The following is a 55,953-nucleotide window of genomic DNA, read 5'->3' as shown; positions in this document are numbered from 1 at the left end:
TGTGGCGGCACCCCGGCGACCACGGCTACCGCGACGACACCGCCGAGGCCCGCATCCTGGAGGGCATCGGCCAGCCGTGGAACGTTGTTCCTGCCCTGGGCGAGTCGGCCACCGCCGGCTGGGGCACTCCCCGGCTGGCCGCGTCCGTGGAGCTCAGCGGCCTGGACACACTGGCGTTCACCGAGGACGTCCTGCCCGTGCTGCGCCAGGCCCCTGACGTGGCTGTGGACACCGCCGGTGACATCGCCGACTACCGCGAGGCCGAGGAAGCGCCGGTGGTTTCCATCTCCACCAAGGCCACCGAGCAGCGCGACTGGTTCGACCTTGGCATCCAGATCTCGCTCGAGGGGCAGCCGGTCTCCTTCGCCGCCGTGTTCTCTGCGCTGGCGGCCGGCCAGACCAAGATGCTCCTGCCCAGCGGCGCCTACTTCTCGCTGGACCTGCCGGAACTGCACCAACTGCGGGCCCTGATCGAGGAGGCCCGCTCGCTGCAGGACAACAAGGACGCCCCGCTGCAGATCAGCCGCTTCCAGGCCGGGCTCTGGGACGAGCTCGCGCACCTGGGCATCGTGGACCAGCAGGCCGCGGCCTGGCGCTCCGCGGTTGGCGGCTTGCTCGAAGGCGGGATCGACGGGCTGCCGTTGCCTTCCTCGCTCAACGCCGAACTGCGGCCCTATCAGCTTGAGGGTTTCAACTGGCTGAGTTTCCTGTACAAACACAGCCTGGGCGGGGTCCTCGCCGATGACATGGGCCTGGGCAAAACCGTGCAGGCCCTGGCACTGATGTGCGCGGCGAAGGAGCATGGGCCTGTCTTTTTTGACGGGGCCGTCCCTGGGGCCGGCTCCGCGTCTGGAAGCGGGGCGCCTGACAGTGCGCCCGCTGACGGCGCTTCGGCGGGCACCTCAGTGGGCTCCGGAACCCCCGCGCCCGACGGCGGCACTCCCTTTTTGGTGGTTGCCCCCACCAGCGTCGTGGGCAACTGGGCCGCGGAGGCCGCACGCTTTGCGCCCGGCCTGACGGTTCGAACGGTCAGTGAGACCTTTGCCAAGAATGGCCAGGACGCGGACCTTGAACTGGGCGGCGCAGACATCGTGATCACCTCCTACGCCCTCTTCAGGATCGACTACGATTCCTACGCCTCCAAGACCTGGGCGGGCCTGGTGCTCGACGAAGCCCAGTTCGTGAAGAACCACCAGTCCAAGGCTTACCAGTGCGCCCGGAAACTCCCCGCAGTGTTCAAGCTGGCCATCACCGGCACCCCGCTGGAGAACAACCTCATGGAGTTCTGGGCCCTGACGTCCATCGTGGCGCCGGGCCTGTTCTCGAGCCCCAAGCGCTTCGCCGAGTACTACCAGAAGCCGGTGGAAAAGAACGGCGATAAGGCGCAGCTGGAGAAGCTCCGCCGTCGGGTCCGTCCGCTGATGATGCGGCGCACCAAGGACCAGGTCATCCAGGACCTGCCGCCCAAGCAGGAGCAGATCCTGGAGGTTGTGCTGAACCCGCGGCACCAGAAGGTGTACCAGACGCACCTGCAGCGTGAGCGGCAAAAGATCCTCGGCCTGATCGAGGACGTGAACAAGAACCGCTTCACCATTTTCCAGTCCCTGACCCTGCTGAGGCAGCTCAGCCTGGACGCGTCCTTGGTGGATCCATCGCTTTCGGGGGTCCGGTCCAGCAAGTTGGATGTCCTCTTTGAGCAGCTCGAGGATCTGGTGGCGGAGGGCCACCGGGCACTGATTTTCAGCCAGTTCACCGGCTTCCTGGGCAAGGTCCGGGAACGGCTGGTGGAGGAGAAGATCGAGTTCTGCTATCTCGACGGCGGCACCCGGAACCGTACCGACGTCGTCAATGAATTCAAGAACGGCAGTGCGCCGGTGTTCCTGATTTCGCTGAAGGCCGGCGGCTTTGGCCTGAACCTGACCGAGGCAGACTATGTGTTCCTGCTGGACCCGTGGTGGAACCCTGCGTCCGAGGCGCAGGCAGTGGACCGCACGCACAGGATCGGCCAGGCGCGGAATGTGATGGTGTACCGGCTGGTGGCCAAGGACACGATCGAGGAAAAGGTCATGGCTTTGAAGGCACGGAAGTCGCAGCTGTTCGCGGACGTGATGGAAGGCGACGCACTCTCCGGCGGCTCGATCACTGCTGAGGACCTGGCGGGCCTGTTCAAGGACTGAGCCTGCTCACCGACTGAGCGCGAACGTACACTTGAGGCCCTTGCCGACGCCTCTCCGCAATTGCACGCGAACGTACACTTGAGGCCCCACCCACTGAACTGGCATACGAGTACGCTGCGGGAAAGCACTTTCCTGCATATGCTGGACGGAAATCTGACCGCCCGTCCACATGGAGATTCCCCATGCACACCGAAGCTACCGCCTTAGAATCAACCCGTGACATGACAGCGCACGCAGTGACGCCGCTCAGCCCGGACGCCTTCAAGACCCCCTACCGTGATCCCGCCTGGGACGGCCCCACGGACCCCATCCTGGTGCCGGACCACCTGACCGGCGGCTGGGTACTCTTCTACACCCAGCGCCGGGCAGCAGAACCCGGCCTGACCGGCGTCGAGTGGGTACACGGCACCGCAATCGGGGTGGCCCGCTCTTCCGACGGTGGCCTGACATGGGCATACCAGGGGACAGTGGCCGGGCTCGTCCCACCGGGGACTGAGCTGCCCGCAACACTGTGGGCGCCCGACGTCGTCCGAATCGGCGACCAATGGATCATGTACCTGACGGTCCTTGGCGGGGTGCGGACCGACTGGACCGGCAATGCATCCATCGTCCAGCTCGCCAGCCAGGACCTGGTCAGCTGGAAGTACCTCGGGGCTGTTGACCTCGACTCCCCGCGCGCCATCGACGCAGCAGTGGCCCGGTGCGGCGATGGCCAGTATCGGCTTTGGTACAAGGACGAGGCCCGCGGATCCAATACCTACAGCGCGGTGAGCAGCACACCTGCCGATCCGTCGTCGTGGGTTCTTGAAGGACTGACCATTCCCGGGCGCCCGCACGAAGGACCAAAGGTGTTCGAACTGGAGGGCCGGTTCTGGATGATCGTGGACGAGTGGCGGGGGCAGGCCATCTACCGGTCGGAGGACGCCTCAGGAGGCTGGACCCGGCAGGAATACCTGGACGGCCTCATCCTGACTGCTCCCGAAACGGCCGACGGCGGTCCAGTAGTGGGCCGGCACGCAGACGTTGTGCCACTGGACGCGGTCGATGGCAAGGAGCGCGCGCTGATTGTGTACTTCACGCACCCCTACTGGAACGGCGAGGACATCGACGGCATGACCGCGGACCCCCAGACCCACCTCAGCCATATCCGGGCAGCAGTTCTGGAGGTCCACGACGGCAACCTCGTCTGTACCAACGTCTGACACCCCGACTGTTTCAGGGGATAAAGGACGCTCCGGAGATCAGGGGCGCTGGGGCGAACCCAGCTCCACGGGATCTTCATCGGTGAGGTAGGCGAACTCCGCGTGCGCTGCGAGGTCGATCCCGCGCATTTCGTCTTCGGGCTTGATCCGCAGGCCAATGATCCGATCCAGGATTTTGGCCAGTATCCACGTGATGCCGAACGAGTAGGCCAGGACTGTGACCGTGGCCAGCGCCTGGACGCCCAGCAGTTCAACGCCGCCGCCGTAGAACAGGCCGCTCACCCCGTTGGGTGCGGCGTCCGTGGCGAAGAGGCCAATCAGCAGGGTGCCGAGGATGCCGCCCACCAGGTGGACACCCACGACGTCGAGTGAATCGTCATAGCCGAGGCGGAACTTCAGTTCAATGGCCAGGGAACAGACGGCACCGGCGATGGCACCAACCGCAAGTGCGCCAAGGGGGGCCACAGCGCCACATGCCGGCGTAATGGCCACCAGGGCCGAGATCAGGCCGGACGCCGCGCCCATGCTGGTGGCAGCACCGTTGCGGAGCCGCTCAACCAGCGCCCACGCGAGGAGCCCGGCAGCCGCCGCCACTGCAGTGTTGAGAAGGACAACGGAGGCAGACTGGCCGGCGGCGAGCGCGGAGCCGGCGTTGAAGCCGAACCAGCCGACCCAGAGCAGTCCGGCACCAACGAGCACCAGCGGCCTGCTGTGCGGCTTGGTGTGCTCCATCTTGGGCCAGCCGGAGCTCTTACCCAGGACGAGCGCCAACGCCAGGGCCGCTGCACCGGCGTTCATGTGCACGGCCGTGCCGCCGGCGAAGTCGATCGCCTCGATGCCGCTCGCGATCCAGCCCCCGGCAACGCTGCCGTCTTCAGAGGAAAAGGCGAACACCCAGTGTGCAATGGGGAAGTAGACGATGGTTGCCCAGATTCCGGCAAACAGCATCCAGGCACCGAACTTCATGCGTCCGGCTGCCGCTCCGGCCACCAGGGCCGTGGTGACACAGGCGAAGAACAGCTGGAATGCCGCGAAGAGAACCACAGGAATGGATGCTGCCTCATCCTCGGCCAGGAGCTGCCCCATCCCGGGAAATTCCGTAATGTCCCCGATGAGCCCCAGGCCGCCTACCGAATTTCCGAAGGCCATCGAGTAACCGAACAGCGCCCAGAGCACTGCCACCAGGCTGGCACCGCCAAAGCACATCATCATCATGTTGAGAATGCGACGAGACCCCACCATGCCCCCGTAAAACAGCGCCAGGGCGGGGATCATCAGACAAACCAGCGCAGAGCTGGCCAGAATCCAAGCGACATTTCCCGAATCCATGGGAAACCCCTTTCGTGATGCGAAGAGAGAACGGAAATTGCCCGTCAGAGCCGCTCCGACGGGAGGGAAGCGGAACCACGACCACGTCCATCGCAGGCCACTTGTTGCCGTGTGGTCCCACTGTATGGCGGCAGTTTCGCGGTGGGTTTCCGCCCGGTTAAATCAACGTTTCAGTCCCGGGGCGCCCTGCCCATCCCATTGCCGGACAAGCCTTGGTCATAGCCAACCCGGTGCCGTGTGCCTAAGGTTTTTTACGGGGCCTGGGAGCGAAAGGAAGAAGAATGCGGACCGTGACCTATGGCGCAGCCTGCAGCCTTGACGGTTTCATCGCAGGCAAGGACGGTGCCATCGACTGGCTCCACTTCAGCACCGACGTGGAAGAGGTCACGGGCCAGTACTGGTCCACCGTGGATGCTGTCCTGATGGGCCGGAAAACCTGGGAGTTCGCGGCAGCCCAAGGGATGGGCGGTGCGTCTGGCGCGGAGCCCTCTACCGGATCCGGCCACGACGGCGGCGGAATTCCGTCAGTTGCCACCTACCTCTTCTCGCGGACCCTGACCGAGGCGCCGCCTGGAGTTGAGCTCGTCTCCACCGATGCGGGCGGATTCGTGAAAGCGCTCAAACGGCAGCCAGGCAAGGGCATCTGCCTGATGGGCGGGGGTCAGCTCGCAGGCTCGCTCTTCGAGGCCGGCGCAATCGATGAAGTCAGCCTGAACGTGCATCCTGTGTTGCTCGGCTCGGGTGTCCCTTTCTTCCGCCAGAGGCACCGCCTGGCCCTCGAACTGATGGAGTCCCGGACCATCGACGGCGGCTGCGTCCTGATGACGTACCGCGTCAGGAATTGAGCCCCGAGCGCCACAACGGACGACTGGCGTAGACCCTAGATCAGCCCCTGCGCGAGCATGGCGTCAGCCACCTTGACGAAGCCGCCGATGTTGGCGCCCAGCACGTAGTTGCCGGGCTCGCCGTATTCGTCAGCGGTTGAGGCGCAGCGGTGGTGGATCCCCACCATGATGTCCGTGAGCCGCTGTTCCGTGTGCTCGAAGGACCAGGAGTCCCGGCTGGCGTTCTGCTGCATCTCAAGCGCCGACGTCGCCACGCCGCCAGCGTTGGCGGCCTTGCCCGGGCCGAACAGCACCCCGGCTTCCTGGAAGACGGCCACGGCTTCTCGTGTGGAGGGCATGTTGGCGCCTTCGCCAACGGCCAGCAGGCCGTTGCGGACCAGCCTCGCGGCGGCATCGCCGTCGAGCTCGTTCTGCGTGGCGCACGGCAGCGCCACGGTCGCGTCGACATCCCATACCGAGCCGGCCTCCACATAGGAAACGCCGGAACGGCGCAGCGCGTAGTCCTTGAGGCGTCCGCGTTCCACTTCCTTGATTTGGCGGAGAAGCCCGACGTCGATTCCTGCCTCATCCACGATGTAGCCGGAGGAGTCCGAGCAGGCCACGACGGCGGCTCCCAGGGTCTGGGCCTTGGCGATGGCATTGATGGCCACGTTGCCGGAACCCGAAACCACCACCCGCTGCCCGTCGAAGGACGCCCCCCTGGTTTTCAGCATCTCCTCCGTGAAGATCACTGTGCCGAAGCCGGTGGCTTCGGGCCGGACCAGCGAACCGCCCCAGGACATGCCTTTGCCGGTGAGGACTCCGGATTCGTAACGGTTGGTGATGCGCTTGTACTGGCCGAAGAGGTAACCGATTTCGCGCCCGCCGACGCCGATGTCGCCGGCCGGCACATCCGTATACTCGCCGATGTGGCGGTATAGCTCGGTCATGAGCGACTGGCAGAAACGCATGACCTCGGCGTCGCTGCGGCCACGGGGGTCAAAATCCGAACCGCCCTTGCCGCCGCCGATGGGCATGCCGGTGAGGGCGTTCTTGAAGATCTGCTCGAATCCCAGGAACTTCACAATGCCCAGGTTCACGGAGGGGTGGAAACGCAGGCCGCCCTTGTAGGGGCCGAGTGCCGAGTTGAATTCCACCCGGAATCCTCGGTTGATCTGCACCCGTCCGGTATCGTCGGTCCACGGGACCCGGAAGATGATCTGCCGTTCGGGTTCGCAGAGCCGCTCCAGGATCGCGGCTTCAAGGAATTCAGGGTGCCGGTCGTGGACGGGGCCAAGGCTTTCGAACACCTCAACCACTGCCTGGTGGAACTCCGCTTCGCCCGGATTCCTCGCCAGTACGGTGTCCCTGATTGCTTCCAGCCGTGCATCCATGAATCTCTCCTTGCCTCGCAGCCCAACGTGGACGGCCGCCTGGGAACTCTGGCAGTCCGGCGTGGTTCGTTCCAACCTAACCGATTGCGACTGACGCCCGGTACGCGGTACGGAGGACGTCCGCTAATCTCCGTAATGTGACATCAAAACTCCACAACCCGAGAAAACTGTGCTTGGGATCTGGCCACGGGAAGGCTTCCTGATGGCGTACATCTGCCTGCTTCTCTCCGGAGCCGCGCTCCTGCTCAACGGCCTCGCGGCGCTGGACCTGCTGCCGCGGCGGGACACGGCCGTGTTCAGCCTGGTTGTCGGGGGCATCCAGCTGATACTCGGCGTTGCCTATCTGGCCGTCTCCCTTCCAACCACCGCTTCTGGCGTCATTCCGCCAGGAGTTGTGGACGAGGGCGAACTGGACGTGCTGCTGGGGGCCTGCGGCATGTTCCTGTTCGGGCTGACCTACGTCTATGTTGGCCTGGATTTCCTGCTGGGACTCGGCTCCCGGGGCCTTGGCTGGTTCTGCGGAATGGTGGGCGGGTGCGGCCTCCTGCTCGCCGTGGCCTGGTCCGGGGAGGATCCGCTCCTGGCGGTTCTCTGGCTCTGCTGGGCCTACCTGTGGCTTTTGTTCTTCCTCCAGCTGGCACTGGGCTTCGCGCGCCTCAGGCGTCTCACCGGCTGGTCCCTTGTCCTTACGAGCCAGGCATCGGCCACGGTCCCGGCGTTCATGGGCATCACCGGACAATGGCCCGGGGGTTGGACTGCCACGGCGGCCGCCGCGGCAGTCCTTGCCCTGCTGCTGCTGCTGGCCGGAAGCCTCGCTTGGCGCGGGCAGCGGACCGCCGCCCGCGTCGCCGTAGATCGGCGAGGCGAACTTGCCGGCCTCCGCGTACGGGACCCGGGCCGGGTCAACGGCTGACCCGCCAAACAGATCCGAAGCTTGTCCGCAATGCTGCGCCGTGAAGGCAGGTGTACGCGGTCAAGCCCCGGATGCACGCTCAGCTTTGCTGGAGCAGCGGATCCTGCATCCACGGCCTGGTGGGGGTTTGGCCCAGCTGGTCGTTGAACTCCTGGGCTTCCCGGTAGTACTCGAGCATGGATAGCCCGGACGCGGCCGCGGGGTCCAGCAGGATCACAGCCCGGCGGTGGAGTTGCAGCACCGAGGCCGGGCAGTTGGCGCTGACCGGGCCCTCCACCATCGCCTGGACGGCTGCGGCCTTGTTCTCGCCCATGGCCACCAGCACCGCCAGCCTCGCCTCGCGGATGGTGCCCAATCCCTGTGTCAGGCAGAGACGGGGGACGTCGCCGTCGGGGAAGAACCGGGCGTTGTCGGTGCGGGTGGCCCCGGCCAGGGTCTTCACCCGGGTCCGCGACGCCAGGGACGAAGTGGGCTCGTTGAAGCCGATGTGGCCGTTCGCCCCGATGCCCAGGATCTGGATGTCCACTCCTCCGGCGGCGGCAATCGCTGCGTCGTAGCGTTCAGCTTCGGCGACCAGGTCAGCCGCGTCCCCCTGTGGGGTGAAAAGCCGTTCCAGCGGCAGGTCCACATGGTCAACAAACTCGCGCCGGATGGTGGAATAGTACGACTGCCCATGTTCCTTCGGCAGGCCGGCATACTCGTCCAGGGTGAAGCCGGTGACCTGGCTGAAGCTGAGCTGTTCCTCGCGGTGCCGCCGGATCAGTTCCTGGTAAGTGGAACTCGGGGAGCCACCAGTGGCAAGGCCCAGGACAGCCGGACCCTGCCGGACCCTGGCCTCGATAATGTCGGCCGCCCGGGCCCCTACGTGATCAACGGACTCACACAGAACTATCTGCACGGTCATTCCTTTCCTGCGTTTGTGGTGTGCCTGCACGGTAGGCCTGCACGAGTTCAAGTTCTTCGGTGGCCACCAGGACGTCCGCCCGGTACCCCGCGGCGATGGCGCCGATCCGGGTGCCGTCCGGCCGGTCCAAGCCGCCCCGGTCGAGGCCTGTCAGCCGGGCCGGAGTGGACGAAGCTGCCGCCACGGCGTCGGCGAGGGGGATTCCCCACCCGACGCAGCGGCGCACATTTTCCAGCAGGAAGCTCGTGGCCCCCGCGATCGCGCCGGGTTCTTCCCCGTCCGCGCCGCCGGCGGTCCCTTCCACGGAGCCGCTACCTCCAGCCGGTGCCAGCCGTGCCACCCGGTCCCGGACCAGCACGTCCAGGCTGCCGAGCGTGTAGTGGCCGTCGGACATTCCCGCCGCAGCCATCGCATCCGTGATGAGGGCAATCGAGCGCGGTCCCACCAGGTTGAAGACCATGCGCACGATTTCCGGGTCCAAATGCACGCCGTCGGCAATCAGTTCCAGGACCACCTGCCCGGGTGACTGCTCGGCGGCCTGCAGCAGCACGGCGACCGGCCCGGCCGCCCGGTGGCCCAGGGGCGGCATCCGGTTGAACAGGTGGGTGGCCGACCATTGGGCCGATTCGGCTGCTCCGGCCCCTTCACCAGGAACGCCGGCCAGGACTTCCCGGGTCTGCCCCGCGGTGGCGTCGGTGTGGCCCAGCGAAGGCACCACCCCGAAGTCCCGGCAGAGGCGTACCAGCTCCGCGAAATGGGGGGTTTCGGGGGCCAGGGTCAGTGACCGCACCGTGCCGCGCCCCGCCTCAAGCCACCGCTGCAGGAGCGCCGGGTCACCGTCGATAATGGCGGCAGGGTCCTGTGCCCCACACATGCTTTTGGTAATAAAGGGCCCTTCCAGGTGCAGGCCGGCCAGGGTGCCGTCCGCCACCAGTTCCCGCAGCACCGCGATCTGCTCCAGCAGCACCTGCGACGGCGCCGAGACGAGCGAGGCGAGGACCGACGTCGTGCCCTGGGCGGCGTGATGGGCGGCGGCCCGGCGGGCCCCCTCCACGTCAGTGGAGAAGGTGTGCCCCACGGCACCGTGGCAGTGTACGTCCACGAGGCCGGGCAGGATGAGCGGCACCCGCCGGATGTCGGCGCCCAGACTGTCCGGCAGGTCCGACGTCGGGCCGCACCACTGGATGGTCCCGCCGGCCATCACCACGGTGCCGTCGTCGATCACGCCTTCGCCGGGGACGCCGGTGACGAGGCGGCCCCGCAGCCCCACCCCGCCGCCGTCGCCGCTGCCCCGGGCCGGCGATATCTCAGCTTGCATCGGCTTTGGCCATGGAGCCGTTCTCGTCGGCTTCGTCTTCGCGTCCCATGGTGCGAAGGTTCCAGCGGCGGATCACGAAGCGGAACACCACGTAATAAATGGCGGCGTAGACCAGCCCGATGGGGATCAGCCAGAGCGGATTCTGGGCGATGCCGAAGTTGAGGACGTAGTCGATGGCCCCGGCCGAGAAGCCAAATCCGTGGTGGATGCCCAGGAAGTTGACCAGCATCATGGACGTTCCGGTCAGGAAGGCGTGGACGATGTACAGCGGCCAGGCCACGAACATGAACGAGAACTCGAGCGGTTCAGTGATGCCGGTGAGGAAGGCGGTGAGGCCGGTGGAGAGCATCACGCCGCCAACGATTTTGCGCTGTGACGGCTTGGCTTCCTGCCAGATGGCCACGGCAGCAGCGGGCAGCGCGAACATCATGATGGGGAAGAATCCGGTCATAAAGACGCCGGCGGTGGGGTCTCCGGCGAAGAACCGGTTCAGGTCACCGTGGACGCCGTTGTAGTCGCCGATGATGAACCAGACGATGGAGTTCAGGATGTGATGCAGTCCCAGCGGGATCAGCAGCCGGTTGAGGGTGCCGTAGACGCCGCTGCCCACCACGGTGTTGTCCGCCACGGTGTTGCCAACGGCGGTCAGTCCGGTATTGAAATACGGGTAGATCAGGGCCATGACCACGCCGATGAAGATCGCGGCAAAGGCCGTCATGATGGGAACCAGCCGGCGGCCGGCGAAGAATCCTAGCCAGTCCGGCAGGGTGGTGCGGTGGAAGCGCTGCCAGAGCAGCGCCGTCGTCAGGCCCATCACGATGCCGGCCAGCACACCGTAGTTGATGACCGGATCCTCCCCGCCCTCCGGGGCGGCGCCCAGCACCAGCGGCGCCATCACCTTGAAGACGTTGGTCAGGACCAGGTAACCGACGACGGCGGCGAGGGCCGTGGATCCGTCCCCCTTCTTGGCGAAACCGAAGGCGATGCCGACGGCGAAGAGCAGCGGCAGGTTCTCGAACAGGGCGCCGCCGGCGGCGCCGATGACCTGGGCGACCGTGGTCAGGGATTCGAACCTGCCCAGCAGGTCGTCCTGGCCAAGGCGCAGCAGGAGTGCAGCGGCGGGGAGTGCAGCGATGGGCAGCATGAGGCTGCGGCCGAAGCGCTGCATGTTCTGCAGTGCCTTGCCGCTGCCCTTGGTTTTGCCCGGCGCCGCGGCGCCCGCTGCGGGATTTTCCGTGGTCATGGTGTTCCTCGTCTCGAAGAAGGTGGTGCTTGTGCGGGGATGCTTGATTCAGTAGAGTCTAGCTAACTGGTTATAACCAGTGACAACCATCACTGTGAAGGGCATCGGCCTCAGTTGTCAACCTCAAGCTCCAAAATGGCTTCTGGAACCGCCGCCTTTCACCGCTTACCAATATCGGGAGTGGACATGTCCAAAGCAGAAATCATCCTCGCCGCCCTTGGCGGCGCATCGAACGTCGAAGAGATCGAAGGGTGCATCACCCGCCTGCGCACCGAAGTGGTGGACGCCGGCCGGGTGGACGAGGCCGCCCTCAAGGCCGCCGGCGCCCACGGCGTCATGATGTCCGGCACGGTGGTCCAGGTGGTTGTGGGCCCGGAAGCCGAGAGCCTCGCCGAAGACATCCAGGACCTGATGTGAGCACGGAAGCACCCGCGCAGGCCGTCAGCGTCGCCTCGCCCCTGCCCGGCCGGCGCATCCCGCTCAGTGAAGTGCCGGACCCTGTATTCGCCAAGGGGCTCGTGGGCGGTGGAGCGGCCGTGATTCCCGACGACGACGCCGGCGTGGTCACTGCCGTCGCACCGCTGGACGGCAAGGTGGTCAAGGTCATGCCGCACGCGTACATCGTGCAGCATGCGTCCGGGCCTGCCGTCCTGGTGCACGTCGGAATCGACACCGTGGGCCTGAAGGGCGAGGGCTTCACGGTCATCGCCCAGAAGGGCGACCAGGTTCGTGCGGGCGATCCGATGATCACGGTGGACGTCACCCTGGTCCGGTCGAAGGACCTCAGCATGTGCAGCCCCGTGGTGATCCTTGACACCGCGGCGGACGCCATCGACGCTCCGGCCTCCGGCGGCCGGGTGGAAGCAGGCGGGCACCTGTTCGATCTTCCCCGAAAATAGGAATCATGGATACGGCAGGGGAACTGAAACACGTGTGGGTGCGGCGGCAGCTCCAGGACCTGGTGTCCAGCACGCTGCGGCCCGGCGATGCCCTGCTGGGTGAACGCCAGCTGGAGGAGCAGTTCGGGGTCTCCCGGATCACGGTCCGCCGGGCCATCTCGGACCTGGTGCAGGACGGCGCGCTGGTCCGGATCAAAGGGAAGGGCACGTTCGTCTCGCACGGGCTGGTTCGGTCCACCCTGCACCTGGCCTCGTTCAATGAGGACATGCGCCAGGCCGGCTTTGAGCCCAGCACCAGGGTCATCAACGTCTCCACGGCACTCCCGCCCGCGGCCGCCGCCGAGCACCTGGGGCTGGCTCCGGACCAGCCGGCCTACCAGGTTCGGCGGCTCCGCCTGGCCAACGGAGCGCCGGTCAGCGTGGATGAGTCCTGGTTGCCGCCGCTCCTGTTGCCGGACCTGCTCTCCTCCGACCTGACCGGCTCGCTGTACCGTGCTTTGGCGGCCTCCGGGCACCCGGTCCAGCAGGCGGAACAAACCGTGGAGGCCGCGGCGGCGTCGGAGGAAACGGCTGCCCTGCTGGACATTGTGCCGGGGTCACCCGTCCTGCTTTTCAAACGCCGGTCCTTTACCGGGGCCGACGAGCCGGGCACACCCATTGAGTACTCCATCTCGACGTACCGTTCGGACCGGTATCAGGTGTCCATGCGCCTGGCGTTGGGCTGATCGGACCGCTGGTGACGCCTTCGGCCGATCCGCGACGGCGGCAGTGCCGCTGATAAGTTGGCTCCATGCGTGAAACCGTCGACGTGGAAGAGGCTGCCAGGCAGCATGTTTTGAGTGTTTTGGGGGCCGCTGACGGCATCCAGCCAGCGGATCCGGACTGGCAGGATTTTGAGCGGCGGCTGGACGCTCACTTCCCTGCACTGTGCCGGCTGTTCCATTCGCTGTACGGGACACGGCAGGACTGGCAGGACCAGTTGGGCGCCCTGGTCCTGCAGTGTGCCCGCTCCTGGCAGGAACGGCCTGCGGGCCTGAAGGCACTGGACGCCGAGCGCGAGGGCGACAGCAACTGGTTCCAGTCCAACCGGATGCTCGGCGGGGTCTGCTACGTGGACCGCTACGCCGCCAGCCTCGACGGCGTCCGCGACCGGATCCCGTACTTTAAGGAACTCGGACTGACCTACCTGCACCTGATGCCGCTGTTCCTTGCACCGGAGCCCTTCTCCGACGGCGGGTATGCCGTCTCCAGCTACCGCGAGGTCAACCCCAGGCTGGGCACCATGGAGCAGTTGCGCGCGCTGGCATCCGAGCTCCGCGAGAACGGCATCAGCCTGGTTGTTGACTTCATCTTCAACCACACGTCCAACGAGCACCACTGGGCGCGGCGGGCAGCGGAAGGCGACCCGGAATACAGCGACTACTTCTGGATCTATCCGGACCGGACCATGCCCGACGCCTTCGAGCAGACCGTCCGCGAAATCTTCCCCGACGACCACGCCGGCTCCTTTGTTCCGCTCCCGGACGGACGGTGGGTATGGGCGACGTTCCACACGTACCAGTGGGACCTGAACTACGCCAACCCTGCCGTGTTCCGTGCCATGGCCGGCGAGATGCTGTTCCTGGCAAACCAGGGCGTGGACATCCTCCGGATGGACGCCGTTGCCTTCATCTGGAAACAGCTGGGCACGCCGTGCGAGAACCTTCCCGAGGCACACCTGCTGCTGCGCGCCTTCAACGCCGTATGCCGGCTCGCGGCGCCTTCCCTGCTGTTCAAGTCCGAGGCCATTGTCCACCCCGACGAGGTGGCGCTCTATATCGATCCGGCCGAGTGCCAGCTTTCGTACAACCCCCTCCAGATGGCCCTCATCTGGGAATCCCTGGCCACGCGCAACGTCTCGCTGCTGTCGCAGGCGCTCGAACGGCGGCACAACATCCCCGCCGGCACGTCCTGGGTGAACTACGTCCGCAGCCACGACGACATCGGCTGGACGTTCGCCGACGAGGACGCGGCGGAGCTGGGCATCAACGGCTATGACCACCGGCGGTTCCTCAACGCGTTCTACGTCAACCGGCACCCCGGCAGCTTTGCCCAGGGCGTGCCGTTCCAGGACAATCCCCGCACCGGTGACTGCCGAATTTCCGGGACCACCGCCTCCCTCTGCGGCCTGGAGGACGATCCGGATCACGCGGTGGGACGAATCCTGCTGGCCCACTCGGTCGCGTTCAGTACCGGAGGCATCCCGCTGCTGTACCTCGGCGACGAGGTGGGGCAGCTGAACGACTATCAGTACGCCATGGAGGACGGCCATGAGGCGGACAGCCGCTGGGTGCACCGGCCGCACTATCCGGCGGAGCAGTATGCCCGCCGGAACGACCCCTCCACACCCGAGGGGGCCATCTTTGCGGGCCTCCGGAAGATGATCACCGTGCGTGCCGGGACGCCCGAGCTGGCCGGAACACGCCTCGTCGATTTCCACACGAACGCCCCGGGAGTCCTCGGCTACCAGCGCCCGGGCGAGGACAGCACAGTCCTTGTCCTCGCGAACTTCAGCGACGGGCAGCAGCACCTTCCTGCGGTGACGTTCTCCGCTTTCCCGGCTGCCGCCGTCGAACTTCTCACGGATGCGCCGCTCAGCCTCGCGGAGGGCATCACCCTGGCCCCGCACCAGTACCTCTGGCTCCGCGTCACCCCCGCGTGACTTCCACCCCAACTGGGTCGCAGCAGATGTCGTTTTGAGCCCTCTAAACAGCATCAGCTGCTACCCAGTTGGGCGGGCGGGCGCGCACGTGACACCATACGGACCATGGCCCAAAAGATTGCGTACCAGGGTGAGCCCGGCGCCAACTCCAATATTGCGTGCAAGCAGATGTTCCCCGAGCTGGAAAGCGTCCCCTGCGCCAGCTTCGAAGATGTCTTTGAAGAGGTGGCCAGCGGCGCTGCAGACCTTGCCATGATCCCGATCGAGAACTCGATTGCCGGCCGCGTGGCGGACATCCACACGCTCCTGCCGCATTCCGGGCTGCAGATCGTGGGCGAATATTTCCTCCCCATCCACTTCGACCTGATGGGGATCCCCGGCAGCACCATCGAGGCAGCCACCGAAGTCCACAGCCACATCCACGCCCTGGGCCAGTGCCGCCGCCTCATCCGCGACGCCGGGCTGCGCCCGGTCATTGCCGGCGACACCGCAGGTTCCGCCCGGGAAGTGCGGGAATGGAATGACCCCACGAAACTGTCCCTCGCTCCCCCGCTCGCGGCAGAGCTCTATGGACTGGAGGTGCTCGCCAGCCGGGTGGAGGACGACCCCTCCAACACCACCCGGTTTGTGATCCTGGCCCGCGAAAAGGAACTGCCGGCCCGGGATTCACTCCCCGGACCGGCAATGACCAGTTTCGTATTCCGCGTACGTAACGTCCCGTCAGCGCTCTACAAGGCGCTGGGCGGCTTCGCGACCAATGCCGTGAACATGACCCGGCTGGAGAGCTACATGGTGGGCAACGAGTTCTCCGCCACGATGTTCATGGCCGATGTGGAGGGACATCCGGAGGACCTGCCGCTGAGCCTCGCCCTGGAGGAGCTGGACTTCTTCACCACCGAGGTGCGGATCCTCGGCGTGTACGCCGCCGCCGACTACCGGGCGGTTCAGACTGTCAGCGGCTGACCGGCCGTGTGACGGCGTTTGAGCAGCGGCGCGAAGAACGCGGCGAGGTCCGCCGTCGCCGTCAAAGGCAGCACGTTGGCCACGTACTGGTCCGGTCGCACCACCACCACAACACCGCCGCGGTCCACGCCGCGCAATTCGAAAATGTCGGCGTTCGGGTTAGTGCCGAAGACCTTCTCGAGGTAGGTGAGCCGGAACGGGCCCACCTGCGGCTTGAACACCGATGGAACTGCGTTGATGTCGATGTTCGTATGGTCCTGCTGGTAGATCACCTTCACGTCGAACCATGCGTCGCGGTCAGCTCCCGACGGCGTTGCGGACAGCGGCGAATGCGGCGAGTTCGCGAGCCACTCGGCGAAGTCCGTGGCCGGCGACGGGGCCTGCTGTTCCGTTCCGGGCGAAGCCGCGTCAGCGAAGACATAGATGCGCCACCGGCCGTCCGCCGTGGCGTGATGGCCCAGGTGCATCGGGTTGGTGTCGCAGACCCTCGTGACGGGCGCGGACTTGAAGCGCTTGCCGATGGGGAAGCCGGTGGCGAGATCCTGGTACTTCGGCCCGGCGACCAGCATGGAGGGCGCGTACTGGGTCATGAAGCCGGCAGGGAACTCGGCGGTGCTGACGTAGAAGTTCTCCAGCTCCGTGGGGTCCTCGAACTCCTCAGGCTTTTTGGCCATAAGCGTGGACCACTCTTTATCGAAGTCGATGAGGTCCTTCGCCACCACCTGGCGCTCGGCCGAGTACGTGGCCAGCAGGCTTTCCGGGCTGCGGCCCTCGAGCACGTGCCCGAGTTTCCAGCCGAGATTGAAGCCGTCCTGCATGGAGACGTTCATGCCCTGGCCGGCCTTGGCGCTGTGGGTATGGCAGGCGTCACCGGTGATGAAGACGCGGGGCGTACGGGTACCGCGCTCCTCCGGCAGGACGTCGTCGAACCTGTCCGTGAGGCGGTGGCCGACCTCATAGACGCTGTGCCACGCGACGTTGCGCACATCGAGGGTGTAGGGGTGGAGGATCTCGTTCGCCTTGGCGATGATCTGCTCGATGGTGGTGCTCCGAACGGCGCCGTGGTTCGTCGGGTCAACTTGGCCGAGGTCAACGTACATGCGGAACAGGTGGCCACCTTCGCGTGGAATCAGCAGGATGCTGCCGCCTGCGCCGGACTGGATGGCGCACTTGGTGCGGATGTCCGGAAAGTCGGTGACTGCCAGGACGTCCATGACTCCCCAGGCGTGGTTTGCCTGGTCGCCGGCCAGGTGGCAGCCGATCGACTCGCGGACCTTGCTGCGTGCGCCATCCGCGCCCACGACGTACTTGGCGCGGACAACCCGCTCCTTCCCTTCGTCCGGGCCGGCCGTGTGGAGAAGGGTCACCATCACCGGATACTCCCCTTCGCCCGTGACCTCGAGGCTGCGGAACTCAAAGCCGTAATCCGGGGCCATGCGCGTGGGCGAGTTCGCCATGAACTCGGCGAAATAGTCCAGCACACGGGCCTGGTTGACAATCAGGTGCGGGAACTCGCTGATGCCCATTTCGTCGTCGACCGTGCGGGCGGCGCGGACGATGCGGGAGTGGTCCGCCGGATCCGGCTTCCAGAACGCCATTTCTGTTATCCGGTATGCCTCGGCGGTGATGCGCTCGGCGAAGCCGAACGCCTGGAAGGTCTCGACGCTCCGCGCCTGGATGCCGTCGGCCTGGCCGATGGCGAGCCTGCCGGCCCGGCGTTCCACGATGCGGGTGGTGACGTTGGGGAACTGGGAAAGTTGCGCTGCGGCGACCATGCCGGCAGGGCCGGTGCCGACAATCAGCACATCGACAGCGTCGGGAAGCTCGGCAGGCCGGTCGATGCCGACGCCGGCGGCCGGCTGGACCCGCGGGTCACCGGATACGTAGCCGTAATGGTGGAACTGCACGGATGTCCTCACTTCGTTGTGTGGCACTGCGTCGCCAAGGCGATGTTCTATAATAGAATTTTACGTTCTATAGTTGAAAATTTGTTCTGTGATCCAGAACTTTACGCCAGGTTCACGGTGCGCGACAAGGGCCAATTCTTTGGCGCGGCAGGCTGCTGACGGACACCTCAGTCGGGTCCATACAGGTCAGCGACCACAAGCCCGCCTGCCGCGGCGGCCTCGAGGACGTGTGGCGCCCCGTCGGGCGGGTACGGGCAGCAACGACCTGGGCGTCTACGAGTTCCGCTTTGCGGACGAGGTGCGTGCCGCCGTCGAACGCTGCCGGGCCGCCGCCAGATCGGCAGGCAACTGGACGGCGGAACCCCCGCAAGCTACTGAACGGGCCTACCCCATCGCCGGCGCTGCGGCCGTACGGGAGCTGAACTGGCGGCGGGCCCAGCCTGCGAGCTTCTTGCCCTTGCCCTTCCACCAGTTATCCTCATCGGTATCGTGGTGAAGCCGGAAAATGATCGCCACCATCACGAACATCGACATCACCACGTCCATCCACGACCACGTGACAGCGCCGATCAGGACGCTCGAACCCGTGGACACGATCGACGGGATGGCCAGCGTCCTGAACACGGTGGAGGCCACATACCGTCGGTGCGACCTCGGCACCGACAAGGCCCGGACCATGTCGAAACAGACGCAGACCACCACTACGGTCTGCCCGATGGCAAGCAGGATCTGCCCCGGTAAGGAACCGGCGAACATGATGAATGACGAAGCGAACACTCCAATGCACCCCCAAAGGCTTGAAACCAGCGCTGTGAGACTCAGCTGCAGGTTCCATTCAAGCCAGCAGCGGCCCGGTCCGTCACGAGTAGTGGGTACTCGTCTTTGATGCGGCTGCTCTACTTACCCAGCGCCCGGGGCCGCCAGACCACCACAGCCTGCGACCGAGCACGGGGACGCTGGCCGCGGGCGAGGCTCACCACATCGCCGGCGGCCCCGGCCGCGAAGATCCGCGAGTCGAGGGGATCACGACGGCGGCCCAGTTCCTCGGTCAGTTCAGTCACCCTGCGCTGCAGTGCGGCCACCTGGGTCTCCAGGTCAATGATCCGCTTGATGCCTTCGAGCGAGACACCTTCGTGCGACAGCCGCTGCACTCGCCGCAGCATGTTGACGTCCCGCTGCGAGTAGCGGCGGGACTTGCCGGGGGCCCGGCTTGGCCGGACGATGCCCAGCCGGTCGTACTGCCGGAGCGTCTGCGGGTGCATATCCGCCAGTTCGGCTGCCACCGAGATCACGAAGATCGGCTGGTCAGCGTTGATGTCCACGACGCACCCCCGGAGCTAAAGCCGGGCCTTGGCGGCCAGGCCCTGGCGGACATCGGCGTCGGCGGTGGCCTCGGCGAAGGCCTTCACCGCGGCTTCGGCGTCCTTGTTCAGGTTCTTGGGGACCGCGACGTCGATGGTCACCAGGAGGTCGCCCGTGGCCTTGGCGGTCTTCACGCCGCGGCCCTTGACCCGGAGGGTGCGGCCGGACGGGGTGCCGGCCGGGACCCTGACCTTCACCTTGTCGCCGTCGACGGTGGGAACTTCGATGTCGGCGCCCAAGGCAGCTTCAGGGAAGGTGACCGGTACGTGGATGCGAAGGTTGTCGCCGTCGCGCGTGTAAAAATCGTGGGGCTTGACCGAAACGGCAACCATCAGGTCGCCGTTCCCGGCGGGCCCGGGCTGGCCCTTCCCGCGGACGCGGACCTTCTGGCCGTCCTTGATGCCGGCGGGGACACGGACGTCAATGACTTCGCCGTTCGGTTCCCGCAGGCCGATAGTTGTGCCGCGGATGGAGCCGGCGAAGGAAATAGTGGTGGTCGCGGTGCGGTCCGCGCCCTTCGAAGGGGGTCGCTGGAAGCCGGACTGGCCGCCGAAGCCGCCGCCGAAAAGGTCCGCGAATTCGGGCGGAATGCCGCCGGACGTGCTGAACCCGCCGGCATGGCGGCCCGCGTTTCCGGTGAACAGGCCGCCAAACATGTCCTCGAAACCACCGTTTGCGGCACCGGCGCCACCCGGCGCGAACCGGGCACCGCCGCCCATCGCACGGATGGCGTCGTACTGCTGGCGCTCGTCCGGATCCGAGAGCACCGAATAGGCCTCGGAGATGTCCTTGAACTTCTTCTCCGACGCAGTGTCCCCCGAGTTGGTGTCCGGGTGGTGCTGGCGGGCAAGTTTCCGGTAGGCCTTCTTGATGTCGGCGTCGGAAGCGTCCTTGGCGATACCAAGGATCGCGTAAAAGTCCTTGTCCACCCAATCCTGGCTAGCCAATGGCGTTTCCTTTCTCGTACTTCTTAAGTTTCTACCCACGCTCTCCGCGATACATGGGCCCCCGCCCCTACGCTGGGTGGCTAAGGATCTGCGATCCTCAGCCACCCAGCTCCGGTAGGCCCGATGCCACTCCCGGGGCCCATGTATCGCTCCGAGCTTTACGGTTAACTCACCTTAGGCGAGACAACCGCTGAGCGCCCGACGGATGAGGGGCCCGGGAGTGGCACGTAAGGATCTGGCCGAGGGCCCCGACGCGAGCTTGCGAGTGTTGGGAGGCCAGGTCCGCTGCCGGAGCTGGGTGGGCAAGGATCGCAGATCCGGGCCACCCAGCGTACGGGCGGGGCCCCCTCATCCGTCTGGCGCAGGTGAGCAGGGACTACGCCGGTACAGCCACAATCACTTGTGCTGCGCGGAGGACGCGTTCGCCTGACTTGTAGCCGGAACGGAGCACCTGGCTGACGGTGTCAACGTCGATGTCCTCGCCGGGCTGCTGGATGAGGGCCTCGTGGATCGTGGGATCGAACTCCACTCCGGTCTCATCGATCCGGATCAGGCCGTACGTCTTCAGCGCATTCTCCAGCTTGGTGGCGATCGCGGCGAACGGGCCGTCGGCGAGGTCACCGTGCTGGCGGGCGGCGTCGACGTCGTCCAGCACCGGCAGCAGGGAGTTCAGGACGCCGATGACGGCCATCTCCCCTGCTACGGCGCGGTCACGTTCAACGCGCTTGCGGTAGTTGACGTACTCAGCCTGGAGGCGAAGCAGGTCGTTCTTCAGCTCAGCGGCTTCGGCCTGTCCCGCACCCTGGGCCACGGATTCCTCGGCCGGCACCTCGATGCCGTTGAGGATCTCCTCGGCCTGGGCGAGTGCATCGCCGTCGGTGTCGGTGTCCTCAGGCTCGGCCACGGGCGAATCCGCCTTGGCCGCTGACTGCCCTTCCGGGTGCCGGGCCTGTCCGGTCACCGGGTCAACCTTTCGGTTGTCCCGGATGACCGGCTCCTGGTGGCCGTTGCCGTTTTGGCCTTCCTGGCGCTCCTGGTCTGATGGGGAGAGGTGCTCTTCCTCGTTACCGTGGTGCGGCATGGCTACTTCTTCGCTTCGTCTTCGTCGATGATTTCGGCGTCGACGATGTCTTCGTCGGCACCCTTTTCACCGGCAGGGGAACCCGCTGCGCCTTCGGCACCTGCAGCACCCGTTTCGCCGTTGGGGGAACCGGCCTGTGCGTAGATGGCCTCGCCCAGCTTGCCCTGCGAAGCCTGCAGCTTCTCGAACGCTGTCTTCACGGCGGCGTCGTCGGTGCCTTCGAGGGCCTTCTTGAGGTCGTCGACGTCGGCCTGGACCTCGGTCTTGACCTCGTCGGGCAGCTTGTCGGCGTTGTCGGCGATCAGCTTGTCCACGGAGTAGGCGAGCTGTTCGGCCGTGTTGCGCGTGTCGGTTGCCTCGCGGCGGGCCTTGTCCTCGGCTGCGTGCTCCTCGGCGTCCTTGACCATCCGGTCGATGTCTTCCTTGGAGAGGCTGGAGCCGCCCGTGATGGTCATGGACTGCTCCTTGCCGGTGCCTTTGTCCTTGGCGGAGACGTGGACGATGCCGTTGGCGTCGATGTCGAAGGTGACCTCAACCTGCGGAACGCCGCGCGGAGCCGGAGCGATGCCCGTCAGCTCGAACGTGCCCAGCGGCTTGTTGTCGCGGGTGAACTCGCGCTCGCCCTGGAAGACCTGGATGGCCACGGACGGCTGGTTGTCGTCAGCGGTGGTGAAGGTCTCGGACCGCTTGGTGGGGATGGCGGTGTTGCGCTCGATCAGGTGCGTCATGACGCCACCCTTGGTTTCGATGCCGAGGGACAGCGGGGTGACGTCGATCAGGAGGACGTCTTTGCGCTCACCCTTCAGAACGCCGGCCTGGAGTGCTGCGCCAACGGCCACAACCTCATCCGGGTTGACGCCCTTGTTCGGTTCCTTGCCACCGGCCAGTTCCTTGACCAGCTCGTAGACCGCGGGCATACGGGTGGAGCCGCCCACCAGGACGATGTGGTTGATGTCGGAGAGCTTGATGCCCGCTTCCTTGATGACATCGTGGAACGGCTTCTTGGTGCGCTCCAGCAGGTCCTTGGTGAGGTCCTGGAACTTGGCGCGGGTCAGCTGCTCGTCCAGGTGGACCGGGCCGTCGGGGGTGACGGACAGGTACTGGAGGGAGACGTTGGTGCTGGTGGAGGAGGAGAGTTCCTTCTTTGCCTGCTCCGATGCTTCGCGGAGGCGCTGCAGGGCGATCTTGTCCTTGGACAGGTCAATGCCCTTGACCTTGAGCTGGTTCAGCAGGTAGTTGACGACGCGCTGGTCCCAGTCGTCGCCGCCGAGGCGGTTGTCACCGGCGGTGGAGCGGACCTGGATGGTGGAGAAGTTGTCTTCATCCTTGCCGACTTCCAGCAAGGAGACGTCGAACGTACCGCCGCCGAGGTCGAAGACGAGGATGAGTTCGTCTTCCTTGCCCTTGTCCAGGCCGTAGGCAAGTGCCGCGGCGGTGGGCTCGTTGACAATGCGCAGGACGTTAAGGCCTGCGATCTCGCCGGCTTCCTTGGTGGCCTGGCGCTCTGCGTCATTGAAGTACGCGGGAACGGTGACCACTGCATCGGTGACCTTTTCACCCAGGTACGCCTCGGCGTCGTTCTTCAGCTTCATGAGGATACGGGCGGAGATTTCCTGGGGGGTGTACTTTTTGTCGTCAATGGAGACGTCCCAGTCAGTGCCCATGTGGCGCTTGACGGAGGCGATGGTGCGGTCAATGTTGTTGACGGCCTGGCGCTTGGCGATCTCGCCTACGAGGACTTCGCCGGACTTGGAGAATGCAACGACCGACGGCGTGGTGCGGCCACCCTCGGCGTTGGCAATAACGGTGGGCTCGCCACCTTCGAGAACGGAGACGACGGAGTTGGTGGTTCCGAGGTCGATACCTACTGCACGTGACATGTGTTGCTTCCTTCTTTCCTTGGAAACTTGCTGGCGCCCACTCATTGAGCGTTCTGCACTCAACTTTACTCCGGGCGCAGGCGATGTCAATCCAAACTTGAGCGAAGTACGCTCAACTTTGGATTCTGTTGCATGGCGCGGTTCGGCGCTCCCCCGTCCTTGCGGGCTCTCAGCCCGACGGTGACGCCCCAGCATTTTCGCTGTCGGAGAACGTGGCGCGGTTCTAACGGGAGTCCTCGTCACCGTGCAGGGGACCCCGCTCCTCGTCGGAGGCGTTCACCTGGCCGTCAGTGGCCCTTCCGGGAGGGACATCAGCCTCGCGCGCCGTCCCAGAGGAACCCGCATCGCCGTAGTCGCCGTCGGGGTATTCACCCTCCGGGCGGTCGTCAGGAGCCTCCACACTGCCGGCGTCGCCGTAATCCCCGGCCGTGTACTGCCCGCCTTCGCCTTCCATCCCCGGGGCAGAATTGCCCTTGCGGGGCTGCTCATCAGCTGCGGATTCGCGATTCTTGGCCATGGCGGCACGCTCCTTTGAGGTCCGCGTCCGTGCGGGCGCAATCGCAGTCTATCCAGCAGGCCATACCGCTAACAGGGTCCCGGCCGAACTGACCCCGCCGGGACACCTTGTTGGCGAACGCCTCGTCAAGACCCAACTGGCTTACGTACCGGCAAGGCCGGTGGTTGCAACACCCCTGATGATCTGGCGCTGGAAGAACAGAAAGACCACGATCAGGGGCATCGCGGCCAGCAGGGCCGAGGCCATGTTCTGCGCGTACTGGATGCCGTAGGCGCTCTTGATGGTCTGCAGCCCCACCGGCAGGGTGAGCAGTGAGCTCTCGTTCGTCGCAATGAACGGCCACAGGAAGTTGTTCCACGCCCCGATGAAAACGAAGATGGCAACGGCGGCCAGGATCGGCCGGGACAGTGGAAGCACGATGGTCATAAAGATCCGCAGGCGGCCCGCACCATCCATCAGCGCCGCTTCCTCAAGCTCGCGCGGAACCTGGTCGAAAAACTTCTTGAGCACAAACACCATCGGCGAATGGATCACCTGGGGAAGGATCAGCGCGCAATACGTGTCGATCAGGTTCAGTGACTGCATTTGCTGGAACAGCGGAATGATCAGGACCGGCGGCGGAATGATGATGGAAGCAACGATTACGACCATCAGCGTCCTCTTGCCGCGGAAGTCGATCCTTGAGATGGCGTAGGCCACTGACGCTGAAATGACCAGGGTGATGGCGGTGATTGCCGCAGACGTGAACAGCGAGTTGAGCGTCCAGGTGGGGATATTGCCGCTCTGCAGTACTTTCGCGAAGGCATCGAAGGTAAAGCCCGAGGCCGGTATCCAGCTGATGGGGGTGGATGCCGCCTCCGTTTCGCTCTTCAGGGCGGTGACCGTGGCCCAGGCAAAAGGCACGAGCCACACTACGGCCAGGACCGACACCACGACGGTGGCCAGCGTGCGGGACAGCGGCGTTTTTGGGCGCCGGTTCAGCCCGGCGTCGGTGGTTCCCCTTGGCTGGAGTACAGGCTTGGAAAGTGTTGAGGTTGCCATGGCTAAACGCTCCGTTTCCGTGCAATGAAGACCTGGGCCAGCGCGATGAGCAGGATCAACGCGAAGAAGATGTAGGAAATGGCTGCCGAGTAGCCCAGCCGGTAGCCGGTGAAGCCGGCTTCGAAGATGTACTGCACGATGGAACGCGTAGCTCCCCCAGGGCCGCCTCCGGTCATCTGGTAAATCTGGTCAAAGACCTTCAGCGACGCGAGGAGCTGCAGGACAACGATCATCGCCGTGGTGGGGCCAAGTTGCGGCAGGCTGATCGAGAAGAACTGGCGCCAGCCACCGGCCCCGTCGAGGGAAGCCGCTTCGTAATGCTGGTGCGGGATGTTCTGCAGGGCTGCCACGTACAGCAGGAAGTTGAAGCCAACGGTCCACCAGACGGTGGCGATCACAACGGCCCACATCGCCACAGACGGATCATTGAGCCACGCCACGGGTGGGATTCCAAGCTTCGCCAAGAAGTCGTTGAACAGGCCCAGTTCCGGGTTGTACATCCAGGCGAAGAAGAGTGACACCACAGTGGAAGCCAGGAGGAACGGCGAGAAAAAGGAAAGCCGCCACAGCCACTGCGCGGGAAGGCCCATATTGACGAGGGCTGCCAACGCCAAGGCGATCACTACCAGCGGTACCGTGCTGATCAGCGTGAAGTAAAGGGTGTTGCCCAGCGACCGCCACATATCGGTGTCGGCGAACGCCTCGCTGTAGTTCGCTAGGCCGATGAATCCGCTGTTGGCCCCGGTCAGGGACTTTCCGGTGAGGCTCATGATGGCCCCGGAAATCATCGGCCAGACCAGAAACGTCAGAAAGAACACCAGGAATGGGGCCGAGAAGGCCCAGCCGTGGATGTTGTCGCGCCGGGACCGGGACGATCTGACAGCGGGTGTGGGGGCCGGGCTGATCCGGCTGCCCGATGATTCTCGTGCGGGCGCTGTTGTGGGGGCAGTGCTCATGAGGACTCCTTTGTCACGAACGGGTCGGTGCTCAGAATCGGGATACGGCGGGCATGCCGGCTGGCATTCAAACCGGGTTCGGCATAGCCAGGACGGAATTGATGCGCTTTATGAATGCATCCCAGCCGTCCGCGGCCTTGTCCCGCCCGAGGAACACGTTCTGGACGTTCTCAGCGAAGTAGCTCTGGAAGTCGGATCCGGAACCGGTGAACCACGCCTCGGGATCGTAGTTGATGATGTCGGCCGCATTCGCATAGTCCGCCTGTGGCTTTAGGGCCGCGTACTCGCTGGAGTTGACCACCGGCTGGTACCCAGGAATGTGCCCTGCTTCCGCCCAGGTCAGGGATCCCTTGAGCATGGTGGCCACAAACTGGTACACGCCGCGGCGTGTCGCCTCGTTCAGGGTTGCCTGGTGGGGCAGCACGAAGGAATGTGAGTCGGCAAAGGCAGCCGGAGTTCCGAAAAGCGTTGGGATAGTACCTGCGCCCAGCGGAACACCAGCCGCCTTCATTGTCGGAAGCTCCCACACACCGGTGAAAAGCAACCCCGAGCCTTGGCTGGCGAACTCGGCAATGGCCGTGCCGCCGTCGCCGCTTTTCGTGGCAATGGTGTTATCCAGTAGGGATTTGATGAATTCCAGGCAGTCGACGGCCACGTCCCTGTCCACCTCTGCCGGCCGGCCCGGATCCAGGACGAAGTCCGCCCCGTGCTGCCGGTAGAGGGTATAGAAGAGGCGCCACATCTGGGCGCCGTCGCCAAGATAACCGTACGAGAGCCCGTGCTTGCCGGTGGCCTTCTGCAGCTCCCGGCTCACCTCGAGGAACTCGGATGGAGAGGAGATCCCGACCAGCCGGCCATCGCTCTCCAAAACATTCGCCTTCGCCGCGACCTCAGTGTTGTAGAGCATTACGAAAGGATGCGAGTCCAGCGCCAGGGAAAAGACCTGGCCGTCAAACTGGCTTTTCTCCCAGATTCTTGGGCTGAAGTCCTCAGGACGTACGCCGAACTCCGCCAGCAGGTCCAGGTCCCAGGGATCCAGCAGTCCGCCGGGAGCATAGCCCGGCACCCTTGCCGCGTGCATTACGGCTACCTCAGGCGGCCGGCCGCCGGCGGAGGCCATCGCCAGCTTGGTGTAGTACGGCGCGCCCCACGCAAGCACGGTGGGCTTTACCCGGTAGTCCGTGTTTCCCGCGTTGGCTTTGTCGATCATGGCCGTCATCTTGATGCCGTCACCACCGGAGAGCAGGTGCCAGAAGCGGATGTCATCTGCGGCTGCCTGGGCCGCACCGCCGCAGCCGGTCAGGCTGGCCCCGATTGAGAGGCTCCCCGCCAGTACCCCGCCTCCGAGCAGTAATTGCCTGCGGGTCATCTGCAGTGGGCGTGAATCAACTTGCGTCACCGTCACTCCTTTGGACGTAGCTTGTTGGAAAAGTCGCCGCCCGTCTGTCGGCGCTGAAACGTCGCCTCAAGCCTGGATGGTGCGGGCTGACCCAAACATTACATCGTTGTAAAGCACGTGACAAGAGTTTTTTGTTAGCGCTCACAAGGTGCCGCGGCGGATTGCCGTCAGGTCCCGGCGCTGTCGCCGTCACTGGGGGCATGCTTCTGCGTCCGCAGAGAGGACTCCGGCCCGGAAAACCGCGGGCAGTACCTGCCGGAGCCGCCAAAGCGTGCATGGCATGACGCCCATGCCGGCCGGGCGCGCGGCCGTCAGGCTTCGAGCCCCACCAGCTTCGCAAGCACTGCGAGGTGGTGCTCAAAGAGCTCACCGCGCGCGCTGAACGTGTCCGCGCCATACTGGCCAAAGACCTCGAAGCTCACGGTGCCAAAGAGTGACGTCCACACGAGGGCACCGTTCGCCAGCAGCCCGTCCGGGACGGCAAGCCCGAGTTCGTCACGGATGGCTTCCAGATCGGCAGACAGGGCGGAAGGCGCGACGGCGGCGGGCGCCGCCGTCGTCAGCTCACCCGCGCGGTAGGCGGCATCGAGAATGCCGATCATGCTGTAGATCACCCGGGTTCCGGGCGTTGAGGTCCGCCCGGCGGGCGCCTGGTAGCCCGGCACCGGACTGCCGAACAGCAGCCCGTAGCGGGCCGGCTCACGCAGTGCCCAGTCCCGGACCGCCCGCCCCAGCGCCTTGAAACGCCCGGCATGGTCCTTCGGAGGCATCGCATTCACCGCCAGGTCGACGGCGTCGCCGAGTTCGTCATAGGCGTCCACCAGCAGGAGGGTGAGGAGTTCGTCGCGGTTCGCCACGTAGCGGTAAACGGCCGAGGAAACTACGCCCAGGTCCCTGGCGACGGCACGGAGGGAAAGTGCGGCCGCACCTTGGGTGGCAAGATGCTCCCGCCCCAGCCGGACGATGTCCTCTATCGTCTGGGCCCTGGCCCGTTCCCGCGGCGTCCTGGGCGTGGTTTCCGCTTCCGCGGCAGCGTCACTCATGGGTCCAGCATCGCATAGGCAGAGCACTGCAAACAATTGAGAGCACTGCTCTTGACATGACCCCCGCGTTGGTGGACGCTTAGGGGAGAGCGGTGCTCTCAATTCAAAATCTTTGAGGAGAAGTCATGAAGGATGTCCACGTTGTTACCGGCGCCGGCCCCGTGGGTTGGACGGTGGCAGAACAACTCGCGGAGCAGGGGAAAAACGTCAGGATCCTCACCAGGTCGGGCACCGGGCCCGAGCATCCACTCGTAGATCGGGTGACGGCGGACGTCCAGGATCCCGCCCAGGTCCGGGACGCACTCGCGGGGGCTACCGCCGTCTTTCACTGCATTCATGGCTCTTCCTACACTGCGGACGCGTGGCAGGCCGAGCTCCCCCAGGCCGAGCAAGCGGTGCTGGCCGCGGCAGGCGAGGCGGGCGCCGTCGTCGTATTTCCCGAAAGCCTCTACTCGTACAGCGAGCCCGGGCGCCCCATGACCGGGGCCGGTCCGCGGGCGGCCGAAGGCGGCAAGCGGGGGGTGCGGACGCAACTGCTTGAGGCGAGGGCCGACTCGCCGACGAACACCGTCACCGTGGTGGCCGGCGACTTTATTGGACCGCGCGTCAAGACCTCCCACGCCGGCGAGCGGCTTGTCCCCGCCGTCCTGGCCGGCAAGAAAGTATGGGTCATCGGGAGCACTGACCAGCCGCATTCATTCACCTACGTCCCGGACCTGGCCGCGGCGATGATCCATACTGCCGCGACGCCGTCGCTATGGAACGGGGTGTGGCACGCGCCCACCGGCCCGGCGATCACACAGCGGCGGCTGGCAACCGCCTTCACAGAGGCCGGTGGGGTGGCCGCCCCGAAGGTAGCAGCCGTGCCCGGTTGGGTGCTCCGGGCGCTCGGGGTCTTCTCCAAGGACATGCGCGAAGTGGCAGAGATGCTGTACCAGTTCGAGGAGCCCTTCGTGATGGACTCGACCGCCAGCGAGGCCGCCCTGGGCCTGGACCCCACGCCGCTTCCCGAGGCAGCCGCGGCCACGGTGGCCTGGTGGCGCGCGCAGGCGTGAAGCCCGGCGTGACGGCGCAGGGCCAGGCTTAGCGACTGCCGGCGCTTTCCGTCTCGGGCTTCACGGCGCCTGTGCCACGTAGCTCAGCTGCGTCCAGGACCGGCCGGCCCAGCCTGGACGGCCACCAAATGCGTGGGCCGATGTCGTAGGCCAGCGCGGGAACCAGAAGCGAGCGCACCAGCACCGTGTCCAGCAGCACGCCGAAGGCCACAATGAACGCCAGCTGCACGAGGAACATGATCGGGATGACCCCCAGGGCGGCGAACGTGGCAGCGAGGACCACACCGGCCGAGGTGATCACTCCGCCGGTCACGCCGAGCCCGCGCAGGATGCCCGGCCGGGTGCCGTGTTTCAGCGCCTCCTCCCGCACGCGGCTCATCAGGAAGATGTTGTAGTCCACGCCCAGGGCCACGAGGAACACAAAGCCGAACAGCGGCACGGTCGCGTCGGCACCCGGGAAACCCAGCAGGTTGTTGAAAACGAGGGCTGAGACTCCCATGGCCGCACCGTACGACAGCACCACCGACAGCACCAGCAGGACCGGCGCCAGCACCGAGCGGAGCAGCAGCATCAGGATGAAAAGGATAACCACCAGCACGATGGGGATGATGATCACCAGGTCGCGCTGGGCTGTGGTGTTGGTGTCCAGTGCCGTGGCCGTCACGCCGCCTACGAGGGCATCGGCGTCGACCGTTTTCAGGTCCTCGCGCATAACCTTGACGGTATCCTCCGCTTCAAGGGAGTCCGCGGCAAAGTTCAGTGTGGCATTGATCAGCACCTTCCCATCCCGGACATCCGGTGTGTCGGGAGTGCCAGGGGCGCCGGTGATGGGCACGCTCCCTTCAGCCAGCAGGTACGCGTCCCCCACACCCTTGGCCGCCTTCACCTTCGCCAGCACGTCATCGGCTTTGCTTTCGTCCGCAACCACGACGGCGGGGCTGCCGCTGCCGGCGTCGAAATGGCGCGCCAGCGCGTCCTGTCCGTCCACTGCGTTGGAGGCGGAAAGGATGACATCAGTCTGCGGCACACCGTTGGCCTTCAGCCCCAGCACTCCGGCGGAAGCCACGAGGAGCAGGAGGACCGAAGCGGTCCAGACCGTCCGCGGGCGCCGTGCAACAAGGGAACCGGTGGCCCGCCAGACACCCTTCTGGCCTTCCAGTCCCGTCACCAGTTCCGGCTCGCGCCCGCCCGCCGGAACCAGCTTGGGCCGAAACGGCCAGAACGCGCCCCGGCCCAGGAGGGCCATCAGGGCAGGCAACAGCGTCAGGGCGGCAAAGAGCGAGCAAAGGATGCCGGCGGCCGCCACTGGGCCGAGCGCTTTGTTGGAATTCAGGTCGGAAAAGAGCAGGCACAAGAGGGCGATGATCACGGTGGCGCCGGAGGCCAGGATCGGTTCGAACGATGCCTTCCAGGCGGTCAGCACCGCGGCCGTCCGGTTGTTGGTGCGGGTCAGTGCTTCACGGAATCGGGCCACGTAGAGCAAGGCGTAATCCGTGGCCGCGCCGATTACCAGGATGGACAGGATGCCCTGGCTTTGGCCGTTGAGCTGGATCCAGCCGAGCTTGGCCATACCGAACACCAGAAGGATGGCGGCGCACAGCGCAAAGACGGAGGTCAGCAGCACCGCGACGGGCAGGAGGAGTGAACGGTAGACGATCAGCAGGATCACAAAAACAGCACCAAGTGCCACGAGCAGCAGGATGCCGTCAATGCCCGCGAAGGCACTGACGAGGTCAGCCGTCAGCCCCGCGGGACCCGTGACGAAGGTCTGCATGCCGTCGGGTGCGGCTTCGGCCAGGAAGTCCCGTAGCTCCTGGACGGATTCCTTGACCTCGTCCGAGGACCCGATCGGGGCAATGTACTGCACCGCTTCGCCGTCCTCGGACGGGATGGGTCCGATTACGGCACTGCCGAGCTCCAGGGCCTCCAGGCCCTCCTTCAGGGATGCGAGTCCGGCAAGCTCCAACGGGCTGATCGCGTCGTCGTTTTCAATGACGATGACTGCGGGGATCTCATCGGAATCGCGGAACTTCGCCTGCCAGTCCTGCGCGGCGGTGGCTTCGGCGCCGGCCGGAAGGAAGGAGGCCTGGTCATTCGAGGAGACCTCATCGAGCCGGCCGAACGTGGGGCCGCCCACCCCGGCGATGGCCAGCCACGTAAGCACCAGCAAGACGGGAATGAGCCAGCGCAGCCAGAACGGAACCCGCGCGCTGTGTTGGGGACTGGATTTCATGATTCCTTCTGCGCTCGGGGACGATGGCAAGGTACGATTGTTTCCATCATAGAGTATCTCTGCGATGGAGATAAGTGCTTGATGCGATTCCGACTCTGCAGGCCCGGCTCTGCTGCAGTAATATCCGTCAGGGCACCAGGCGAGCGAGCGGAGGAGGGGGATATGACGGAGGAAGCGTTCCAGCGCCCGGCCAACTCCGCACCCCAGTCGCTGGTCCGCCTGCTCCAGGACTTCACCCTGGAGGCCAACCGCTACGTGGATACTGCGGGCGGACGGAACGAAATGCACCGAACGGACCTCAACGCCCTCGCCGTCATCATGCGCCACACAGCCAAGGGCAACGTGGTCACCCCCGGAATCCTGCGCAAGGAACTCAACCTCAGCTCACCGGCCACCACCGCGCTGATTGACCGACTCGACCAGTCCGGCCACGTGGTCCGCGAACGGCTCGGCCCGGACAGGCGGCAGGTGCAACTGCGCATGACACCGAAGGCCTTTCAGGACGGCGGAGCCATGTTTATGCCGCTTTCCCGCCACATGGGCACGGCCATGGCCGAATTCTCCGCTGAAGAGCTGGAGCTTGTGACCCGCTTTATGACCGCGATGGTGGAGGCCACCATCGCCGCCCGCCAGGAAGCGTCCGACGGCGGTCCCGCCTCCCCCGCCCCGCCCAACTAAGTACCAGGTGATGTGGGGTTACCCGCAAATCGTGGACAGTTAATCAGGCGGCTTGGGCCGGCTGAGGCTTCTTCATGGTGAGGAACTGTTCGTGTTCCACGGGCGTGCTGTAGCCCAGGGCCGAGTGCAGTCGGGCGCGGTTGTAGAACTCCTCAATCCAGCGTCCTGTCGCCCGGATCGCGTCCTGCCGGGTTGCCCACCGGCGCCGGTCGTAGAACTCGGTCTTCAGAGTCGACCAGAAGGACTCCTGCATCGCGTTGTCCCAGCACACGCCGGTCCGCCCAACAGACTGCCTGATGCCCAATCCGGAGCAGACGTCGTTGAGCTGGGCGGAGGTGTACTGGGTGCCGCGGTCGGCGTGGAACACGACCCCGGCCGGGCCGCCACCACGCAGGATGTAGGCCATCCGCAGGGCGCGTTCGACCAGGGCGCTGGTCTGGACCGAATCCATTGCCCATCCGATCACGCGCCGGGAACAGGCATCCCTGACAGCACACAAGTACACCCAGCCTTCACCGGTGCGCAGGTAGGTGATGTCCGAGATCCACACCGTATCCAGGGCCCCGGTATCCCACTTCCTGGCCACCAGATCCGGGATCGAATGCACCCGGGCCTGACCGATCGGCGCTACTGGCCGGAACCGCCGCGGCGAGATCCCTGCCAGACCCTGCCGGCGCATCGAGGACGCAACAGTTTTCCGATCGACACCGGTCCCGTTCCTGGCCAGTGCGGCCTGGACCCGCGGCGCACCATAGATCCCGGTCGAATCCGCGTGGGCCCGCCGGACCTTCGCATCCAGTTCCGCCCGCCCAACGGCACGCTCCGATACCTCTGAGAGGCTGCGGTGGCGCCAGGCATAGAACCCCGAGCGGGACACCCGCAAAAGCCGGGCCATTCGCTGGATCGGGTAGTTAGCCTTCTCGGCCTCCATCAGCTCGAAGCATTCCGATTCTGTTGCTTGGAGGCGAAGAAGGCTGCGGCTTTTCCCAGGAACTCGTTGTCCATCCGCAGCTGCGCGTTTTCCCGGCGCAAACGCTCCAGCTCAGACTTCTCCGTCTCAGCCGCCGCGAACTCCTCAGGGGCCGCCAACCGGGCCCGTTCCTGGGCAACCCACCGGCCCAGCAACTGCTCACCCAGACCCAATTCCCGGGCCACCGGCGCAACGGCCCTGCCCGTATCGATCACAAGGCGCGCAGCCTCCCGCCGATACTCCGGAGTGAATTTACGTCGTGTCGTGCTCACAAGAACACCTTCCCGCAGAATCCAAGGATCCCGCTACTTCAGGTGTCCACCAACAGAGGCTAACCCCAGATGTCGTTATGAGGCCTCATAACGACATCACCTGCTACCTGGTTGAGGCTGAACGCACGACGGCGGTTCCCCCCATTCGCGCCAGCGCGGCGGTAGCGTTTGGTTATGAGTGCGCAGCAGCCTGAAGACGACGTGTACACACACGGCCACCACGAGTCGGTGATCCGCGCCCATGCCTCCAGAACGGCGGAGAATTCCGCGGCCTTTGTTCTTCCGCACCTCACCCCCGGTACTTCCGTGCTCGACGTCGGCTGCGGACCCGGGAGCATCACGTGCGACTTTGCGGAGCTGGTGGCACCGGGAAAAGTCACCGGCCTGGACCGGTCAGCGGACATCATCACGCAGGCCTCGGCGCTCGCCGCTGAACGCGGCGTGGAGAACGTGGAGTTCGTGGCCGGAAACATCTACGACCTCGATTTCGAGGACGAAACGTTCGACGTCGTCCACGCCCATCAGGTGCTGCAGCACCTCACAGATCCGGTGGAGGCGCTCCGGGAGATGAGGCGCGTGGCCAAAGCGGGCGGGATTGTGGCAGTGCGCGACGCCGACTTCCACGGCATGAGCTGGTATCCCGCGTTCCCGGAACTCGACGAGTGGATGGAGCTGTACCAGCGGATCGCCCGCCGCAACGGCGCGGAGCCCGACGCCGGGCGGCGGCTCGTGTCATGGGCACAGTCCGCGGGCTTCACCGATGTTGCGCCCACCAGCAGCAACTGGCTCTACGCCACCGGGCAGCAGCGAAGGTGGCAGGCCCGTGTCTGGGGCGAGCGGGTGCTGCATTCCGCCTTCGCGGAGCAGGCCTTGGAATACGGCTTCGCCAATCCGGCGGACCTGGCGCGGATTTCCGCGGGCTGGCACCGCTGGGGATCCACCGACGACGGATGGTTCCTGATCCCGAACGGCGAGGTCATCGCCCGGGCCTGAGCTGCCTGGCGGTGGCCTGTACGGACTTTTCCACATAGGAGAGTGCGGCCCGGACACGCACCACTGCGCCCCAATAGCCTCGGATGATGATCATTCAAGCAGGCTTCGACCTCCAGATTCTCGTCCGTCCGCTAATTGTTCAGGGGGAGAAGGTCCTTCCCAAACTTGTGGTGATCGCACTCGATGGCGACATGCAGCTGGACGGCATCAAGGTCGTAAGTGACGAGTTCGCAGGATCATTGGAGCCTCATCACGATGCGATTCTGGACTGGATGGACCTCGACTGGACCAAGTATTTTGCCATTGCCCACGCCGGGATCTGGCCTGAAGACGACTACTGCTCCGAGTCTCCGATCCTCCAAGAGGCCAAGACGTTGGAGGCAGTTGCGGCTCAGCGTGGGCTCCGAATGATCGGGCATTTTGGCCTGGACGAAACCGGGTATATGTCTGACGGGCCACACTCGTACTTCGACCAGTACGGGCTCAGTGAACACCTCCCACCCACCATGTCCCACTGGGTGAATTCAAGGTACGGCAAATGTGGCTGAGAGGACCTTCATTCCACGCCCTTGGAGCGGTGACAACCCTGCGGTGAGCACAGCACTAAACTTGTGAGGTGCAACTTTCCCTATGGTTCGCCCTCGCGGGTGCCGGTGTCCTGGTGAGCTTCACTCCGGGGGCCGGCGCGATCAACACGATGAGCAACTCCCTGACGTCAGGGTTCCGCCGCTCCATCTGGGGGATCCTGGGCCAGCAGGCAGCCCTGGTCATCCACGTTGTGGTTGTGGCCCTCGGGGTGGGCGTGCTCGTGGCCAGTTCCCCGATCGCCTTCAACGTGATCCGCTACGCGGGCGCCGCGTACCTCGTCTACTTGGGCGTCCGCCAGTTCCTGAGCAAGCCGCAACTCGACCGGGAGAAGGCCGAGTCCCTCCGGAACGAGCCCGCCTGGTCCATGGCCCGGCGCGGCCTGTGGGTAAACCTGCTGAACCCCAAGGCGATCGTCTTTTTCCTCGCCTTTATGCCGCAGTTCATCCGTCCCGAACAGCCGCTGCTCCCGCAGTATCTTGTGCTCACGGCCACGGTGGTTGTGATCGACATCCTGGTCATGTGGTTCTTCTTCGCCGCGGCGGCCAAGTCGTTCCAGCGCTTTACGCACAATGCGCGCGGGCAGCAGATCCTCAGCCGGATCTTCGGCGTCCTGTTCGTGGCGGTCGGCATTCTCCTTGCCCTGATCCACTGACCACGCCCGTTCGCAACGCCAGCAAGAACACGCCGTCGCAGGAATATGACGGGTTCTGCAAGTCTCTTTACGAATCCGTGAAACATGCCGAAAACCGGCTAGCCAAGAGGGCAGGGCGTCCCGCATGCTTAGCACCATGAACTCATCGTCGAGCCCATACCGGATCATTGCCGTTTGCACCGGAAACATCTGCCGATCTCCCATGGTTGAGCTGATGTTGGCCGCGGCACTGAAGGCGGCAGGGCTGGACGGAGAGGTAACGGTAGATTCTGCCGGAACCACCGGCTACGAGGCAGGGCGTCCCATCGATCCGAGGGCGGCCCGCAGGCTCGCGGCGACGAAACTCCCCTCCGACGGACATATTGCCCGCGAATGGCAGGCCGGCTGGTTCCTCGAGCGGGACCTGATCCTCGCCCTGGACATCGACCACTACGCCTGGCTACGCGAATACGCCCCGGACCAGGAATCCATGGACAAGGTCCGCATGCTGCGCAGCTTCGATCCGAAAGTAGCCCGCAAGGACCTGCTGGATCAGGGCATCGAGGACCCCTGGTACGGCGGCCAGGCTGATTTCGACGCGGTGTGGCAGCAGATCCAAGCAGCCCTGCCGGGAATCGTTGAACACGTCCGGTCCGTCATAGGGAGCCGCGACCAGCAGCCCGAGCGACAGCAGCAGGTACGCTCTATTTCATGACCCCCGCACCTGTGATCATCGCCATCGACGGGCGATCCGGCGCTGGGAAAACCACACTTGCCGTTGAACTGGCCGCGCGGCTGCGGAACCACCACAAGGTCTCGCTGTTCCACCTGGAGGACATCTACCCTGGCTGGAACGGCCTCACGGCCGGCATCGAGCGCTACGTGTCCACCGTCCTCACCCCGTTGAGCCGCGGCGACCGCGCCATCTGGACAAGTTGGGACTGGGAAAAACACTACGACGGCGACACCCGGGTCACGCTGCCCGCCGAGATCGTGATCATCGAGGGAGTGGGCGCCGCAGCAGCCGCGGCCCGGCCCCTGCTGAGCGCCGTTATCTGGGCTGATTCGCCGGAAGACGTACGCCGCAAGAGGGCGCTGGACCGTGACGGCGGAACCTATGAGCCGTTCTGGGACCAATGGGCCGGGCAGGAGGACGCCTGGCTGTCCGGCGATGATGTCCCGGGTCAGGCCGACATCCGGGTGACCAACGAGGCGGACGGATCGGCGCCCGCGGATGTCCTGCAGCTCCTGCCCTACCTGCCCCCGCTGGCATCCACTTTGGTCCCCGAACATTCCGCCCGGCGCGGCCTAAGGCTCCGCGCGGAACGGCTGGACTGCCGCCCGAACGCGGCCGCACTCTTCGCCGAACTCTATGGCAGCTCGGCCAACGCCGTGTGGCTGGACTCTTCCAATGCCCCTTCAACCCTCCCGGTTGAGCAGTCACCCGCAGCCGAGCGCAGCCGCTTCAGCATCCTGGCGGACGACGGCGGGGTGTTCGGCCAGACGGTCATCCACAGGTCAGGCGAGAGCCTCATCGCCGCCGGCGGTGCCACCGCCCGTGTGCCGGGGCCTTTCTTCCGCTGGCTGGACACCGTCTGGGGCAGCCGGGCCGTGCGCACCCCGGACGGCTACCCCGGGGACTTTGCCCTCGGCTGGCTGGGCTGCCTGGGCTACGAACTCAAGCGCGAAACCGGAGGCACGGATGTCGCCGCGCCAACCCCGGACGCTGCCCTGATCTTCGCCGGCCGCGCCGTGGTGCTTGACCATGCCGAAGGCACCGCCTGGCTCCTTGTCCTGGAATCAGCGGACGCGGACGGCTGGCTGGAAGCGGCACGGACCGCGCTGGCGGCCGCCGCCACACCGGAAGCAGTCCCGGAGAATGGCGGGCCGGCGGAGCAAGGCGGCGGCAGCAACGCCGTCGTCCGTCCGCCGGTGTTCAGCAGCCGCGATACCGAACTGGACTACAAGCACAAGATCGCCGCCGCCCAGCACGAAATCGGCGAAGGAAACTCCTACGAGGTCTGCCTCACCACCACGCTCACGGCCCGGGTGCCTGTGTCCGCGGCGCCTCCCTGGCGCACGTATCTTTCCCTTCGCCGGAAGAACCCGGCGCCCTTTGCCAGCTACCTGCGGTTCGGCGGGCTGACAGTGGCCAGCACGTCGCCGGAACGCTTCCTGAAAATTGCGTCCGGCGGCGGCATGCGCGCCGAACCGATCAAGGGCACCCGCCGCCGGGCAGCAGATCCCGTGCTGGACGCCCAGCTGCGCCGGGACCTGGAAACCTCGCTCAAGGACCGGGCGGAAAACATCATGATCGTGGACCTGCTGCGGAACGACCTGAGCCACTTCGCGGAACCCGGCTCTGTCACGGTCAGCAGGCTTTGCGCGATCGAGAGCTACGCCACCGTGCACCAGATGGTCAGCACCATCGACGCGATGCTGCTGCCCGGCTCGCCACGGGCCGAAGCGGTGGCGGCGTGCTTCCCGGCTGGATCGATGACCGGTGCACCCAAGATCAGCACCATGGCCATCCTGGACCGGCTGGAAGACGGGCCACGGGGGGTCTACTCCGGCGCCATCGGCTACTTTTCGCTGAACGGCGCCACGGACCTGGCCGTGGCCATCCGGACCCTGGTGATCGACTCCCCCGGGGACGACGGTGACGGCGGGGCGACGGCGGAGCTGACCCTCGGCGTCGGCGGCGCCATCACCTCGGACTCCGTTCCGGACGAGGAGTACGACGAGATCAGGGTCAAGGCCTTCGGCGTACTGTCCGCGCTTGGCGCTGATTTCCCCGCAGGCTGACCCCTCCCCGGAGTTTTTGTCCAGATACGGGTGGATCAACCCCGTGGAAGTCGCCGTAGGTGGACAAAAACTCCAAGGATTACTGCACTGTCGCGGTGAGCCTGGCGACGTTGTCGACGTAGCGGGCCGCGAGCGGCCGGTTCAGCCAGTCCTCGAGCTTGAGCTCATGGGAGATGTCCCGGTACGTGTTCTCCACGGCACGCATGTCATTGACTATCTCCGCGCCCAGGAGCATCACGGACACTTCCATGTTCAGCGAGAAGGAGCGCATGTCCATATTGCTTGAGCCCAGGACTGCCACCTCGTCGTCGATGGTGAAGTGCTTGGCGTGGAGCACAAACGGTGCCCTGTAGAGGTAGATCTTCACCCCGGCCTCCAGCAGCGCCTCATAGTACGACTGCTGGGCGTGGTGCACGAGGAACTGGTCGCCCTTCTCGGAGACGAACAGTTCCACGTCCACGCCGCGCTGCGCCGCTGTGGTGATGGCATAAAGCAGTGAATCGTCGGGCACGAAGTAGGGGCTGCAGATGGAGATGCGGTGCTGGGCGGAGTAAATGAGGGTGGTGAAGAGCCGCAGGTTGTTTTCCGTGATGAACCCCGGGCCGCTGGGAACCACCTGGGCGGTGACTTTTCCGGGTGCCAGGTTGGCCGGGAGCTGGAGCTGGTGCTCCAATGACTCGTCCGTCTCACTGAGCCAGTCCGTGGCAAAGACGACGTTGAGCGTGGTGACGATGGGACCGCGCAGGCAGGCCATCAGCTCCACCCATTCGCGGCCGGCCTTGCGGTGCTTGGGGTTGTTATAGGAGGGCTCGATCAGGTTCTGTGAACCCGTGAAAGCGAGTTCGCCGTCGATCACCATGATCTTGCGGTGGTTGCGCAGGTCCGGCCGGCGCCACTGGCCGTGGATGGGCAGCAGTGGGAGCATGCGCTTCCACTGGATCTTGCCCGCCCGCAGCCGTTTGAGCAGGTCGCGGTAACCTTTGACCCGCAGGGTGCCGATGTGGTCGAACAGCACCCGGACCTCAACGCCCCGCTCCGCCGCCTCCTCGAGTGCGGTCAGCAGGTCATCGGTGATGTGGTCCGTGCTCATGATGTAGAACTCGGCGTTGACAAACTTTTCGGCTTTGCGCACCGCCTCCGTCATGGCCAGGATCGAGTTCGGATAGCCGGGAATGAGGTCCACCGAGTTGCCGTCCACCATGGGAAGGGAGCCGAGCCGGCGGTTCAGCTCGCCGGCGGAGGTGACCCATTCCGGTCCCGGGTACGTGCTTTCGACGTCGGCGAGCGATGAGATGCCGGAACGCACCCTGGCGTTGACGGTTTCCTGCTGCTGGCGCCGGCGGCTGGAAAGCTTGAAGTTTCCGAACAAAAGGAACAGGACCAGGCCCACGAACGGGACAAAGAAGATGACAAGCAGCCAGGCCATGGCGGTGGTGGGTCGCCGGTTGCCGGGGATGATGCCCAGGGCGGCGACCCTGATGACCAGGTCGGCGGCGGCCAGCAGCAGGGTCAGCCAGCCCGGCACCGTGCCGGCAAGCGAAAACGGCCACAACACTTCGAAAACCCCCGGACTGTGTGCACCCTCCGGACGGTTTCCGGGCAGGGCAATGACCACAGCTTAGCCGCGGCCTGCCGGACTAAGCTGGAGACATGACTTCTCCTGCTTCCGTGGTGCTCGTTTTCCTGGATCCCGCGTTCCCCGCCGGCCGGCTGGCAGACGCCTCGCAGCCCCAGCTGATGGCCACCGACCAGGGTGCCACCCGCGGCGACGGTGTCTTTGAGACCATGCTGGCGGTGGGCGGAGCGGTCCGGAAGCTGCAGGCGCATTTGGACCGGCTGGAGGGTTCGGCGGAAGCGCTGGACGTTGTCATTCCGGGCCAGGACCAGTGGCGTGCTGCCATCGGAACAGGCGTGGCCGAATACCGGGCGCAGCATCCGGCACCGTCGCCCGCGGAGGACGAGCTGGTGGTGAAGCTCGTGGCCACGCGCGGTGTGGAAGGCGCGGCCTCCCCCACATGCTGGGTCCAGGTCTCCCCGGTGGGCGCCGCTGCCCGGCGCCAACGCGAGACCGGCATCGACGTCATCCTGTTGGACCGCGGCTATGACAGCGGCGTGGCCGAAAGGGCACCGTGGCTGCTGATGGGTGCGAAAACCCTCTCCTATGCGGTGAACATGGCAGCGCTGCGGCACGCCCACAAACAGGGCGCCGATGACGTCATCTTCACGTCCTCCGACGGCCGCGTCCTGGAGGGGCCCACCTCAACGGTGCTGCTTGCGCACCTGGAAACGTCCGACGACGGTGCCCGCCCAGTCAAGCGGCTCATCACTCCGCAGCTGGACAGCGGCATCCTTCCGGGCACATCCCAGGGCGCGCTCTTCACGGCGGCCAAGGCCGCCGGCTGGGAACTGGGATATGGACCGCTGGAGCCGCAGGACCTCCTGGATGCCGACGCCGTCTGGCTGATTTCCAGCATCCGGCTGCTGGCGCCCGTCAACCATATTGACGGCAAGGAAATCGGAACGCCGGCTATCCAGAAGCAGCTGACCGCCGAACTGAACGAGTTGTTCGCCGGGATCCAGTAGCCCCCTTGCCCCGGGCCACGAAAATACCCGCGGCGTTTAGCCAGCTACCCGGCCCGGATTCGAAGCGCTCCAGGAAATCGGCGCCAAGGCCAATCCCCTTTTGGCACGCCGCGGAGGGCCGTAAGGTGTGGTCCATGAACTCCACTGACCTGCCTGACGACAAACTGACCTTCGACGAGTGCTGGGAGCTGCTGGCTGACGAAACGCTGGGGCGGATCGCCGTCATCGTGGACGACCATCCGGAGATCTTCCCGGTGAATTTTGTCCTGGACCGCCGGAGCCTCGTGTTCCGAACCGCGGGAGTGACCAAACTTTGGGCTGCACTGATCGAAAAGCCGGCAGCGCTGGAGATTGACGGCTATGAGGCGCATACCGAAACTGCGTGGAGCGTGGTGGCCCGTGGCGACATTGAAGTCATTGAGGAGCCGGAAGAAAAATCCGCCGCAGACAACCTCAACCTGGAGCCTTGGCATCCCGGAACCAAGAACCACTACGTCCGGCTCACCCCGCGTGCCCTGACCGGCCGGCGCTTCAAGGTCAATACGCCGGATGTCTGGAAGACCAGGTTGTCCGACCGCCGTCGCGCTTCATTCGAATAGGGTGCCGCTTCCGGCGAGCTTTTCGACTCTCCAAGCCGTCAGGACGGAGCGGTGGCCGCCTGGCGAAGGTGTGTCTCCAGCCCGGACAGCAGGATGCTGATCCCCTGGTCGAGTTCCGCCTCGCCGTCGTAGTCGGCCAATACGGGCGCCAGCGCCCGGAGCCGGGGAAAGTCCTTCGCAGGCAGGCGGTGCAGCCCCAGTCGCAGGAGGGCTTCGTTCTCCTCCGGGTCCACGATGAACTCCTGGAGTTCGTTGAGGATGTGGCCATAAAGGAAGCCGTAGTACGCCCGGTACATGTGCAAGGCGTCCGCCGGGGCAAAGCCCGCGTCTATCAAGAGGGCCAGGATCTGCTCCAGCGGCCGCACTGTACCAAGGGGCCGCAGACCCAAGGGCGTTGACAGTGGCCTTGTCACGAGCAACGGCACAACGTTGGGGTGCCGGAGCGCCAGGAGCCGCAGGTCATGGGCAATGCGGCGCAGCTGGGCCTTCCAGTCCGGATCGGCCGGGAAGATGGCGAGCTCGTTGAGCACCATCTCCGAAACGCCGTCCAGCAGGGCGGCACGGTTCTCCGCGTAGCGGTAGAGGCTCATCGGGTCACGGTCAAGCTCCTGGCCCAGCCGGCGCATAGTGAGCGCTTCGAGGCCTTCGGCATCCACAAGTTCCAACGCCGAGGACAGCACCAAGTCCCTGCTCAGCCGCGGCTTGGGACTCGCCGTTTCGTTCTCTGGACTCTTGGGGGAGGGCATTGAATTCCGTCCTGTGCGTTGAAGCGTCAGCTGGGGAAGGAAAATAAAGACGCTTGCCTAATCCGTAGTCTACGCGTAAAGTCTACATCGTAGAGCAGGTGTTGACACGGGTTTCAGACAAGGGACCGAGTCGCCGGCCGGACAGACCAGCCGATCAACTCTTAGCCAGTACGGGCATCCGTCCTGGCGCACGAAAGACCCTCAATGCCCGCGTGCACGGCGGTGAGGTTCGCGCTGCTGTAGCCGAACGGCGGCACCATTGCACCTGGCGAAGAGAGAAGCCACTCATGGCACATTCGCAGTTCGACAAATTCCTTCAAGAAGCCACTATTTGTGACGGCGCACCCGATGTCACCCTGGCACGCGACCCCCTGTACGGGCTGTACACGAGCTGGTGCTTCCTCAACCAGGAGGCGCCGCGCGCGGAAACCGCCTTCTGGACCGCCATGGCCCGGAGGATCGACCCGGACCACAACGGCCTGCGCATGAAAGGCCCGGCAGCAGCCGACTATATCCTGACCAGTTACCCCGGCTTGGTCTAAGCCAGGTGGAGAAACCCTCCTGCACGTACCGCCCCGCCACTCACTCCAACCCGGCGGAGGCAGGCCGTCAACGTCGTCAAAGCGGGTCATGTGACAGGCGCACCGCCCTTCGGCCGTTAGGCCAATTCCCTGGGACCTCCGAGCACGGGGTCCCTCGTCACGGAATCACGAGGGGCAACTATGCAGGGCACGCCGGAATTCTCCAGAAAAAAACTCATGCTGGGCGCGGGGCTGGGCTTCCTCGCCCTGGCCACGGGATGCGCGCGGGCAAAGCGTCAGCAGAACGACTGCCGGAGACCAGGCCCTGGTCATCGAGCTGAAGTTCGGGCCGTCGGAGGCGGAACTTGTCAACAACGGCCACACCTCTGAGTTGCACTCAGTCGCTCCGCAGGTGATGCTGCTCAACGGGCGGCCCTGGACGTTCAGGCAACTCCACTTCCACGCACCGTCGGAGCACACCATGGACGGGAAACGGTTTGAGGCCGAATTCCATGTCGTCCACCAGTCCGACGACGGCCGGCTGGCCGTGCTGGGAGTGCTCGCCGTCGAGGGCCGGGACAACGCCGACTGGGCGGCCTTTGTGGACGCGGCCGCCGCCCCCAGCGTGGGCTCCACGGCTCCGGCCGGCGTCGTGGATCTTGGCGCACTGATCCCCGGCTCCCTGGACCACTTCGCTTACAGCGGCAGCCTCACCACCCCACCCTGCTCGGAGAATGTGCAGTGGCTCGTCCTGGAAGCGCCTATTGAGCTGGGTCAGGCACAGCTTGACGCGCTCACGGCAGTCCACGACGGGAACGACCGCCCCATCCAGGCATCCAACGGCCGTACTGTCAGTGTGGTTGACCAGTAGTTCCCGGTTGTCCAAAAAATGCAAGAAAGTGTCCGCAGGGGGCGGGAACAGGGGACTTCCGCCCCGCTGGCGTACCCGTGGGATGGCTCCTGATTTGGACCCGCCTCAGGTAATCTGAGACTCGTAGGGCAGATGCAGTGCCGGACTGCACTACCGAAAGGCAACATTATGGGCAACGACGCCTCAGCCAACAGTTCCCCCGCCAACGGCGACCGCACCGCCGTCATCCTCGGGGGTGCACGCACCCCCTTCGGCCGCTTCCGCGGCAGCCTCGCGTCCGTCTCCAGCAGTGACCTGGGCGCCCATGCAATCCGCCATGCGCTGGAACGCTCCGGTGTATCGCCCGGGCAAGTCCAGGCCGTGATCGTGGGCCAGGTCATCCAGGCGGGGGCGGGCCAGGGACCGGCGCGCCAGGCCAGCCTGGCGGCAGGAATCGGCTGGGATGTCCCCACTGTCACCATCAACAAGCTCTGCCTCTCCGGGCTGACCGCCGTGATCGACGCAGCGCGGATGATCCGCGCCGGCGAGGCGGATTTCATCGTTGCCGCAGGCCAGGAATCCATGACCAACGCCCCTCACCTGCTGCAGCGCCTGCGTTCCGGCGTGGCCATCGGCGATGCGCCCCTGGTGGACGCGCTGAATTACGACGGCCTCCAGGATCCCGTCTCCGGGGTTCTCATGGGTGCGGCCACCGACGCGGGCAACGCGGAGCGGGGCATCAGCCGCCAGGAACAGGACAAGGTTGCCGCCCGCTCCCACCAGCGGGCTGAAGCCGCGCGGGACGCGGGGCTGCTGGCAGGGGAGATCGCTCCCCTTGAGATACCGCAGCGCCGCGGCCCCGCCGTCACCGTCGATTCAGATGAGGGGATCAGGCCGGGTACGACGGCGGAGGCCCTCGCGGCGCTCAAGCCCGCCTTCTCCACGGCTGAGTCAGCCACCATCACGGCAGGCTCCGCGTCTCCCCTCTCAGACGGCGCGGCCGCCGTCGTGGTGGCCAGCAAGGCCGCCGCCGAGCGGGCAGGGCTCAGTTGGGTTGCCGAGATCTGCAGCCACGGCCAGACGGCCGGGCCCGACGGTTCGCTGCATTCCCAGCCGTCCCGTGCCATCGAAAAGGCCCTTCACGCTGAAGGGATTTCCGTGGAGGACCTGGACCTCGTGGAGATCAATGAGGCGTTCGCCTCGGTGATCATCCAGTCCGCCCAGGATCTGGGGATCTCAGCGGAGAAGATTAATGCCGACGGCGGTGCCATCGCACTGGGCCACCCGGTGGGCGCCTCCGGGGCGAGGCTGGTGCTGCACCAGGCCCTGGCGCTGAAACGGCGCGGCGGCGGCACGGGCGTTGTTGCCCTGTGCGGCGGCGGCGGCCAGGGCGAAGCCCTGATCCTCAGGGCCTAAGGCCCCGTAGCCCGTCCGGGCATTAGCCCGCTCACCCGCCGGCAGCGTCCAGTACCACCAGCGGCACCATGGGCTCGGCACACGAAACCAGGACAAGGGTCCGGGGCCCGGCGGCCCTGTTGTTGACCCCGGTGTCGTCGCACCAATCCAGGTTGTACGGATACGCCACCACGGCGGCCTTTCCGGGACCCGTGGCCGGCGGCACGGTGAACACAAAGGTGAAGCCGCCGTCGTCGGTCATGGGAGCGAGCTCCTCCAGCACGGTGGTTCCCATCGCGTCCCTGAGCCTCACCTGGATCTGCGCACCCTCGCCATAGCGGGCACCGCAGGTGGTGTCGGGCGCGCTGACCGTGACGGCGTCGCCGGGCTTGGCTTTGGACGGCGTCACGGTGTACGCGGGCGGCATGCACGGCGGCGGCGCGAATACGTCCCGGCAACCGCCCAGTCCGAAGGCCACCGCTGCCACGGCGACGAAAGCCGCGACTGCCCTCAAACACGCACCCGGACCCCGCCCAGATTTCCCCATACATCGATTGTGCCGTCCGGCTACCGGGGGTGGAAGCACGTGTTGGTTACGGAACATGACGACAGCGGCGGTGCGGCCGGGCGGGCCAAGTGCTACGTTTTTGGGGAGTCTTGAGAACCGGCGCCAAGCCCTGACTGGCCGGTCGGCAACCCTCCCTTTCGCGGCGGGGTGCCTCAGGTGAATACTCGGCATATCGACCCATTCGAGTTGCAAGCGTGAGAGAAGGAGATCCGTCGTGTCTGACGCACCTGCCCCTGAAGAAAAACTGTCCTACCGCCTCATCACTGGGCCGGATGACCGCACTTTCTGCGAACGGATTTCCACGGCCCTGGCCGAGGGCTACGTGTTGCACGGAAGCCCCGCCGTCACCTTTAACGGCAGCAATGCCATTGTGGCGCAGGCCCTGGTCCTTCCCGCCGCCATAGCCTCCGCCGACGCCGCCGTGGCCAGCGCTGTGGACGAGCTTGAATTCCCCGGCGAGGACCTCGAGTTTGCCGGCGAGGGCCACGCATGAGCTACGCCGGAGACCTCACCCCGCAGGAGGCCTGGACCAAACTGGAGCAGGGCGCCATCCTGGTGGATGTCCGCACCGAAGGTGAATGGGCACACATCGGCATCCCGGACACCAAGGCCACGGATAACGATCCCCTGTTCATCCAGTGGACCTTCCCCGGCGGCATTCCCAACCCGGACTTCATTACCGACCTGACGCGGCAGGCGCCGGAGGACAGCGGCACCGAACTGCTGTTCATCTGCCGCTCAGGCCAGCGCTCCATCTCCGCCGCCGTCGCCGCGACGCAGGCCGGGTTCACCTCCTACAACGTCCTGGAGGGCTTCGAAGGGGAGCCGGACCGCTACGGCGAGCGCACCGTCAACGGCTGGAAGAACCGCGGCCTGCCAACCAACCTGGGAAAGAACTAAGTGACCTTCAACGAAGATGCCGCCGGATGGAGCCCGAACACCCAGGCCGTCCGCGGCGGGCTGGACCGCACCAACTTCCAGGAGACAACCGAGCCAGTGTTCCTGAACTCCGGATTCGTCTACGAGTCCGCCGCCGCCGCCGAACGCGCCTTCACGGGCGAGGACGAACGCTTTGTCTACTCGCGGTACGGCAACCCGTCCGTTGCCACGTTCCAGGAACGGCTCCGCCTGCTTGAAGGCACCGAGGCGTGCTTCGCGACGGCGTCGGGCATGTCCGCTGTGTTCACCGCCCTCGGTGCCCTACTGGCCGCCGGCGACCGCGTGGTGGCAGCCCGGTCCCTGTTCGGCTCCTGCTTTGTGATCCTGAACGAGATCCTGCCGCGCTGGGGCGTGGAAACTGTATTCGTCGACGGACCGGACCTGGAGCAGTGGCGTGCCGCCCTGTCGGAGCCCACCACGGCGGTGTTCTTCGAATCGCCGTCCAACCCGATGCAGGAAATCGTTGACATCGCCGCGGTCAGCGAGCTGGCGCACGCCGCCGGCGCCACCGTCGTCGTCGACAACGTCTTTGCCACCCCACTGCTGCAGCGCTGCGGCCAGTTCGGCGCGGACGTCATTGTCTACTCCGGCACCAAGCACATCGACGGCCAAGGCCGGGTCATGGGCGGGGCAATCCTGGGCACCAAGGAATTCATCGACGGACCGGTCAAGCAGCTGATGCGGCACACCGGCCCGTCACTGTCCCCCTTCAACGCCTGGGTACTCACCAAGGGCCTGGAGACGATGGCACTTCGCGTGAACCACTCCTCCGCCACCGCATTGCGGCTTGCCGAATGGCTCGAACAGCAGCCCGCCGTCAGCTGGGTCAAGTACCCGCTGCTGAAATCCCATCCCCAGTACGAGCTCGCTGCCAAGCAGATGAAGGCCGGCGGCACTGTCCTCACCTTGGAATTGGCGACGGCCGGCGGACGCTCCGGCAAGGACGCCGCCTTTGCACTGCTGGACGCCCTGCGGATCATCGACATCTCCAACAACCTGGGCGACGCCAAGTCCCTCATCACCCACCCGGCCACCACCACGCACCGCGCCATGGGCCCTGAAGGCCGCGCGGCCATCGGGCTCAGCGACGGGGTGGTGCGGCTGTCCGTGGGCCTGGAGGACGCCGACGACCTCATCGGCGACCTGGAGCAGGCGCTCAAACAGATCTGACCCGCGCGAACGTACACTTGTGGCCCTTAGTTCTCGCGCTTCTTGGGGCCACAAATGTACGTTCGCGCAGGGAGGTCGGGCTATGCGGCGTCGTGTAGAACGAGGCTGACAACCACTTCGTCCCCGGCACTGATACGGGCCGCAGTCCTGACGGCTTTCTTGACGGGCAGCAGGTAGGAGCCGCTTTTGCTGTCAGGGAATACCGAAGTCTGCCACGTGTGGCCGGAGATTTCCGCCGTGACCTTCACCGAGCCAAAACCCTTCCGGACCGCTGCTGCTTCCTCGCGGAGGTCGTCGGCAACTTCCGCCGGGAGGGTAAGGAAATGCCAGCCCGCTTCTCCGGGGTAGTGCCACAATTCGGCCCGGAAGAAATACGACGACGTCACGGGCTGAGTATGGCATGGCACCTTGCCGCACGCATCCCAGTCGTGGCCGGCAAGCGCCTGGCCGCGTCAGGTTCCTGGCTGGCGGAGCTGCCGGGCTGCCGTCTCCCGGACCGCGACGGAGAGCCGGTTGAGCACCGGCGAGTCGATCTTCCACCGTTGCCAGTACAGCGACACATCCACAGGCTCGGCGGGCGCCAGCTCAACGAGTTCGCCGCCCTGGATGTCGGCCAGGCACTGCTGCTCCGGCAACACGCCCCAGCCCAGCCCCAGCCGGATGGCCTGCGCAAATTCGGCCGACGACGGCACATAGTGCCGCGGTGCGTTCAGTGGGGCGCCGGTGAGCTTGCGGAAAAACCCCTCCTGAAGGTCATCCTTGCGGTCAAAATCCACCACCGGTGCAAGGCTGCCCGCGGTAAGGTCCGGCCCATCCGGCCACCAGCGACGGACGTAGCCGGGGCTGGCCACCGCGCGATACCTCATCGCACCCAGCGGTTCCACGCTGCACCCCTGGACCGGCTCGGGGGTTGCGGTCACCGCGGCCATCACCGTCCCGGTGCGCAGCAGCTGCGCGGAATGCTGTTCATCCTCCCTGTGGAGTTCAAAGAAAGCGCCCAGCTCAGGCGGAAGACTTGCCAGCGCCGGCAGGAACCATGCAGACAGCGAATCGGCGTTCACCACCACCGGAATGGGCGTGCTCGGTATGTCCCTGCTGTCGCCGAGTTCCCGGAAGGCGTCCCATTCGAGTTGCCGGACCTGCCGGGCGAACCGCAGGACGGCTTCCCCCGCGGGCGTGGGCCGGACGGGGTTGGTGCGCTGCAGCAGGACCTGTCCGGCCGCGTCCTCCATTGCTTTCAGCCGCTGGGAGACTGCCGACGGCGTGACAACCAGGCTCCGGGCCGCCGCCTCGAGGGTTCCTTCATCGACCACTGCTGCGTAGGTGCGAAGCTGCTCAAACTGGAAGGATCTCATTAGCTTTCCTTATGATGCGTAAAATTGTTTAGCTGGAGTAATCATAGGCCCCGCCCTACGTTGGACAGTATGGATCTGATTGAACTTCTTGGCCCCACGCTGCTCGGCTTTGGTACTGGGCTGGCGCTCATAGTGGCCATTGGCAGCCAGAACGCCTTTGTCCTGCGGCAGGGCATCCGGGGCGAGCATGTGGCCGCCGTCGTTCTGGTCTGCACTGTCTCCGACGCACTCCTCATTGCCGCGGGCATCGCGGGCATCGGGGCACTCCTTGAGGCGAGTCCGGCGGTGGTGCACGTGGCGCGGTATGCCGGAGCCGCTTTCCTGGTGGGCTATGCCGCCATGGCAGCCCGGCGGGCGATCCGCCCGGGCGCGCTGACAACATCCGGCCGGCAGAATGCCCTCAGTGCCGGGGCAGCCATCTCCACCGTACTGGCCCTGACCTGGCTCAACCCGCACGTTTACTTGGACACCGTGCTGCTGCTCGGATCGGTGGCCAATCAGCAGACCCAGGATCTGCGGTGGTGGTTCGGGGCTGGCGCGATCGCTGCCAGCACCGCATGGTTCAGCGCGCTGGGGTTCGGGGCGCGGATCCTGCGTCCGTTCTTCGCGCGGCCATCGTCGTGGCGTCTCCTTGACGGGCTCATCGCAGTGGTGATGCTCGCCTTGGGAGTGCGCCTGGCAGTCGGCGCCTGACCGCCGGCACCCACCGCAGCTCCCGCCGTCGGCCGCCGAGCCTGCTGGCCCCGCAGCCTGTTGACCGCGGCGGCACTGCGGCGTAGCTTCATGGTCACCACCGCGATGTTGCTGGGCCAACGCATCCGCCGGACCGGGAGCCAGCCATGTATGAAAAGCAGGCAGTGAACAGCAACACGCCTTATCAAAGGGCAGGAGCCGTTGTCGTCGCGGCGAGCTGCTGCTGGGGAGTGGGGGTTTCCTTTGTGGGGATGGTCCACGCCACGAAGGACCCGGCGGCCAGGCTGGCGATGCTGCAGCGCAGCCGGGGATTGTGGATTGCAGGGCAGTTCCTGGCGGCGGCCGGCACAGCGGCCGTGCCCGTCGGCTTCGTCCGGTTCGCCCAGGCCATCAGGTCCGGCCCCGCCAAGACCCTGGCCTCCGGGGCAGCAGCCGCCCTTGTCGCGGGCGCACCGCTTTTCGTCGCTGCCCTTGCGGACCGCGCATCGGACGTGGAGAAATTCGCCTACCGGCGGGGTCCCAACTGGCCATTCCTGACCTACTCGGGCCTGCACATCTGCGCATTGGCGGCACTCGGCGCGGGGCTGCTGCTTTCGCCGTTGAAACCCTGGGCCGGCATCACCGCGGCTGCGAGCGCCCCGGCCTTTGGCCTCATCCTGGCGGGAACAAAGGACATCCCGCCGTTTGTGTTCTACCTGGTAGAGGCCGCTGTAGGCGCCCAGCTGATGCGCTACCAGGAAACCGTGACCCCGGTCGAAGACGCTACAGACCCCCTCCCCTTTGCGCCAACGTACAGTTAAGGCCCTCCCCTTGGCGCGAACGTACAGTTAAGGCCCTCCCCTTGGCGCGAACGTACAGTTGAGGCCCTCAATTTATGAGGCCCCAGGGCCTCAACTGTACGTTCGCGCTGTCCGGACACACATAACCCGGCGCACGCAGTTAGGACTGACGCACCCTCAGCAGTTCGGGGGCTTCGTCCCCGTTCGTCAGGCCGGATGCTCCACGCATCGTGACAGCGACGGCGTGGGCGACTACGGCCGCCAGCCCGCCGTCGTCGGGCGGTGATTTTTCGATGACCGAGTCCCAAACCCGACGCTGCTCCGCCGCCCCTGTTCCGCGGGCAATAATGTCCTCAACGCCCTGCCGGGCCAGGGACAGCTCGTTCTGTTCGGTGAGCACCGGCGCCAGGTAATCCACCAGGGAACGCACCACGTCGACGGCAGGAGCTGGCCGGAAGGTCCCGAAATCCAGCAGTTCGCCACTCAACCCGCTGCTGCTCGCCTGCCAGGCGGCCATCCGAAGCAGGACAGTGGGCACCGGCGCGGGGTCGACGCCGTCGCGCCATTCCCTGCTGGCCGATTCCACCATCGCACGCACCAGCACCGCGATCAGGGCTGCATCCTCTGCCCGAAGGCAGACGTCGGCCACCCGGACCTCCACGGTGGGGTGGTTCCGCGACAGCCGGGCGTCGAAGTAAAGCATGCCCTCATCCAGCATCACGCCGCTGTCCAGCAGGCGGGTTACCACGCGCCGGTACGCCGAGTACGTGCCGTAGATACCGGACGGGCCGGCCGTGGGCCAGCGGTTCCAGGCCTGCGTGCGGTAACTCTCAAATCCCGTGGGAATCCCGTTCCAGAACGGCGAATTGGCACTCAGGGCGGTCAGGACCGCCAGCTTGTCCCGGATTCTGTCGAGCACGGCCACGCCTTCGTCCGGCGACTCGATGTAGGTATGGACGTGGAAACCACACGTCAGCTGCTCCTGCGCAGTCAGGCCATACCGCTCCAGCATCCGCGCGTATCGCGGGTCCGGAGTGGTGTGGGTGGTGGACCCGAGCGGAGAAGTGGCCAGTGCGGCTACCCGGGCGCCGTTTTTGCGTGCTGCCTGGTCGGCAAGCAGCCGCCCGGCCCTGATCTGTTTGAGCAGCTCCGAGTTCTCCAGGCACGGCCGGGTCTGGGTCTCGATCTGCTCAAGCTTAAGCTCGGCACTCAAGCCCATCTCGGCGTCGTCGTAAGCGGTCTTGTCTTCGGTCTCGAGCGCATGCGGGTCGCCCGGTGCGTCGTCCGCCGCCAGCCGCCGGCCGGAGAGCAGGGCGTCCGCCAGCGCAAGCGGCGCCCCTGTTTGCGGATCAACGATCAGGAGCTCTTCCTCGACGCCGAATGTTCGCATGCCTATATTGTGCTTCAATGACCGCCGGGTTGGCCGGTTGCCGCCGATCATGACGACGCGCGAACGTACAGATAAGGCCCCCAAAACCAAGCCGAGAGGTCATTATCTGTACGTTCGCGCCAAGTTGAGGGCCACAAGTGTACGTTCGCGCCAGTCCTGGGGCCGGCTAGTCCTGGAAGTATTCGATCTTCGCACCGATGGCATTCAGCCGTTCGGCGAGGTCCTCATAGCCGCGCTCGATGACATAGATGTTCCTCAGCTCGGAGATCCCGCGCGCCGCGAGCATTGCCAGCAGCAGGCAGGCAGCCGGGCGGAGAGCCGGCGGGCAGCCCACTTCCGCTGCGCGCCACTTGGTGGGCCCCGTGACGTAGATCCGGTGCGGGTCCAGCAGCTGCACCTGGGCGCCCAGCCGGTTCAGCTCCGTGAGGTAAATGGCCCGGTTCTCGTACACCCAGTCGTGGATCATGGTCTGGCCCTCGGCGTTGGCCGCTATCACCGCGAAGAAGGGCAGGTTGTCGATGTTCAGGCCGGGGAACGGCATCGGGTGGATCTTGTCCTCCGGCGCGCGCAGCTCGGACGGCTTGGTAGTGACATCCACCAGCCGGGTGCGGCCGTTGCGCGCCATGTACTCTGCGGAAACCTCCAGCTGCTGGCCCATCTGCTCCAGCGTCGCCAGCTCAATTTCCATGAACTCGATGGGAACGCGGCGGATGGTCACCTCCGAGTTCGTGACGATGCCGGCCGTGATCAGGCTCATCGCCTCAATGGGGTCTTCGGACGGGAAATACTCAATGTCGACGTCGATGAGCGGCTGCCCGGTGATCTTCAGGGTGGTGGTTCCCACGCCCTCAATGGTCACACCCAGCATCTCCAGGTAGAAGCAGAGGTCCTGGACCATGTAGTTGGGACTGGCGTTGCGGATGATGGTTGTCCCGCGACGGTGTGCAGCTGCCATAATGGCGTTTTCGGTGACGGTATCGCCGCGCTCTGTCAGAACAAAGGAGCGGTCTAGAGTGTCCTCTCCCGGGGCCTGGACGGCGTAGAAGCCTGCTGTGGCTTCCACCGAAAGTCCGAACTGGCGCAGCGCCTGCATGTGCGGCTCCACGGTGCGGGTGCCAAGATCGCAGCCGCCTGCGTACGGGAGGCGGTATTCCTCGGTCTCGTCCAGGAGCGGGCCGAGCAGCATGATGACGCTGCGTGTACGGCGTGCCGCGTCCACATCCATGGCGGCCAGGTCCAGGGCAGCCGGGCGGCGGAGTTGGAGGTCCGTGTCGTTGAGCCAGGTGCATTCGACGCCGATGCTGCTCAGCACCTCCACGATCCGGTTGACTTCCTCGATCCGTGCGAGCCGGCGCAGGACGGTGGTGCCGCGGTTAATGAGGCTGGCGCAGAGCAGAGCGACGCCGGCGTTTTTGCTGCTGTTCACATCCACCGCCCCGGACAGCGTGCGGCCGCCCTCGACCCGGAGATGGGTCATCTGGGAAGTGCCCACTTTGACGATGCTCAGGCCGAAAATTGCCTCCAGCCGCTGGATCATTTTCAGGCTCAGGTTTTGTTTCCCCTGCTCCATGCGGGCCACAGCACTCTGACTGGTTCCCAGCGCCGCGGCCAGCTGACCCTGGGTCCAGCCCTTCTGGCTGCGGGCATCCCGGAGCGTTGCGGCAACATGTTCGGCAGTTTCCTGAGTCATACCAAAAATATATCACAAATGAGCTATTGCTCGACCTTTTCGCCCATGCAACGCCCCGAGCCCCGCGCAATACCCGTTTCATGCGATAGCTGCGCAGGAATGCGGCAATATCCTTGACCCCCGTGCTCGGCGCGGAGGAGACTGAAAAGACCGGCCCGTCCGGGCTATTACGGAGGTTCCCATGCGCAGAGCCGCGACTGGTACGGCGCTCGCCGCAGCCTGTGCACTGTGGCTGGTGATCCTCGCCCTGGTGTTCGCGCCGCCGGCCGCCGCTGCGCCGTCCCCAGGCGAAGGCGCCCAGTCGCTGCTGGGCAACGATGTCTCCTGGCCGCAATGCAACAAGGCACTCCCCAAGGGCGCGGCCTTCGCCATTATCGGCGTCAACAACGGCCGGGCCAACACCACCAACCCGTGCCTCAACGAGCAGCTGAAGTGGGCCAACGCCATCGACCCGAACGGGGATGGCGCAGAAAACCCCACCGGCCAGCCAACGGTCGCCCTCTACGTCAATACTGCCAACCCCGGCCTGGCGGGCTCGTGGTGGCCCACCAGCAATGACTACCCAGCCGGAAAGCCGGTCCACAATCCGCACGGCGATTGTCGGGAAAACAGCATCGGTGTTCCGGAGGTTACCGAAGCCTGCTCCTACATGTACGGCTACGCCAAGGCCTACGACGACGCCTACATCCGCGGCGTCGGCAACCCCTCGGACTACCTGTGGTGGCTCGACGTTGAAACCGGCAACTCGTGGTCCGGCGACAGGAACCGGAACCGCGCAGTCCTTGAGGGCATGACCGATTTCTTCCACAGCATCGGCGCCGACGTTGGCATCTACTCCAGCGGGTACCAGTGGCGACAGATCGTGGGCACGGTCAACAGCTCCAGCAGTCTCTACACCCTGCCCAGCTGGCTGGCGGGCGCCCTTACCGCAACCGGAGCCGAAGCCAAATGCTCCCATGCCCCGCTCACGGCCGGCGGCACGGTCATGCTGACCCAGTTCGTATACCGGGGATTCGACTACAACTACTCCTGCATTTGAGCGGCCACGCCTAAACCACTCCTGACGGGTGCCTTACAAATGGCTTCCAGTGCTAAGTCCCGCGCCTTATCCGCCGACGAAACTCCACGTCCCCGCAAACACTGCAGCCCCCACCGCAGCCATGGCCATCAGGGAACCGCCGGCCAGAACCCACACGTCGAGCCGGCTGTAGGTGGATTCCCGCGCCCAGGTCCGGTCCCCGCCGCCAAAGCCGCGCGCCTCCATGGTGACCGCAAGCCGCGAGGCCCGGCGGATGGCCTGGACCAGAAGTCCGAAGCTCTGGCCAAGCGTGGCCTTGACCCGTTGCAGCGGGGTGCCCCGTGAGCCTACGCCGCGGGCGCGGCGGGCCATGCCAATGGTCTGCCATTCCTCGGCCATCAGGCCCACAAGCCGCATGGCCGCGAGCGTTCCGAGCACAAACCGGTGCGACAGCCTTGCCTTCTGCGCCAGCGCATCGGCAAGGTCCGTGGGATCGGTGCAGCTCATAAGCAGCACTGCCGGCAAGGCGATCGCCAGGCCGCGGAGCATAAAGCCCATCCCGAGCTCCAGGGAGCCTTCGCTCATGGACCAGATGCCGACGTCGAGCAGGATCCTGCCGCTGTCCGGCGCCAGGATGGAGGTGCTCCAGCCACCCACGGCGGCCGCGAGGATCAGCGGCCAGCCGCGCTGCCACAGCAGCGTCAGGGTCAGCCCGGCGAGCGGGAAAAGCAGCAGTTCACAGGCGAGCGCCACGGAAGCGGAAACCCAGTCGATGGACAGCGCCAGCACCACGGTCATGAAGACGACGGCGGCGAACTTGCTCAGCGGATTGGCCCGGGTCAGCAGGGCCTGGTTCCCCCGGAGCGTCAGTTCCTGCCTCATGAGGCCACCGCTTCGGTGGTACCGAGCCGGAGCTCGGTACCACCGAGCGCTGCGCTGAATTCGACGTCGTGCGTCACGGACACCACGGCGGTGCCGTCGTCGAGCAGCTCGGAGAGGAAGGACGCGAGCTCTGCCCAGGTGTTGGCGTCCTGTCCGAACGTCGGCTCGTCCAGGACCAGCACCTGTGGGTGTGCGGCCAGCACCGTGGCCACGGAGAGCCGGCGCTTCTCACCGCCGGAGAGCGTGTAGGGGTTGGCGTCCACGAGTTCGGTCAGCCGGAGCCGTTCCAGGAGTTCGTCCACCCGCTCCTCGCCGCGGCCCAGGTGCCGTGGTCCGAACATCAGCTCGTCCAGGACGTTGCCGGTGACGAACTGGTGCTCGGGTTCCTGGAAGACGGTCCCGATGCGGGCGATCAGCTGGTCCGCCTTCCACGTGTAGGGGTCGATGCCCGCGCCCTGGCTCAGGTCCACGGTGGCCGAAACACTTCCCCCAACGGGAGCCAGCAGACCGGCCAGGGTCAGGGCGAAGGTGGACTTTCCCGCGCCGTTGG

54 protein-coding genes and 1 riboswitch (2 of these 55 only partly in view) are annotated in these 55,953 nt (G+C 65.6%); of the genes, 27 read left to right on the top strand and 27 right to left on the bottom strand.

Annotated features, from left to right (window positions below; genetic code table 11):
- Nucleotides 1-2,177, top strand: partial view of a DEAD/DEAH box helicase gene (locus AU175_RS12525; protein ID WP_066289284.1) — the 3' portion only. Its footprint begins 1,366 nt before the window's first position; only the last 2,177 of its 3,543 coding nucleotides appear in the window; its start codon lies off the left edge, out of view; its stop codon occupies nt 2,175-2,177.
- 221 nt (nt 2,178-2,398) lie between these two features.
- On the top strand, nt 2,399-3,379 hold the full coding sequence (locus tag AU175_RS12520) for a glycoside hydrolase (RefSeq protein ID WP_066291052.1): 981 nt from the start codon (nt 2,399-2,401) through the stop codon (nt 3,377-3,379).
- 39 nt (nt 3,380-3,418) lie between these two features.
- Here AU175_RS12520 and AU175_RS12515 read toward each other — a convergent pair whose 3' ends face one another.
- Nucleotides 3,419-4,708, bottom strand: coding sequence for an ammonium transporter (locus tag AU175_RS12515; protein ID WP_066289281.1), 1,290 nt, complete (start codon nt 4,706-4,708; stop codon nt 3,419-3,421).
- 281 nt (nt 4,709-4,989) lie between these two features.
- On the opposite strand from AU175_RS12515, the gene AU175_RS12510 reads away from it, so the two are divergent.
- Nucleotides 4,990-5,553 carry a dihydrofolate reductase family protein gene (locus AU175_RS12510; protein ID WP_066289278.1) on the top strand — a complete coding sequence of 188 codons (564 nt, stop codon included), beginning with the start codon at nt 4,990-4,992 and terminating at the stop codon, nt 5,551-5,553.
- A gap of 35 nt (nt 5,554-5,588) precedes the next feature.
- Here the strand turns inward: AU175_RS12510 and gdhA are convergent, their stop codons facing one another.
- Nucleotides 5,589-6,926, bottom strand: a complete 1,338-nt coding sequence (gene gdhA / locus AU175_RS12505) for an NADP-specific glutamate dehydrogenase (RefSeq protein ID WP_066289275.1) — start codon at nt 6,924-6,926, stop codon at nt 5,589-5,591.
- 202 nt (nt 6,927-7,128) lie between these two features.
- Between gdhA and AU175_RS12500 the strand changes: the two genes are divergently transcribed.
- Nucleotides 7,129-7,839 (top strand): AmiS/UreI family transporter, encoded by a 711-nt coding sequence (locus AU175_RS12500; protein ID WP_066291049.1) that lies wholly within the window; start codon nt 7,129-7,131, stop codon nt 7,837-7,839.
- 79 nt (nt 7,840-7,918) lie between these two features.
- Here AU175_RS12500 and nagB read toward each other — a convergent pair whose 3' ends face one another.
- The 3 genes from nagB to AU175_RS12485 are packed head-to-tail and all read right to left on the bottom strand — an operon-like array spanning nt 7,919 to nt 11,304.
- On the bottom strand, nt 7,919-8,737 hold the full coding sequence (gene nagB, locus AU175_RS12495; protein ID WP_066291047.1) for a glucosamine-6-phosphate deaminase: 819 nt from the start codon (nt 8,735-8,737) through the stop codon (nt 7,919-7,921).
- A complete protein-coding gene (locus AU175_RS12490; RefSeq protein WP_197497093.1) occupies nt 8,718-10,061 on the bottom strand; it encodes an N-acetylglucosamine-6-phosphate deacetylase in 1,344 nt (447 codons plus the stop codon). The genes nagB and AU175_RS12490 overlap by 20 nt, the downstream gene beginning before the upstream one ends.
- Nucleotides 10,051-11,304, bottom strand: a complete 1,254-nt coding sequence (locus AU175_RS12485; protein ID WP_197497092.1) for a PTS transporter subunit EIIC — start codon at nt 11,302-11,304, stop codon at nt 10,051-10,053. Before AU175_RS12485 ends, AU175_RS12490 begins: the two co-directional genes overlap by 11 nt.
- 186 nt (nt 11,305-11,490) lie before the next feature.
- Here AU175_RS12485 and AU175_RS12480 point away from each other — a divergent pair, with 186 nt between their 5' ends.
- From AU175_RS12480 to AU175_RS12460, 5 genes are all read left to right on the top strand, one after another.
- The gene (locus AU175_RS12480; RefSeq protein WP_066291036.1) at nt 11,491-11,721 is read left to right on the top strand and encodes a glucose PTS transporter subunit EIIB; all 231 of its coding nucleotides are present in this window, start codon (nt 11,491-11,493) and stop codon (nt 11,719-11,721) included.
- The gene (locus tag AU175_RS12475) at nt 11,718-12,203 is read left to right on the top strand and encodes a PTS sugar transporter subunit IIA (RefSeq protein WP_066289272.1); all 486 of its coding nucleotides are present in this window, start codon (nt 11,718-11,720) and stop codon (nt 12,201-12,203) included. The genes AU175_RS12480 and AU175_RS12475 overlap by 4 nt, the downstream gene beginning before the upstream one ends.
- A gap of 5 nt (nt 12,204-12,208) precedes the next feature.
- A complete protein-coding gene (locus AU175_RS12470; RefSeq protein WP_066289270.1) occupies nt 12,209-12,928 on the top strand; it encodes a GntR family transcriptional regulator in 720 nt (239 codons plus the stop codon).
- A gap of 65 nt (nt 12,929-12,993) precedes the next feature.
- Nucleotides 12,994-14,904 (top strand): alpha-amylase family glycosyl hydrolase, encoded by a 1,911-nt coding sequence (locus AU175_RS12465; RefSeq protein WP_066289268.1) that lies wholly within the window; start codon nt 12,994-12,996, stop codon nt 14,902-14,904.
- 105 nt (nt 14,905-15,009) lie between these two features.
- Complete coding sequence (locus tag AU175_RS12460) at nt 15,010-15,867, top strand: prephenate dehydratase (protein ID WP_066289265.1); 858 nt, start codon at nt 15,010-15,012, stop codon at nt 15,865-15,867.
- Here the strand turns inward: AU175_RS12460 and AU175_RS12455 are convergent.
- The 11 genes from AU175_RS12455 to AU175_RS12405 all read right to left on the bottom strand — a co-directional run bounded on the left by AU175_RS12455 (nt 15,849) and on the right by AU175_RS12405 (nt 28,000).
- The gene (locus AU175_RS12455; protein WP_066289263.1) at nt 15,849-17,774 is read right to left on the bottom strand and encodes an FAD-binding monooxygenase; all 1,926 of its coding nucleotides are present in this window, start codon (nt 17,772-17,774) and stop codon (nt 15,849-15,851) included. The two genes, AU175_RS12460 and AU175_RS12455, sit on opposite strands and share 19 nt — an antisense overlap.
- A 384-nt stretch (nt 17,775-18,158) precedes the next feature.
- On the bottom strand, nt 18,159-18,530 hold the full coding sequence (locus AU175_RS12450; protein WP_066289260.1) for a hypothetical protein: 372 nt from the start codon (nt 18,528-18,530) through the stop codon (nt 18,159-18,161).
- 140 nt (nt 18,531-18,670) lie between these two features.
- Entirely contained in the window at nt 18,671-19,096 is a 426-nt protein-coding gene (locus tag AU175_RS12445) for a heat shock protein transcriptional repressor HspR (RefSeq protein ID WP_066289257.1), read from the bottom strand.
- 15 nt (nt 19,097-19,111) lie between these two features.
- On the bottom strand, nt 19,112-20,083 hold the full coding sequence (locus AU175_RS12440) for a DnaJ C-terminal domain-containing protein (RefSeq protein ID WP_197497091.1): 972 nt from the start codon (nt 20,081-20,083) through the stop codon (nt 19,112-19,114).
- Between the two features lie 376 nt (nt 20,084-20,459).
- Complete coding sequence (locus AU175_RS12435) at nt 20,460-21,164, bottom strand: nucleotide exchange factor GrpE (RefSeq protein WP_066289253.1); 705 nt, start codon at nt 21,162-21,164, stop codon at nt 20,460-20,462.
- Nucleotides 21,165-21,166: 2 nt separating this feature from the next.
- On the bottom strand, nt 21,167-23,044 hold the full coding sequence (dnaK, locus tag AU175_RS12430) for a molecular chaperone DnaK (protein WP_066289251.1): 1,878 nt from the start codon (nt 23,042-23,044) through the stop codon (nt 21,167-21,169).
- A gap of 223 nt (nt 23,045-23,267) precedes the next feature.
- Nucleotides 23,268-23,561, bottom strand: coding sequence for a hypothetical protein (locus AU175_RS12425; RefSeq protein ID WP_066289248.1), 294 nt, complete (start codon nt 23,559-23,561; stop codon nt 23,268-23,270).
- A 141-nt stretch (nt 23,562-23,702) separates the two neighbouring features.
- A complete protein-coding gene (locus tag AU175_RS12420; RefSeq protein WP_066289245.1) occupies nt 23,703-24,602 on the bottom strand; it encodes a carbohydrate ABC transporter permease in 900 nt (299 codons plus the stop codon).
- Between the two features lie 2 nt (nt 24,603-24,604).
- Nucleotides 24,605-25,558 carry a carbohydrate ABC transporter permease gene (locus AU175_RS12415; RefSeq protein ID WP_066289242.1) on the bottom strand — a complete coding sequence of 318 codons (954 nt, stop codon included), beginning with the start codon at nt 25,556-25,558 and terminating at the stop codon, nt 24,605-24,607.
- Between the two features lie 67 nt (nt 25,559-25,625).
- Nucleotides 25,626-26,927 carry an extracellular solute-binding protein gene (locus tag AU175_RS12410; protein WP_156642405.1) on the bottom strand — a complete coding sequence of 434 codons (1,302 nt, stop codon included), beginning with the start codon at nt 26,925-26,927 and terminating at the stop codon, nt 25,626-25,628.
- A gap of 341 nt (nt 26,928-27,268) precedes the next feature.
- The gene (locus AU175_RS12405) at nt 27,269-28,000 is read right to left on the bottom strand and encodes a TetR/AcrR family transcriptional regulator (protein ID WP_066289238.1); all 732 of its coding nucleotides are present in this window, start codon (nt 27,998-28,000) and stop codon (nt 27,269-27,271) included.
- A gap of 125 nt (nt 28,001-28,125) precedes the next feature.
- Here AU175_RS12405 and AU175_RS12400 point away from each other — a divergent pair, with 125 nt between their 5' ends.
- Nucleotides 28,126-29,055, top strand: a complete 930-nt coding sequence (locus tag AU175_RS12400) for an NAD-dependent epimerase/dehydratase family protein (protein ID WP_066289235.1) — start codon at nt 28,126-28,128, stop codon at nt 29,053-29,055.
- Nucleotides 29,056-29,083: 28 nt separating this feature from the next.
- Here the strand turns inward: AU175_RS12400 and AU175_RS12395 are convergent, their stop codons facing one another.
- The gene (locus AU175_RS12395; protein ID WP_066289232.1) at nt 29,084-31,288 is read right to left on the bottom strand and encodes an MMPL family transporter; all 2,205 of its coding nucleotides are present in this window, start codon (nt 31,286-31,288) and stop codon (nt 29,084-29,086) included.
- A gap of 162 nt (nt 31,289-31,450) precedes the next feature.
- Here AU175_RS12395 and AU175_RS12390 point away from each other — a divergent pair, with 162 nt between their 5' ends.
- Nucleotides 31,451-31,966 carry a MarR family winged helix-turn-helix transcriptional regulator gene (locus tag AU175_RS12390; RefSeq protein ID WP_066289230.1) on the top strand — a complete coding sequence of 172 codons (516 nt, stop codon included), beginning with the start codon at nt 31,451-31,453 and terminating at the stop codon, nt 31,964-31,966.
- A 43-nt stretch (nt 31,967-32,009) separates the two neighbouring features.
- Here AU175_RS12390 and AU175_RS12385 read toward each other — a convergent pair.
- Nucleotides 32,010-33,208, bottom strand: a protein-coding gene (locus tag AU175_RS12385; protein ID WP_156642291.1) for an IS3 family transposase whose coding sequence is annotated in 2 segments (ribosomal slippage) — nt 32,010-32,941 and nt 32,941-33,208 — 1,200 coding nt in all. Because the reading frame shifts where the segments join, the coding sequence is not laid out codon by codon here.
- A gap of 174 nt (nt 33,209-33,382) precedes the next feature.
- Between AU175_RS12385 and AU175_RS12375 the strand changes: the two genes are divergently transcribed.
- From AU175_RS12375 to AU175_RS12355, 5 genes are all read left to right on the top strand, one after another.
- Entirely contained in the window at nt 33,383-34,201 is an 819-nt protein-coding gene (locus AU175_RS12375) for a methyltransferase domain-containing protein (RefSeq protein WP_066289221.1), read from the top strand.
- Nucleotides 34,202-34,287: 86 nt separating this feature from the next.
- Complete coding sequence (locus AU175_RS12370; RefSeq protein WP_156642290.1) at nt 34,288-34,749, top strand: hypothetical protein; 462 nt, start codon at nt 34,288-34,290, stop codon at nt 34,747-34,749.
- 68 nt (nt 34,750-34,817) lie between these two features.
- The gene (locus AU175_RS12365) at nt 34,818-35,441 is read left to right on the top strand and encodes a LysE family transporter (protein WP_066289216.1); all 624 of its coding nucleotides are present in this window, start codon (nt 34,818-34,820) and stop codon (nt 35,439-35,441) included.
- A gap of 136 nt (nt 35,442-35,577) precedes the next feature.
- Nucleotides 35,578-36,135, top strand: coding sequence for a low molecular weight protein-tyrosine-phosphatase (locus tag AU175_RS12360; protein WP_066291034.1), 558 nt, complete (start codon nt 35,578-35,580; stop codon nt 36,133-36,135).
- Nucleotides 36,132-38,225 (top strand): chorismate-binding protein, encoded by a 2,094-nt coding sequence (locus tag AU175_RS12355; RefSeq protein ID WP_066289210.1) that lies wholly within the window; start codon nt 36,132-36,134, stop codon nt 38,223-38,225. Before AU175_RS12360 ends, AU175_RS12355 begins: the two co-directional genes overlap by 4 nt.
- A 79-nt stretch (nt 38,226-38,304) precedes the next feature.
- Here AU175_RS12355 and cls read toward each other — a convergent pair whose 3' ends face one another.
- Nucleotides 38,305-39,780, bottom strand: a complete 1,476-nt coding sequence (gene cls, locus AU175_RS12350; RefSeq protein WP_442855298.1) for a cardiolipin synthase — start codon at nt 39,778-39,780, stop codon at nt 38,305-38,307.
- 95 nt (nt 39,781-39,875) lie between these two features.
- On the opposite strand from cls, the gene AU175_RS12345 reads away from it, so the two are divergent.
- Nucleotides 39,876-40,808, top strand: coding sequence for an aminodeoxychorismate lyase (locus AU175_RS12345; protein ID WP_066289208.1), 933 nt, complete (start codon nt 39,876-39,878; stop codon nt 40,806-40,808).
- Between the two features lie 134 nt (nt 40,809-40,942).
- The gene (locus tag AU175_RS12340) at nt 40,943-41,407 is read left to right on the top strand and encodes a pyridoxamine 5'-phosphate oxidase family protein (protein ID WP_066291029.1); all 465 of its coding nucleotides are present in this window, start codon (nt 40,943-40,945) and stop codon (nt 41,405-41,407) included.
- 38 nt (nt 41,408-41,445) lie between these two features.
- On the opposite strand, the gene AU175_RS12335 is transcribed toward AU175_RS12340, so the two are convergent.
- Entirely contained in the window at nt 41,446-42,153 is a 708-nt protein-coding gene (locus tag AU175_RS12335; RefSeq protein WP_066289207.1) for a TetR/AcrR family transcriptional regulator C-terminal domain-containing protein, read from the bottom strand.
- Between the two features lie 287 nt (nt 42,154-42,440).
- Here AU175_RS12335 and AU175_RS12330 point away from each other — a divergent pair, with 287 nt between their 5' ends.
- The 3 genes from AU175_RS12330 (at nt 42,441) to AU175_RS12320 (ending at nt 44,940) form a co-directional block, all read left to right on the top strand.
- Complete coding sequence (locus AU175_RS12330; protein WP_066289206.1) at nt 42,441-42,695, top strand: hypothetical protein; 255 nt, start codon at nt 42,441-42,443, stop codon at nt 42,693-42,695.
- Nucleotides 42,696-42,819: 124 nt separating this feature from the next.
- Entirely contained in the window at nt 42,820-43,545 is a 726-nt protein-coding gene (locus AU175_RS12325; RefSeq protein ID WP_082979131.1) for a carbonic anhydrase family protein, read from the top strand.
- A 168-nt stretch (nt 43,546-43,713) separates the two neighbouring features.
- Nucleotides 43,714-44,940, top strand: coding sequence for an acetyl-CoA C-acyltransferase (locus AU175_RS12320; RefSeq protein WP_066289201.1), 1,227 nt, complete (start codon nt 43,714-43,716; stop codon nt 44,938-44,940).
- Nucleotides 44,941-44,971: 31 nt separating this feature from the next.
- Here the strand turns inward: AU175_RS12320 and AU175_RS12315 are convergent, their stop codons facing one another.
- On the bottom strand, nt 44,972-45,466 hold the full coding sequence (locus tag AU175_RS12315) for a hypothetical protein (protein ID WP_231938541.1): 495 nt from the start codon (nt 45,464-45,466) through the stop codon (nt 44,972-44,974).
- 106 nt (nt 45,467-45,572) lie between these two features.
- Nucleotides 45,573-45,688, top strand: a riboswitch (SAM riboswitch).
- Between the two features lie 13 nt (nt 45,689-45,701).
- On the opposite strand from AU175_RS12315, the gene AU175_RS12310 reads away from it, so the two are divergent.
- From AU175_RS12310 to AU175_RS12300, 3 genes are read left to right on the top strand one after another with little or no spacing between them, the layout of a single operon-like run.
- On the top strand, nt 45,702-45,980 hold the full coding sequence (locus tag AU175_RS12310) for a DUF1737 domain-containing protein (RefSeq protein ID WP_066289200.1): 279 nt from the start codon (nt 45,702-45,704) through the stop codon (nt 45,978-45,980).
- Nucleotides 45,977-46,387, top strand: coding sequence for a rhodanese-like domain-containing protein (locus AU175_RS12305; protein WP_066289198.1), 411 nt, complete (start codon nt 45,977-45,979; stop codon nt 46,385-46,387). The genes AU175_RS12310 and AU175_RS12305 overlap by 4 nt, the downstream gene beginning before the upstream one ends.
- The gene (locus AU175_RS12300; protein ID WP_066289196.1) at nt 46,388-47,596 is read left to right on the top strand and encodes an O-succinylhomoserine sulfhydrylase; all 1,209 of its coding nucleotides are present in this window, start codon (nt 46,388-46,390) and stop codon (nt 47,594-47,596) included. It abuts the gene before it with no gap.
- An 80-nt stretch (nt 47,597-47,676) separates the two neighbouring features.
- On the opposite strand, the gene AU175_RS12295 is transcribed toward AU175_RS12300, so the two are convergent.
- Nucleotides 47,677-47,982, bottom strand: a complete 306-nt coding sequence (locus AU175_RS12295; protein ID WP_066289194.1) for a DUF1905 domain-containing protein — start codon at nt 47,980-47,982, stop codon at nt 47,677-47,679.
- Between the two features lie 66 nt (nt 47,983-48,048).
- Complete coding sequence (locus AU175_RS12290; RefSeq protein ID WP_066289191.1) at nt 48,049-48,951, bottom strand: LysR family transcriptional regulator ArgP; 903 nt, start codon at nt 48,949-48,951, stop codon at nt 48,049-48,051.
- 69 nt (nt 48,952-49,020) lie between these two features.
- On the opposite strand from AU175_RS12290, the gene AU175_RS12285 reads away from it, so the two are divergent.
- Both AU175_RS12285 and AU175_RS12280 read left to right on the top strand, forming a co-directional pair.
- Nucleotides 49,021-49,644 (top strand): LysE/ArgO family amino acid transporter, encoded by a 624-nt coding sequence (locus AU175_RS12285; protein ID WP_066289188.1) that lies wholly within the window; start codon nt 49,021-49,023, stop codon nt 49,642-49,644.
- A gap of 146 nt (nt 49,645-49,790) precedes the next feature.
- A complete protein-coding gene (locus AU175_RS12280; RefSeq protein WP_231938540.1) occupies nt 49,791-50,444 on the top strand; it encodes a hypothetical protein in 654 nt (217 codons plus the stop codon).
- Between the two features lie 139 nt (nt 50,445-50,583).
- On the opposite strand, the gene AU175_RS12275 is transcribed toward AU175_RS12280, so the two are convergent.
- Nucleotides 50,584-51,813 (bottom strand): glutamate--cysteine ligase 2, encoded by a 1,230-nt coding sequence (locus AU175_RS12275; protein WP_066289187.1) that lies wholly within the window; start codon nt 51,811-51,813, stop codon nt 50,584-50,586.
- Nucleotides 51,814-51,979: 166 nt separating this feature from the next.
- Nucleotides 51,980-53,503, bottom strand: coding sequence for a UDP-N-acetylglucosamine 1-carboxyvinyltransferase (locus AU175_RS12270; protein WP_066289186.1), 1,524 nt, complete (start codon nt 53,501-53,503; stop codon nt 51,980-51,982).
- Between the two features lie 181 nt (nt 53,504-53,684).
- Here AU175_RS12270 and AU175_RS12265 point away from each other — a divergent pair, with 181 nt between their 5' ends.
- On the top strand, nt 53,685-54,542 hold the full coding sequence (locus tag AU175_RS12265; protein WP_066289184.1) for a hypothetical protein: 858 nt from the start codon (nt 53,685-53,687) through the stop codon (nt 54,540-54,542).
- Between the two features lie 66 nt (nt 54,543-54,608).
- On the opposite strand, the gene AU175_RS12260 is transcribed toward AU175_RS12265, so the two are convergent.
- Together AU175_RS12260 and AU175_RS12255 are read right to left on the bottom strand one after the other, a co-directional pair.
- Nucleotides 54,609-55,403 (bottom strand): energy-coupling factor transporter transmembrane component T family protein, encoded by a 795-nt coding sequence (locus AU175_RS12260; protein ID WP_066289182.1) that lies wholly within the window; start codon nt 55,401-55,403, stop codon nt 54,609-54,611.
- A protein-coding gene (locus AU175_RS12255; protein WP_066289180.1) for an ABC transporter ATP-binding protein crosses the window boundary here: on the bottom strand, nt 55,400-55,953 show its 3' portion. The gene runs 991 nt beyond the window's last position; the window shows 554 of its 1,545 coding nt (coding positions 992-1,545); the start codon falls outside the window, past its right edge; its stop codon occupies nt 55,400-55,402. Before AU175_RS12255 ends, AU175_RS12260 begins: the two co-directional genes overlap by 4 nt.

It is taken from the genome of Arthrobacter sp. B6, assembly GCF_001663775.1.
Taxonomy (GTDB): Bacteria; Actinomycetota; Actinomycetes; order Actinomycetales; family Micrococcaceae; genus Arthrobacter.
Note: the sequence above shows the minus strand (reverse complement) of the source record. Positions and strands in the feature narration are given on the sequence as shown.

Bases quoted from the DNA above. Each gene is read 5' to 3' on its own strand.
- AU175_RS12420 (WP_066289245.1), bottom strand. From the start codon at position 24,602: ATGGCAACCTCAACACTTTCCAAGCCTGTACTCCAGCCAAGGGGAACC.
- AU175_RS12285 (WP_066289188.1), top strand. From the start codon at position 49,021: ATGGATCTGATTGAACTTCTTGGCCCCACGCTGCTCGGCTTTGGTACT.
- AU175_RS12390 (WP_066289230.1), top strand. From the start codon at position 31,451: ATGACGGAGGAAGCGTTCCAGCGCCCGGCCAACTCCGCACCCCAGTCG.
- dnaK (WP_066289251.1), bottom strand. From the start codon at position 23,044: ATGTCACGTGCAGTAGGTATCGACCTCGGAACCACCAACTCCGTCGTC.
- AU175_RS12395 (WP_066289232.1), bottom strand. From the start codon at position 31,288: ATGAAATCCAGTCCCCAACACAGCGCGCGGGTTCCGTTCTGGCTGCGC.
- AU175_RS12450 (WP_066289260.1), bottom strand. From the start codon at position 18,530: ATGTTCGCCGGTTCCTTACCGGGGCAGATCCTGCTTGCCATCGGGCAG.
- AU175_RS12425 (WP_066289248.1), bottom strand. From the start codon at position 23,561: ATGGCCAAGAATCGCGAATCCGCAGCTGATGAGCAGCCCCGCAAGGGC.
- AU175_RS12330 (WP_066289206.1), top strand. From the start codon at position 42,441: ATGGCACATTCGCAGTTCGACAAATTCCTTCAAGAAGCCACTATTTGT.
- AU175_RS12435 (WP_066289253.1), bottom strand. From the start codon at position 21,164: ATGCCGCACCACGGTAACGAGGAAGAGCACCTCTCCCCATCAGACCAG.
- AU175_RS12465 (WP_066289268.1), top strand. From the start codon at position 12,994: ATGCGTGAAACCGTCGACGTGGAAGAGGCTGCCAGGCAGCATGTTTTG.
- AU175_RS12370 (WP_156642290.1), top strand. From the start codon at position 34,288: ATGATCATTCAAGCAGGCTTCGACCTCCAGATTCTCGTCCGTCCGCTA.
- AU175_RS12410 (WP_156642405.1), bottom strand. From the start codon at position 26,927: ATGACCCGCAGGCAATTACTGCTCGGAGGCGGGGTACTGGCGGGGAGC.
- AU175_RS12500 (WP_066291049.1), top strand. From the start codon at position 7,129: ATGGCGTACATCTGCCTGCTTCTCTCCGGAGCCGCGCTCCTGCTCAAC.
- AU175_RS12355 (WP_066289210.1), top strand. From the start codon at position 36,132: ATGACCCCCGCACCTGTGATCATCGCCATCGACGGGCGATCCGGCGCT.
- AU175_RS12290 (WP_066289191.1), bottom strand. From the start codon at position 48,951: ATGAGATCCTTCCAGTTTGAGCAGCTTCGCACCTACGCAGCAGTGGTC.
- AU175_RS12375 (WP_066289221.1), top strand. From the start codon at position 33,383: ATGAGTGCGCAGCAGCCTGAAGACGACGTGTACACACACGGCCACCAC.
- AU175_RS12280 (WP_231938540.1), top strand. From the start codon at position 49,791: ATGTATGAAAAGCAGGCAGTGAACAGCAACACGCCTTATCAAAGGGCA.
- AU175_RS12360 (WP_066291034.1), top strand. From the start codon at position 35,578: ATGAACTCATCGTCGAGCCCATACCGGATCATTGCCGTTTGCACCGGA.
- AU175_RS12260 (WP_066289182.1), bottom strand. From the start codon at position 55,403: ATGAGGCAGGAACTGACGCTCCGGGGGAACCAGGCCCTGCTGACCCGG.
- gdhA (WP_066289275.1), bottom strand. From the start codon at position 6,926: ATGGATGCACGGCTGGAAGCAATCAGGGACACCGTACTGGCGAGGAAT.
- AU175_RS12520 (WP_066291052.1), top strand. From the start codon at position 2,399: ATGACAGCGCACGCAGTGACGCCGCTCAGCCCGGACGCCTTCAAGACC.
- AU175_RS12405 (WP_066289238.1), bottom strand. From the start codon at position 28,000: ATGAGTGACGCTGCCGCGGAAGCGGAAACCACGCCCAGGACGCCGCGG.
- AU175_RS12270 (WP_066289186.1), bottom strand. From the start codon at position 53,503: ATGACTCAGGAAACTGCCGAACATGTTGCCGCAACGCTCCGGGATGCC.
- AU175_RS12460 (WP_066289265.1), top strand. From the start codon at position 15,010: ATGGCCCAAAAGATTGCGTACCAGGGTGAGCCCGGCGCCAACTCCAAT.
- AU175_RS12510 (WP_066289278.1), top strand. From the start codon at position 4,990: ATGCGGACCGTGACCTATGGCGCAGCCTGCAGCCTTGACGGTTTCATC.
- AU175_RS12470 (WP_066289270.1), top strand. From the start codon at position 12,209: ATGGATACGGCAGGGGAACTGAAACACGTGTGGGTGCGGCGGCAGCTC.
- AU175_RS12340 (WP_066291029.1), top strand. From the start codon at position 40,943: ATGAACTCCACTGACCTGCCTGACGACAAACTGACCTTCGACGAGTGC.
- AU175_RS12515 (WP_066289281.1), bottom strand. From the start codon at position 4,708: ATGGATTCGGGAAATGTCGCTTGGATTCTGGCCAGCTCTGCGCTGGTT.
- AU175_RS12480 (WP_066291036.1), top strand. From the start codon at position 11,491: ATGTCCAAAGCAGAAATCATCCTCGCCGCCCTTGGCGGCGCATCGAAC.
- AU175_RS12335 (WP_066289207.1), bottom strand. From the start codon at position 42,153: ATGCCCTCCCCCAAGAGTCCAGAGAACGAAACGGCGAGTCCCAAGCCG.
- AU175_RS12490 (WP_197497093.1), bottom strand. From the start codon at position 10,061: ATGCAAGCTGAGATATCGCCGGCCCGGGGCAGCGGCGACGGCGGCGGG.
- AU175_RS12415 (WP_066289242.1), bottom strand. From the start codon at position 25,558: ATGAGCACTGCCCCCACAACAGCGCCCGCACGAGAATCATCGGGCAGC.
- AU175_RS12485 (WP_197497092.1), bottom strand. From the start codon at position 11,304: ATGACCACGGAAAATCCCGCAGCGGGCGCCGCGGCGCCGGGCAAAACC.
- AU175_RS12345 (WP_066289208.1), top strand. From the start codon at position 39,876: ATGACTTCTCCTGCTTCCGTGGTGCTCGTTTTCCTGGATCCCGCGTTC.
- AU175_RS12275 (WP_066289187.1), bottom strand. From the start codon at position 51,813: ATGCGAACATTCGGCGTCGAGGAAGAGCTCCTGATCGTTGATCCGCAA.
- AU175_RS12265 (WP_066289184.1), top strand. From the start codon at position 53,685: ATGCGCAGAGCCGCGACTGGTACGGCGCTCGCCGCAGCCTGTGCACTG.
- AU175_RS12305 (WP_066289198.1), top strand. From the start codon at position 45,977: ATGAGCTACGCCGGAGACCTCACCCCGCAGGAGGCCTGGACCAAACTG.
- AU175_RS12315 (WP_231938541.1), bottom strand. From the start codon at position 45,466: ATGGGGAAATCTGGGCGGGGTCCGGGTGCGTGTTTGAGGGCAGTCGCG.
- AU175_RS12400 (WP_066289235.1), top strand. From the start codon at position 28,126: ATGAAGGATGTCCACGTTGTTACCGGCGCCGGCCCCGTGGGTTGGACG.
- AU175_RS12320 (WP_066289201.1), top strand. From the start codon at position 43,714: ATGGGCAACGACGCCTCAGCCAACAGTTCCCCCGCCAACGGCGACCGC.